This is a genomic window from Pseudoduganella sp. UC29_71 (genome assembly GCF_042693265.1).
In the GTDB taxonomy this organism is placed as follows: domain Bacteria; phylum Pseudomonadota; class Gammaproteobacteria; order Burkholderiales; family Burkholderiaceae_D; genus Rugamonas.
The window spans coordinates 3468778-3525522 of record NZ_CP170549.1 but is presented as its reverse complement, the minus strand read 5'-3'; the positions used below and the strand labels follow the sequence as shown (position 1 = coordinate 3525522).

The 56745-nt window shown below is 65.9% G+C and carries 46 protein-coding genes and 1 pseudogene (2 of these 47 cut by a window edge); 15 read left to right on the top strand and 32 right to left on the bottom strand.

Annotated features, from left to right (window positions below):
* Nucleotides 1-238 carry the 3' portion of a DUF3297 family protein gene (locus ACFJI2_RS15425; protein WP_028833860.1) on the top strand. The gene continues 11 nt to the left of window position 1, outside the view, so 238 of the gene's 249 nt are visible here — the last part of the coding sequence; the start codon falls outside the window, past its left edge; its stop codon occupies nucleotides 236-238.
* 13 nt (nucleotides 239-251) lie between these two features.
* On the opposite strand, the gene ACFJI2_RS15420 is transcribed toward ACFJI2_RS15425, so the two are convergent.
* Complete coding sequence (locus ACFJI2_RS15420; RefSeq protein WP_377700837.1) at nucleotides 252-821, bottom strand: hypothetical protein; 570 nt, start codon at nucleotides 819-821, stop codon at nucleotides 252-254.
* Nucleotides 822-830: 9 nt separating this feature from the next.
* On the bottom strand, nucleotides 831-2555 hold the full coding sequence (locus ACFJI2_RS15415; protein WP_377700836.1) for a flavin monoamine oxidase family protein: 1725 nt from the start codon (nucleotides 2553-2555) through the stop codon (nucleotides 831-833).
* A gap of 175 nt (nucleotides 2556-2730) precedes the next feature.
* Between ACFJI2_RS15415 and ACFJI2_RS15410 the strand changes: the two genes are divergently transcribed.
* The gene (locus ACFJI2_RS15410) at nucleotides 2731-4350 is read left to right on the top strand and encodes a sigma-54-dependent transcriptional regulator (RefSeq protein ID WP_377700835.1); all 1620 of its coding nucleotides are present in this window, start codon (nucleotides 2731-2733) and stop codon (nucleotides 4348-4350) included.
* Between the two features lie 82 nt (nucleotides 4351-4432).
* Here the strand turns inward: ACFJI2_RS15410 and tnpC are convergent, their stop codons facing one another.
* The 7 genes from tnpC to ACFJI2_RS15375 form a co-directional block, all read right to left on the bottom strand.
* Nucleotides 4433-5974 (bottom strand): IS66 family transposase, encoded by a 1542-nt coding sequence (gene tnpC, locus ACFJI2_RS15405; RefSeq protein ID WP_377700834.1) that lies wholly within the window; start codon nucleotides 5972-5974, stop codon nucleotides 4433-4435.
* A 29-nt stretch (nucleotides 5975-6003) separates the two neighbouring features.
* A complete protein-coding gene (gene tnpB / locus ACFJI2_RS15400; protein ID WP_377700833.1) occupies nucleotides 6004-6351 on the bottom strand; it encodes an IS66 family insertion sequence element accessory protein TnpB in 348 nt (115 codons plus the stop codon).
* Nucleotides 6348-6734 (bottom strand): IS66-like element accessory protein TnpA, encoded by a 387-nt coding sequence (gene tnpA, locus ACFJI2_RS15395; RefSeq protein ID WP_377700832.1) that lies wholly within the window; start codon nucleotides 6732-6734, stop codon nucleotides 6348-6350. Before tnpA ends, tnpB begins: the two co-directional genes overlap by 4 nt.
* A gap of 568 nt (nucleotides 6735-7302) precedes the next feature.
* On the bottom strand, nucleotides 7303-7809 hold the full coding sequence (locus tag ACFJI2_RS15390) for a hypothetical protein (RefSeq protein WP_377700831.1): 507 nt from the start codon (nucleotides 7807-7809) through the stop codon (nucleotides 7303-7305).
* A gap of 4 nt (nucleotides 7810-7813) precedes the next feature.
* The gene (locus tag ACFJI2_RS15385; RefSeq protein WP_377700830.1) at nucleotides 7814-10036 is read right to left on the bottom strand and encodes a protein kinase; all 2223 of its coding nucleotides are present in this window, start codon (nucleotides 10034-10036) and stop codon (nucleotides 7814-7816) included.
* Between the two features lie 170 nt (nucleotides 10037-10206).
* Nucleotides 10207-10398 carry a hypothetical protein gene (locus ACFJI2_RS15380; RefSeq protein ID WP_107870174.1) on the bottom strand — a complete coding sequence of 64 codons (192 nt, stop codon included), beginning with the start codon at nucleotides 10396-10398 and terminating at the stop codon, nucleotides 10207-10209.
* A 67-nt stretch (nucleotides 10399-10465) separates the two neighbouring features.
* Nucleotides 10466-11401, bottom strand: a complete 936-nt coding sequence (locus ACFJI2_RS15375; RefSeq protein ID WP_377700829.1) for a LysR family transcriptional regulator — start codon at nucleotides 11399-11401, stop codon at nucleotides 10466-10468.
* 109 nt (nucleotides 11402-11510) lie between these two features.
* Between ACFJI2_RS15375 and ACFJI2_RS15370 the strand changes: the two genes are divergently transcribed.
* The 3 genes from ACFJI2_RS15370 to ACFJI2_RS15360 are packed head-to-tail and all read left to right on the top strand — an operon-like array spanning nucleotide 11511 to nucleotide 15856.
* Entirely contained in the window at nucleotides 11511-13499 is a 1989-nt protein-coding gene (locus ACFJI2_RS15370; protein WP_377700828.1) for an alkyl/aryl-sulfatase, read from the top strand.
* A gap of 8 nt (nucleotides 13500-13507) precedes the next feature.
* Nucleotides 13508-15160 carry a long-chain-fatty-acid--CoA ligase gene (locus ACFJI2_RS15365; protein ID WP_377700827.1) on the top strand — a complete coding sequence of 551 codons (1653 nt, stop codon included), beginning with the start codon at nucleotides 13508-13510 and terminating at the stop codon, nucleotides 15158-15160.
* A gap of 57 nt (nucleotides 15161-15217) precedes the next feature.
* Nucleotides 15218-15856 carry an NAD(P)H-dependent oxidoreductase gene (locus ACFJI2_RS15360; protein ID WP_107979120.1) on the top strand — a complete coding sequence of 213 codons (639 nt, stop codon included), beginning with the start codon at nucleotides 15218-15220 and terminating at the stop codon, nucleotides 15854-15856.
* A gap of 101 nt (nucleotides 15857-15957) precedes the next feature.
* On the opposite strand, the gene ACFJI2_RS15355 is transcribed toward ACFJI2_RS15360, so the two are convergent.
* The 6 genes and pseudogenes from ACFJI2_RS15355 to ACFJI2_RS15330 all read right to left on the bottom strand — a co-directional run bounded on the left by ACFJI2_RS15355 (nucleotide 15958) and on the right by ACFJI2_RS15330 (nucleotide 23518).
* On the bottom strand, nucleotides 15958-16851 hold the full coding sequence (locus tag ACFJI2_RS15355) for an N-acetylmuramoyl-L-alanine amidase-like domain-containing protein (RefSeq protein ID WP_377700826.1): 894 nt from the start codon (nucleotides 16849-16851) through the stop codon (nucleotides 15958-15960).
* Between the two features lie 107 nt (nucleotides 16852-16958).
* The gene (locus tag ACFJI2_RS15350) at nucleotides 16959-19919 is read right to left on the bottom strand and encodes a TonB-dependent receptor (protein ID WP_377700825.1); all 2961 of its coding nucleotides are present in this window, start codon (nucleotides 19917-19919) and stop codon (nucleotides 16959-16961) included.
* Nucleotides 19920-19992: 73 nt separating this feature from the next.
* The gene (locus ACFJI2_RS15345; protein ID WP_132137568.1) at nucleotides 19993-21216 is read right to left on the bottom strand and encodes a DUF4861 family protein; all 1224 of its coding nucleotides are present in this window, start codon (nucleotides 21214-21216) and stop codon (nucleotides 19993-19995) included.
* 9 nt (nucleotides 21217-21225) lie between these two features.
* A complete protein-coding gene (locus ACFJI2_RS15340; protein ID WP_377700824.1) occupies nucleotides 21226-21615 on the bottom strand; it encodes a glycoside hydrolase family 88 protein in 390 nt (129 codons plus the stop codon).
* 91 nt (nucleotides 21616-21706) lie between these two features.
* Nucleotides 21707-22438: pseudogene (locus ACFJI2_RS15335) on the bottom strand (glycoside hydrolase family 88 protein); the annotation flags it as partial.
* Between the two features lie 381 nt (nucleotides 22439-22819).
* The gene (locus ACFJI2_RS15330) at nucleotides 22820-23518 is read right to left on the bottom strand and encodes a FadR/GntR family transcriptional regulator (RefSeq protein ID WP_107870159.1); all 699 of its coding nucleotides are present in this window, start codon (nucleotides 23516-23518) and stop codon (nucleotides 22820-22822) included.
* 234 nt (nucleotides 23519-23752) lie between these two features.
* Between ACFJI2_RS15330 and ACFJI2_RS15325 the strand changes: the two genes are divergently transcribed.
* The gene (locus ACFJI2_RS15325; protein WP_377700823.1) at nucleotides 23753-24403 is read left to right on the top strand and encodes an SDR family NAD(P)-dependent oxidoreductase; all 651 of its coding nucleotides are present in this window, start codon (nucleotides 23753-23755) and stop codon (nucleotides 24401-24403) included.
* Nucleotides 24404-24540: 137 nt separating this feature from the next.
* Here the strand turns inward: ACFJI2_RS15325 and ACFJI2_RS15320 are convergent, their stop codons facing one another.
* Both ACFJI2_RS15320 and ACFJI2_RS15315 read right to left on the bottom strand, forming a co-directional pair.
* Complete coding sequence (locus ACFJI2_RS15320) at nucleotides 24541-25530, bottom strand: alpha/beta fold hydrolase (RefSeq protein WP_377700822.1); 990 nt, start codon at nucleotides 25528-25530, stop codon at nucleotides 24541-24543.
* 50 nt (nucleotides 25531-25580) lie between these two features.
* Complete coding sequence (locus ACFJI2_RS15315; protein ID WP_377700821.1) at nucleotides 25581-26279, bottom strand: dienelactone hydrolase family protein; 699 nt, start codon at nucleotides 26277-26279, stop codon at nucleotides 25581-25583.
* 146 nt (nucleotides 26280-26425) lie between these two features.
* On the opposite strand from ACFJI2_RS15315, the gene ACFJI2_RS15310 reads away from it, so the two are divergent.
* A complete protein-coding gene (locus tag ACFJI2_RS15310) occupies nucleotides 26426-27307 on the top strand; it encodes a LysR family transcriptional regulator (protein ID WP_377700820.1) in 882 nt (293 codons plus the stop codon).
* A 1-nt stretch (nucleotide 27308) separates the two neighbouring features.
* On the opposite strand, the gene ACFJI2_RS15305 is transcribed toward ACFJI2_RS15310, so the two are convergent.
* From ACFJI2_RS15305 to tssK, 9 genes are all read right to left on the bottom strand, one after another.
* Nucleotides 27309-30329, bottom strand: coding sequence for a triple tyrosine motif-containing protein (locus tag ACFJI2_RS15305; RefSeq protein WP_377700819.1), 3021 nt, complete (start codon nucleotides 30327-30329; stop codon nucleotides 27309-27311).
* Nucleotides 30330-30405: 76 nt separating this feature from the next.
* Nucleotides 30406-30570 carry a hypothetical protein gene (locus tag ACFJI2_RS15300; RefSeq protein ID WP_377705934.1) on the bottom strand — a complete coding sequence of 55 codons (165 nt, stop codon included), beginning with the start codon at nucleotides 30568-30570 and terminating at the stop codon, nucleotides 30406-30408.
* A gap of 105 nt (nucleotides 30571-30675) precedes the next feature.
* Nucleotides 30676-32088, bottom strand: coding sequence for a DUF2345 domain-containing protein (locus tag ACFJI2_RS15295; protein ID WP_377700818.1), 1413 nt, complete (start codon nucleotides 32086-32088; stop codon nucleotides 30676-30678).
* A 251-nt stretch (nucleotides 32089-32339) separates the two neighbouring features.
* Nucleotides 32340-32783, bottom strand: coding sequence for a DUF6386 family protein (locus ACFJI2_RS15290; RefSeq protein ID WP_377700817.1), 444 nt, complete (start codon nucleotides 32781-32783; stop codon nucleotides 32340-32342).
* A gap of 4 nt (nucleotides 32784-32787) precedes the next feature.
* Complete coding sequence (locus ACFJI2_RS15285; protein ID WP_377700816.1) at nucleotides 32788-33717, bottom strand: hypothetical protein; 930 nt, start codon at nucleotides 33715-33717, stop codon at nucleotides 32788-32790.
* Entirely contained in the window at nucleotides 33714-34625 is a 912-nt protein-coding gene (locus ACFJI2_RS15280; RefSeq protein WP_377700815.1) for a DUF4123 domain-containing protein, read from the bottom strand. Before ACFJI2_RS15280 ends, ACFJI2_RS15285 begins: the two co-directional genes overlap by 4 nt.
* Before the next feature lie 13 nt (nucleotides 34626-34638).
* A complete protein-coding gene (locus ACFJI2_RS15275) occupies nucleotides 34639-37299 on the bottom strand; it encodes a type VI secretion system Vgr family protein (protein WP_377700814.1) in 2661 nt (886 codons plus the stop codon).
* Nucleotides 37299-38078 carry a type IVB secretion system protein IcmH/DotU gene (gene icmH, locus ACFJI2_RS15270; RefSeq protein ID WP_057156817.1) on the bottom strand — a complete coding sequence of 260 codons (780 nt, stop codon included), beginning with the start codon at nucleotides 38076-38078 and terminating at the stop codon, nucleotides 37299-37301. Before icmH ends, ACFJI2_RS15275 begins: the two co-directional genes overlap by 1 nt.
* 16 nt (nucleotides 38079-38094) lie before the next feature.
* The gene (tssK, locus tag ACFJI2_RS15265) at nucleotides 38095-39444 is read right to left on the bottom strand and encodes a type VI secretion system baseplate subunit TssK (RefSeq protein ID WP_377700813.1); all 1350 of its coding nucleotides are present in this window, start codon (nucleotides 39442-39444) and stop codon (nucleotides 38095-38097) included.
* Nucleotides 39445-39662: 218 nt separating this feature from the next.
* On the opposite strand from tssK, the gene ACFJI2_RS15260 reads away from it, so the two are divergent.
* Genes ACFJI2_RS15260 through tssH form a run of 8 tightly spaced genes read left to right on the top strand, consistent with a single transcriptional unit; the run spans nucleotide 39663 to nucleotide 48946 of the window.
* Complete coding sequence (locus tag ACFJI2_RS15260) at nucleotides 39663-40265, top strand: tetratricopeptide repeat protein (RefSeq protein ID WP_377700812.1); 603 nt, start codon at nucleotides 39663-39665, stop codon at nucleotides 40263-40265.
* Between the two features lie 28 nt (nucleotides 40266-40293).
* On the top strand, nucleotides 40294-40803 hold the full coding sequence (gene tssB, locus ACFJI2_RS15255; protein ID WP_132139007.1) for a type VI secretion system contractile sheath small subunit: 510 nt from the start codon (nucleotides 40294-40296) through the stop codon (nucleotides 40801-40803).
* A gap of 3 nt (nucleotides 40804-40806) precedes the next feature.
* The gene (tssC, locus tag ACFJI2_RS15250) at nucleotides 40807-42294 is read left to right on the top strand and encodes a type VI secretion system contractile sheath large subunit (RefSeq protein WP_107868369.1); all 1488 of its coding nucleotides are present in this window, start codon (nucleotides 40807-40809) and stop codon (nucleotides 42292-42294) included.
* A 48-nt stretch (nucleotides 42295-42342) separates the two neighbouring features.
* Entirely contained in the window at nucleotides 42343-42834 is a 492-nt protein-coding gene (locus ACFJI2_RS15245; RefSeq protein WP_107868370.1) for a type VI secretion system tube protein Hcp, read from the top strand.
* Nucleotides 42835-42874: 40 nt separating this feature from the next.
* Complete coding sequence (tssE, locus tag ACFJI2_RS15240; RefSeq protein WP_132139008.1) at nucleotides 42875-43378, top strand: type VI secretion system baseplate subunit TssE; 504 nt, start codon at nucleotides 42875-42877, stop codon at nucleotides 43376-43378.
* Between the two features lies 1 nt (nucleotide 43379).
* The gene (gene tssF / locus ACFJI2_RS15235; RefSeq protein ID WP_377700811.1) at nucleotides 43380-45224 is read left to right on the top strand and encodes a type VI secretion system baseplate subunit TssF; all 1845 of its coding nucleotides are present in this window, start codon (nucleotides 43380-43382) and stop codon (nucleotides 45222-45224) included.
* Nucleotides 45188-46270, top strand: a complete 1083-nt coding sequence (gene tssG / locus ACFJI2_RS15230; RefSeq protein ID WP_377700810.1) for a type VI secretion system baseplate subunit TssG — start codon at nucleotides 45188-45190, stop codon at nucleotides 46268-46270. The genes tssF and tssG overlap by 37 nt, the downstream gene beginning before the upstream one ends.
* 15 nt (nucleotides 46271-46285) lie before the next feature.
* Nucleotides 46286-48946 carry a type VI secretion system ATPase TssH gene (gene tssH, locus ACFJI2_RS15225; protein ID WP_377700809.1) on the top strand — a complete coding sequence of 887 codons (2661 nt, stop codon included), beginning with the start codon at nucleotides 46286-46288 and terminating at the stop codon, nucleotides 48944-48946.
* A 55-nt stretch (nucleotides 48947-49001) separates the two neighbouring features.
* Here tssH and ACFJI2_RS15220 read toward each other — a convergent pair whose 3' ends face one another.
* The 6 genes in view from ACFJI2_RS15220 to ACFJI2_RS15195 are tightly spaced (at most 51 nt apart) and all read right to left on the bottom strand, a layout consistent with a single transcriptional unit that may run on beyond the window.
* The gene (locus tag ACFJI2_RS15220) at nucleotides 49002-49373 is read right to left on the bottom strand and encodes a GFA family protein (RefSeq protein WP_377700808.1); all 372 of its coding nucleotides are present in this window, start codon (nucleotides 49371-49373) and stop codon (nucleotides 49002-49004) included.
* Nucleotides 49374-49424: 51 nt separating this feature from the next.
* Entirely contained in the window at nucleotides 49425-50519 is a 1095-nt protein-coding gene (tssA, locus tag ACFJI2_RS15215; protein ID WP_377700807.1) for a type VI secretion system protein TssA, read from the bottom strand.
* 43 nt (nucleotides 50520-50562) lie between these two features.
* Complete coding sequence (locus tag ACFJI2_RS15210; protein WP_377700806.1) at nucleotides 50563-51342, bottom strand: OmpA family protein; 780 nt, start codon at nucleotides 51340-51342, stop codon at nucleotides 50563-50565.
* Between the two features lie 2 nt (nucleotides 51343-51344).
* Nucleotides 51345-52331: a type VI secretion system-associated protein TagF gene (gene tagF / locus ACFJI2_RS15205; RefSeq protein ID WP_107868378.1), complete on the bottom strand. Its 987-nt coding sequence runs from the start codon at nucleotides 52329-52331 to the stop codon at nucleotides 51345-51347.
* Nucleotides 52328-56245, bottom strand: a complete 3918-nt coding sequence (gene tssM, locus ACFJI2_RS15200; protein ID WP_377700805.1) for a type VI secretion system membrane subunit TssM — start codon at nucleotides 56243-56245, stop codon at nucleotides 52328-52330. Before tssM ends, tagF begins: the two co-directional genes overlap by 4 nt.
* A gap of 17 nt (nucleotides 56246-56262) precedes the next feature.
* Nucleotides 56263-56745, bottom strand: the 3' end of a protein-coding gene (locus ACFJI2_RS15195) for a hypothetical protein (protein WP_377700804.1). It continues 1026 nt past the right edge of the window; 483 of the gene's 1509 nt are visible here — the last part of the coding sequence; its start codon lies off the right edge, out of view; it ends in the stop codon at nucleotides 56263-56265.

Here is a 56745-nt window from a genome sequence, read left to right as displayed (position 1 = left end):
TACTACACCTCCACCACTGCCCGACCGCCTGTCGGTTGACCCGAAAAGCCCTCACCACCACCTGCCAGTGCTGCAGCACGACATCGGCATCAAGTTCAACGACAAAGAGCGTCTGGACGTCGAGGAATACTGCATCAGCGAAGGCTGGATCAAAGTGGCTGCCGGCAAATCGCTGGACCGCAAGGGCCGCCCCATGCTGATCAAACTGAGTGGCAAGGTCGAAGCGTTTTACAAATAAGTTTTATAATAAATTAGCAATCCGCCACGTGCGCCAGCAGCGCGTGGCGTTCTTCCTCGAACGACACCGGCGTGGCCAGCAGCTGCGCGTAGTTCGCATATTCCCAGTAGTTTTTCCCCAGCGCCAGCGCACCGGCGGGATGGCGCACGGCCCAGCCGCGCGGCACCGCGTACAGCACGCGGCACGGACCGTCGTGCGGCGCCAGGCGCAGATAACTTGCGCCAACGGCGATGCGCCGGGCCAGGCCGTGGCCGTGGCCGTGGCCGTCGCGGAGTGCTGCTGCTGCTGCTGCTGCCGGTAGCGGCAGCGCATCCATTGTGTAAGACAGCCCCAGCACGTCGCCGCGCTGCTGCGCCGTGTAGCATGACCAGCCGTGCCGGTGCATCTCGATACCTTTGCCGGTGGCCGGTTCGAACGCGCACACGTCGCGCACGGCGCGGCAGAACTGCTCAAAGTCGTAGTTGCCCGGCGCCAGGGCCGGCGCCAGCAAGGTCGTTTCGCGCGGCGTCAGCCCCGAAATGAGCAGCTGCACGCGCAGCTCCAGCTGCAGCGGGTCCAGTTCGACCTGATAGGCTACCTGCACGTCCACCTCCTAATAGCCGAGGTGGTAGCGCGGGTCCAGCCACAGCGGACGGCGCAGGCCGAAGTGCTCCTCGAGCATGCGCTCGGCCACGCAGAACGCGCCTTCCACCCAGCCCTGCTGGTCCGAATACGATTCGCCCACGATGTGGATGGCTTCGGCGCGGTCCGGCTTGCGCATGAAGGGCATCACGCGGTCCACGGCGTAGCCGGCCTGCCAGGCGTGGTAGCCGCCGCCGTAGGGATCGGCCGACCAGTCCTTGTACCAGGTCACGTAAGGGGCGGGGACGGACACGCCGCTGCCGTGCAGCTCGCGCAGCTCCTTCATTACTTCGTTCACCATGCGCTGCGAAGCCTGCACGTTCTGCAAGCCCTCCAGCTGCGCGGGCGCCACCAGTGCCGTGGCGCGCGGCTTGAACGGCTCGGGATGGCGCGCCAGCACCCGCCAGAACGGCGTGGTGCGCATGTCGTTGTAGCTGCCCAGCAGCAGCGAGTGGCTGTTGGACGGATCGGCGCCGAAGTAGTAGCACTGGCGCAGCGGCAGGTCGGTGATGGAGTGGCCGGCGCTGGCGCCGAAGCTCTGCTGCCACCACGGCTGCTCGAAGCCCATCAGGATCTTGTAGGAAGGCTCGGGGATCACGGACGCCAGGTTGCGCTGCAGTTCCTCGTTGCGGAAGAAGAAGCTGTCCTGCGCCAGCAGTTCCAGCGCGCGGCGCGGCATGGCCAGCACGATGCTGTTGGCGTGCACGGCCCACGGCGCGCGGCCGGGGCGGTTCAGGAAATGTAGCGTGTAGCGGTAGCCCGGCTTGCTGGAACGCGTGAAGCCCAGCAGCTGGTTCTCGCGCCAGATGCAGGCGCCCGGCTCGGCCAGGTAGGCGTCCGCCAGCGCGTAGGCGATGCCGTCGTAGCCACCGGCGATGGTCCTGTACTCGGTGCCGGCGTTGGAGAAGTCGCCCACCATATAGGGCAGCGCTTCGGCCGCGTTCCAGTTGATGGTGTTCGAGTAGTAGCCGCCGGCGTCGGCCAGGAAGGTGTAGCCCTCCTGGCCGACGCGGTCCTTCAGCATGTTCCAGAAGCCCAGTTCACTCACCAGCGCGTCCTGGTAGGGGCCGGCGAAGCAGTAGCGCAGCTGCGGCTTGATGCGGCTCCAGTCGTCCGCGGTCAGCTCGAAGGTGTAGTCGTAGGGGCCGTAGTGCTTCACCTTGTCCGCGTAGCGCGCGGTGAACCACGGGTCGGCCGTCAGCACGTCGTACACCACCTTGTTGAACAGCTGGTCCGCGCTGTAGCCGATGTCGGCCTCGTTCAGCATGTAGCGGGTGAGCTGGCGGTCGCCGCGCGCCTGGGCGCGGGTCCACGCGTCGGCGCGCAGGTATTGCTTGCGCAGGAAGGCGAACAGGTGGGCGTTGTCGCCCATGGGGAAGGGCACGCTTTCCAGCGCGTGGCTGAAGACCTGCTCGATCAGGGTGCTGATGATGGCTTGCGAGGGCATGTAGCGCATGCCGCCCAGTTCGCCCACTACGTCCATGCCCGGCAGCGTAACCGATTCCAGGCGCCCGCCGATGCGGTCGTCCATCTCGAACAGCTGCACCTGCGAGCCGGGCAAGTCGCCGTCGGCAACCAGGCGCCATGCGCTGTACAATCCGGCTGCCCCGGCGCCGACGATGGCCACCTCGGTACACAGCCCGTCCTGGTAGGTGCTGTTCATGGGGATGCTGGTCAGTTCACTGCGTATTTTCATGTTGTTGCTCCTGCAATTCATCATTACTGAATGTCAATAGCAATCCTCATGCCTGCAAGTAAGAGTGAAAAACAGGGTCATTTGCAGATTGCAACCATTCAGTTTCATTAATTGACATGTCAACCGGCGAGCTTTACATTGTCATTTACACTAGGAGAAGATTTTGGTTGCAGGCTTGAACGATTCCGATTACACGCTGACCTCTCCGCTGCGCGATGCCGAAGTGACCGGCGGCCCCGTGCTGGCGCTGACGGTGCTGTGGCATCCCGACCCGGCGCGGGTGGGTGAACAGTACCTGGATGGCAGCGGTGACGGCGTGATCGAGCTGGGCCGCTTCATGCCCATGTTCAGCCGGCCCGGCAAGGACCGCCTGCCGCTGGGCTACGGCGGCATCTCGCGCCAGCCGCTGCGCATCGCGCGCACGCCGGACGGCGGCCTGGAAATCACGCCGCCGGACAGCCGCATGATCTTCGAGCTGGACGGCGAGGAAGTGCGCACCGTGCAGCACCTGAACGCCGAACGCGTGGCCGACGGCGCCGTGCTGGGCCTGGGCCGCGCCGTGCTGCTGTGCCTGCACTGGGCAACCTCGCTGCCGCGCCACAATCCGGTGGCCGGCCTGCTGGGCGTGGGCAGCGCCGCCATCATGATGCGCGAGCAGATCCGCGCCGCCGCGCAGACCAATATGCCGGTGCTGCTGCTGGGCGAAACCGGCAGCGGCAAGGAAGTGGCGGCGCGCGCCATCCACGCCATGAGTTCGCGCGCGGGCGCGCCGCTGGTGGCGGTCAACATGGCCACCCTGAACGAATCGCTGGCGGCGGTGGAACTGTTCGGCGCCGCCAAGGGGGCCTACACCGGCGCGCAGACTGTGCGCGCGGGCCTGTTCGGCGAGGCCGACGGCGCCACCCTGTTCCTCGATGAAATCGGCAATACCCCGGCCGTGGTGCAACCCATGCTGCTGCGCGTGCTGGAAAGCGGCGACTACCGCCCGGTGGGCGCGGCGGGCGACCGCCACAGCAGCGCGCGCCTGATCGCCGCCACCGACCAGGACCTGTACGGCGGCGCCTTCAACCACGCGCTGCTGCGACGCCTGGAGAGCTACGTCATCCCCATGACCCCGCTGCGCGAGCGGCGCGAAGACATCGGCGTGCTGATCCAGCACTTCCTGGCCGAAGCCGGGGCCGCGCCCGAAGAATTCCCGTTCGCGCTGGTCAGCGACTGCGCCTGCTACGACTGGCCGGGCAATGTTCGCCAGCTGGCGCAGGTGGTGCGGCGCGCGCTGCTATCGGTGCGCATGGGTGAAGTGCCGCTGCTGAGTGCACTGACGCGCAGCGTCGCGACCCCGCAAGGCAGCGCGGCGCGTTTGGCTGCGTCAACGGCGCAAAGTGACGAGGGCGGGGCGGATGGCGTGCCATACGGCGCTGGCCAGGCCCGAGCGGGTTATGGTGGCGCAGCGCACTCCGGCGCGGGCCAGGTTGGGGGAGGCGGGGCGTCACCGGCGCCTGCGGAAGCCAAGCGCGGCCGGCGCGCCATGCCCGATCACGAAGAAGTGCTGGCCGCGATGGACGGCAACGGCTGGCGCATCCTGAGTGCGGCGCAATCGCTGGGCATTTCGCGGCCGACCATGTACAAGCTGCTGGACGACCACCCGCAAATCCGGCGACCCGAGCGGATCGCCGAAGAAGAACTGCGCACCGCGCTAGCGGCCTGCGACGGCGCCGTCGACCGCTGCGCCGCGCAGCTCAGAACGCCGGCTGAGGCGCTGAGGCGCTACTTGGGGGCGTTAGGCATTAACTGAGTAAGCGTCCGCTCAGCGCCGTCTTGAGTGCCTTGGCAATTTGATCGATGATGGCATCACACCGCTGGGAAGCGGCGTAATCTCAGAGGGCTGCTGGCAGGCCGCAGTTCCACGGCAAGAATTCATCAACCCGGTTGACGGGATGATCGGCGATATGCGTCAGCACATGGCGCAACCAAGCTTCGGGGTCGACACCGTTCAGCTTGGCCGTCCCGATCAACGAGTAGATCGCGGCAGCGCGCTCGCCGCCGCTGTCGGCGCCGGCAAACAGGTAGTTGCGGCGGCCTATCGCTACGCCACGCAAGGCGCGCTCGGCCGCCGAGTTGTCGATCTCGATGGCGCCGTCATCGCAATAGCGCAGCAGCGCCGGCCAGAGTTTGAGCGCGTACAGGATCGCCGCCGCAGTGTCGGACTTGCGCGACAGCGTATCGAGCGTGGTGCGCAGCCAGTGTTCCAGGTCATCGAGTAGCGGGCGCGAGCGGGCTTGCCGAACCTGCCTTCGTTCGTCGGGAGGTTTGCCTCGGATATCTGCCTCGATCACATAGAGCTCGGCGATCCGGCGCAATGCCTCGGTGGTCAGCGCCGTCGGTCGCGCCGCGTGCAGGTCATGGAACTTGCGTCGCGCGTGCGCCCAGCAGGCGGCTTCGCGGATCGTTCCATTTTCAAACAAGGCATTGAAGCCAGCATACGCATCGGCTTGCAGCACGCCTTCGAACTTGGCCAGGTGGGTCTGCGGATGAATGCCCTTGCGGTCGGGCGTGTACGCAAACCAGACTGCTGGCGGTGCGGTGTCGCCCGAAGGCCGGTCGTCACGCACGTAGGTCCACAAGCGCGCCGTCTTGGTTTTTCCGTTGCCGGGCGCCAGCACAGGGATCGGGGTGTCGTCGGCATGCAGCTTCGACGCTGCCAGCACGTGGCGCCGAACGGCGTCAACTAACGGACGCAGCAGTGCGCTGGCCGAACCGACCCAGCTCGCCAACAGGGCGCGGTCAAGGTCGACGCCCTCACGGGCATAAATGACCGACTGGCGATACAGCGGCAGGTGATCGGCAAATTTCGCCACCAGGATGTGGGCCAGCAGGCCGGGACCGGCAATGCCGCGCTCAATCGGCCGGCTCGGTGCCGGTGCCTGGACGATCGCATCGCAGCAGGAACAAGCAAGCTTGGGACGCACATGGCGGATCACGCGGAAGCTGGCCGGCACGAAATCCAGTTGCTCGGCCACGTCTTCGCCCAGCGGCCGCAGGCCGCCACCGCAGGCCGGGCAGGCGTCGGCCGCTGGCGCATAGACCTTCTCGTCACGCGGCAGGTGATCGGGCAGAGGCCGACGCACCGATTTTTTGCGCGGCGCCTGGTCGGCCGCCGGCATCTCGCGCGCCGCCTCGGCCTCGTCGGCCTGCAGGTCTTCCAGTTGCAATTCCAGCTGCTCGATCTGGTGGTCCAGCTTTTCCGACTTGCGGCCGAACTGCATGCGCCGCAACTTCGCGATCTGCAGCTTGAGGTGTTCGATCTCGACGGCGCGCGTGTTCAGTTGTTCGCGCAGACCTTCCACCACCTCGTTTTGAGCGAGCAGCAGCGCCTTCAAGGCGGCGATTTCGTTGGGCAGGTCGGCTGGGCTGAGCATGCGCCGAGTTTACGCGAGGCGTATCACGTTTACAAGGCCGAGGTTGGTTTCCAAGTTCGCTCGGGGCGCCGCCAGTCTATGCCCTCGAGCAGCATCGACAGCTGCGCCTGCGTCAACGCCACCGAGCCGTTGCTGGCCTGCGGCCAGATGAAGCGGCCACGCTCCAGCCGCTTGGCCAGCAGGCACAGCCCGTCACCGGTCCACCACAGTAATTTGATGAGATCGCCGCGCCGGCCACGAAACACGAAAACGTGCCCGCTGAACGGATCTTCCTCCAGCGCCGTCTGCACTTTGGCAGCCAGCCCATTGAAGCCGGAGCGCATGTCGGTGGTGCCGGCGGCGAGCCAGACCTTGGTGCCAGCGGGCAGGCCGATCATCGTAGAACCCGATCCAACACTTGCGCCAGCGCAGCGGCATTGGGCTGGCCTTCGATCCGCACGCGGACCTGGCCCAACTCCAACACGATAATGCCGCTGGCGTCGGAGGTGTCGTTATTCGGAGCAGGCGCCGTTGGCGCCAGCACCACCGGCAACAAGCCATCATCCCGCATTAACGCAGGCACGCCGAGGCGCCCTTGCTCATAGAGACGGCGCCAGCTGAACACCTGGTTAGCGTTGACGCCGTGCTCGCGCGCGATGCGCGCGACCGAAGCGCCCGGCTCCAGCGACAGCGCCACCAATGCGCGCTTGAACTCGAGCGGGTGCTGGCGGTAGTGGCCGCGTGGATTCTTGGAAATGATCGGTTGAAAATTTGTGTCCATAATCGAAAATTGTGGGCACAACGCTGTGCCAAAATTCGATCATGGATTACGCTGGTCAGGCAGTCCAGACGGCGCTGGGAGACGCTTACGATCATAGTATAGGATTTTGCGCTCAGGAAATACGCACTTTGTCACAGCCAGCGAAGGGACTTCCGCAGCCAGCCATATCCCCGCTGATTGACAAGGCAATCAGCAGGTGAGGCGATTCCTGGGATCGCCAAGATAGCCCTATGGATCACGCTAGCAGTCTGGCATGGCAATGTCGACCGGTGCGTTGCGCACTCCAAGGGCTTGCCGGCGCGCTACAGTGCTAGCTTGTATGGATAACTAAGGATTATTGGTTCTTGCCGACTCGATTTTGGGTCTGCTTGTATTGCGTACAATCCATCGTCAGTTAGTATAAGCGTTTTTTTTTCAGCCAAAGACTTTGGAAGAGTCCATAGCGCGGCGCGGCATATATTTTGCCAAATCGCTATGATTTTGGCTCGGCGTCTTGGGTAGCGCGCCCCCGAGATCTAGGCTTGGCGGCGCTATTCGGCGCTTATCTAATGGAAGCCGGATTCAAGCTCTACAGCCCAGTTCCAACATCGCACTCTGGATCGAAGGCGAATACACGCCGTTCCACCTCTCCGTCTGTGTAAATAATATTGGTCGTAATGATGAAGGACAACTCCCATCGTCCCAAGTTGTCACACGTCAGTTCGCGGGGGGCATGCCAAATGGCGGAACTTGCTCCGCTAGCATCGCAAATGCCATTCCCGAGGTCGACCACGGCGTATTGGTCGCCAAATGGGGATGGTTCGGGGAATTCGCCGGCACGTTCAGGATTTTCACGTTTGGTGAAGGCGCGTGGCATCGTAATTAAATTGCAGCTTTGGATGTCCACTTGTTTGAGCCTGCCGAATTCACTCCTGGCTTGCACTACTACGGTCAAATTGTCCCCCAGTTTGAACGCGAGCAAGCCCGTTTCTACCCCTTGGCCTGAGATCGGTTTACCGTCTGCTGTAAAAGACCAGCGCAGCAGTTGGCTGTCTTGGTCTATATCGAAAGTGGCGGTGAGGATCACGTCTCTCATGGTTTTACTCCGTTAGTTGGGATAGGTATCTAGGGTCTCTACGTAGTGCTACTAGGTCCGGTTCGGATTCGATAGCACTTGATGGGTACCCGTTCTGTTTTGCCTGCACTAATGCTGCCAATGCAAGGTCACGTTTTCCAAGCAATTCGTATGCCAAGCCCGCTCGGAATTGCACGTCGGGCAGTCTAGGGGCAAGGCGGGTCGCTTGTTCCAATAGTTGCACCGCTTTTGCGTTCTCCCCTGCGCGCGCTGAATACAAACCCATCCGAGATAGCAGCGTCGCATCCTCTGGGGTTCGCTCCAGGCGCGGTTCAAGAAGTGCCAGTGCATGCTGGTAGGCGTCGCGCGCTTCTGCAGCACGGCCAGGGAGCCACAGCAAAGTGTCGCCGAGATTAGCCCAGTGTAGGTAGTGCTTGGGATTACCCACTGGCGGAGTTACGGCACGTTGGAATGCGTCTGCGGCTCCCACGTAGTCACCACGCGCAAAAAGGGCATTCCCTAGGCTGGTATATAGTTTGCCGCTTGGTCGTACTTGTAAGCCTTGCTGCAGAATGCGCAGGCCTTCGTCGCCACGGTTAAGGCGCAGTAAGGCGGCGTTCAAATTCGCGTATGCAATATGGGAGTCGGGCTGCAATTCGATACTGTGACGGAATGTTTTTTCTGCCGCCGCATAATTGCCTTGCTCAAAAAGCACTGTTCCGAGTGCGTCTGCGAAATAACGTTCGCCAGGATGCTGTCGCATAGCCTGCTCGCTTAATTGACGCGCTTCGTCATAGCGACGTAGTTTGGTTAGCACCTGGAATTTGCCAGCCGTTCCGAAAAAGTGACCAGGTTCCAGTGCAAGCGCGCTTTCGCACTCTGTAAGCGCTTTCTCCAATTGGCCTTGTTTGAGTAAGACCAATCCCTGTGCCGCATGGCTAAGCGCGAGCTGGCTGTCCAATCTGAGTGCTTGTTGTGCGCCGGCCGCAGCACGTTGAAGCCAAGTTTCGTCTTGCTGGTCGTTTGCGTAGCGAGCGCTGTAAACTAGCGACATGCCTGCTACAGCAGCCGCATTGTCTGGATCAACTTTCAGAATCGCATTGAAGTCGCGCGCCGCATCATCCAACCGATCTGGCATTTCGAATTGCTGCAATGCGGTCAAGGCGCGCGATATAGCTTGTGCCTTGGAGAATATTGGAACGGGGGAACCCATAAGGGGCGAGTAGTGAACCAACTGCCAGCCGATCAACCCGAGCGTGAACGTAATTGAGGCGATTCCCGTCGCCATACCTCCCGGCGTACGCGCCCAGGCGCCTGCTCGACTGAGCCAGCGCTGCTTAGGCCGCAATGTTCGCGGGGGGGCGCCACTTGCTACGGCTGCTGCAGCGACTTGCTCCCAATGCCCGGCGCAAGCGGCGGCACGCTGACCTACTAGTTTCATTGTAGCCAACCGCTGGTCCAGCCGACGGGCCGTCATGGCGCGGATCAGCTGGACGACTTCGTCGGGCAGCGTGTCGGGGAACGTCCAGTCGGCGGAGGAGGATTGCATTTGCGCGGCGGCCAGCGCCAGGCCGCTCATGTTGCCGAAGGGGCGGGCGCCGGTGGCGAGTTCGAACAGGATCACGCCCATGGCGTAGATGTCCGACTGCCGCCCCGGCGCGGCGCCCAGCAGCACTTCGGGGGCCATGTAGGCGATGGTGCCTTGCTGCTCCAGCTGCATCACGGACGTGGTGGCTTGGGCGTCGTCGTGGAAGGCCAGGCCGAGGTCGAGGATGCGGACTTTGCCGGCCGGGTCGAGCATCAGGTTGGACGGCTTCAGGTCGCCGTGGATCAGGCCGGACTGGTGCGCCGCTTCCATGGCTTCGGCCAGCTGCACCATCCAGCCCAGCACCGTCGGCAGGTCGAGCGGGTGTTCCTTGTCCTGCGCGAGTTGGCGCCAGGTCTGGCCGGCGATCAGCTCCATGACGATGGCCCAGCCTTCGTCGTCCTGTTCAATCGAGTAGATCTGCGCGAACGCCGGGTGGTGCAGGGAGGCGGTCATGCGCGCTTCCTTGACCAGGCTGGCGGGGTCGCGCAGCGGGTCTAATGCGCGGTGGCGCTTGATGGCGACCTTGCGGCGCAGCCGGCTGTCCCAGCCTTCGTACACTTCGCCGTGCCCGCCCGCGCCCAGGCGCGCCAAAATCTGGTAATGCCTGAACTGGGGGACGTCTTGCGGCGGGCTGGTGACTTCGGCGGCGTGGTTTTCCATATCTTTCCGGGGGCGGACCGGCGCTTGCATTGCCGAACCGCCTTTCAATAGCAGATATGGTGAGTCTCGCATAGCGGACGCGCATCCGCCAGTGAAATATTGTGCTTAGGTAATGATTGTGAAAACGAAGTGTCAATTTCCATGTAAAAAACCGCCTTTCGGCGGCTTTTTTACACGTCAGTGTTGACAGTCTTGCGCCGCACGGCGATGGCGACAACGATGCTCAGCGCTCCCAGCAGCCAGGACGGGCGGTCGTCCTTGTTGGCGCCGGTGGCCGCTGCGTGGGCAGCTGGGGCCAGTGCGAGGATCGATGCGGCCACCAGGGCGGTGGAGACGGTTTTGCGGACTATTTCAGTGTTCATTTCCTACCTCGGTTACAGACAGTGGCAACAGCGCCGACAGCCTAGTAAGCAGGATGCGTGCCACATTTCAAGGCAGGGCGCCGGGGTGCATGGCCGTGGCAGGTGCTGCGGCGGCAACCGCGCGCAGGTGGCTGAGCACCAGGGCGGCGCCGGGCGACAGGCTGCGTCCGTACAGCTGGACCACGCCGATGTCCGCGAACAGCTGCGGCTGCTGGCTGAAGCTGAGCGGCAGCAGGGCGCCGTCGCGCACATCCTGCGCCACGGCCGCCTCGGTGGCCATCAGGATCACGTCTTCGCTGCGGACCAGGTCGGCCAGCAGGCGCACGTTGTCGCATTCGAGCGCGACCGGCAGGCGCTCGTGCGCGTCCAGCCCGCACAGCTGGCCGAGGGCGACGTGCATGCTGACCGGCATCTTCAGCGAGGCGAAGCCGTATTGTAGCAGGTCGCGCGGCGTGCGCTGGGGCTGGGCCAGCAGCGGGTGGCCGGCGCGGCACAGGAAGGCGCCGAACTGGCGGCACAGCGGAGTGACCGTCAAGTTCGGATCGGGCGCGATGTCGCGCGTGTCGGCGATGAAGAACTCGACTTCCTCGGCTCGCAGGTGCTGCAGCAGGTAGCGCCAGTTGTTGCTGCTGACGGTGAGCTGCAGGGCGGGGCGGTCGGCGCGCACATTGCGCAGCAGGCCGGGCAGGAAGGCGGCCGTGGGCAGCGGGCCGCAGCCGAACGCGACCTGGCCGATTTCGCTGCTGCGCAGCAGGCCCATGTCGCGCTCCAGGCTGCGCGCCTGGTAGACCAGCCGCCGCGCCTGCTCCATGAATTGCGCGCCCACCCTGGTCAGCGCCACGTTGCGGTTGTCCCGGTCGAATAGCGCCAGGCCCAGCTCCTGTTCCAGCATCTGGATGCTGCGGCTCAGGGCGGGCTGGCTCAGGTGCACCTTGTCGGCCGCGCGGGCGAAGCTCAGTTCGTCAGCCAGGGCGATGGCGTGGCGCATGCGTTTGATGTCCATGGCGGTCAGTCATGCAAAACTTGGATTATAGCGATGTAAATGATGCATTGGACAGTGGAAAGGGGCGTCCCTAGACTTGCCGGTACAAAACCCTAACGGAGACAGATTCATGCAGACCCCCATCGCCCGCGCCGTCGCGCTTGCCCTTGCGCTCGCCTATGCGCTGCCCGCCGCGTCCGCGATTGCCGCAGACAATGCGCCCGCCGCCAAGGCCGCGGCCAAACCCGCCACGTCCTACACCGCCAGCCGCAACGCCGCCTTCGGCGCCGGCCTGCCGCTGGCCGACCGCCAGGCCTTTGAAGATGCGCAGCGCGGCCGCATCGCGCCGCTGCCGCCGGGCGTGCTGAAGAATGCCGCCGGCCAGCCGGTATGGGACGCGGACCGCTACGCCTTCATGCAAGGCGCGGCGCCGGCCAGCGTCAACCCCAGCCTGTGGCGCAACGAGCAACTGAATAACGAAGCCGGCCTGTTCAAGGTCAGCGAGCGCATCTACCAGGTGCGCGGCATCGACGTGGGCAACGTTACGCTGATCGAAGGCGACAGCGGCTGGATCGTGGTCGATCCGCTGACCTCGGCCGAAGCCGGCAAGGCCGCGCTGGAGCTGGCCATGGCGCACCTGGCGCGCAAGCCGGTGGTCGCGGTGGTGTACACGCACGGCCACCTGGACCACTTCGCCGGCGTGCTGGGCGTGACCAGCATGGCGGACGTGAAGGCCGGCAAGGTGCGCATCATTGCGCCGGAAGGTTTCATGGAATCGGCCATAGCCGAGAATATCCTGGCCGGCAACGCCATGGCGCGCCGCGCCGCCTACCAGTTCGGCCCGGCCATCGGCGCCTCCGCGCAAGAGGGCGTGGGCGCGGGCCTGGGCAAGGGCGTCTCCGTGGGCACCATGGGCATGCTGGCGCCCACCGACACCGTCAGCAAGACCGGCCAGCAGATGACCATCGACGGCGTGCAGTTCGTGTTCCAGATGGCGAACGGCTCCGAGGCGCCGTCCGAATTCGTGTTCTACCTGCCACAGTTCAAGGCACTGTGCCTGTCCGAAGTGGTGACGCACACCATGCACAACATCTACACCCTGCGCGGCGCCAAGATGCGCGATGCGCTGGGCTGGAGCAAATACATCAACGAGATGCTGGACCTGTTCCCGCAAGCCGAAGTTTCGTTCCGCAGCCACCACTGGCCGGTGTGGGGCGCCGAGCGCGTGCGCGGCCAGCTGACCAATCACCGCGACCTGTACCGCTTCATCCACGACGAGGCGCTGCACCTGGCCAACCAGGGCGTGACGCCCGACGACCTGGGCAACGCCACCTTCGTGCCGAAGGCGCTGCAGCAGGACCTGTCCACGCACGGCTACTACGGCACCTTCAGCCACAACCTGCGCGGGGTCTACAATTTCTACCTGGGCTGGTACGACGCCAACCCGGCCACCCTGAACCCGCTGCCGCGCGTGGAAAGCGCCAAGCGCTACGTGGCCGCGATGGGCGGCGCGGACAAGGTGCTGGCGCTGGGCCGCAAAGCCTACGCCGACGGCGACTACCGCTGGGTGGCCGAGATGGTGAATCACCTGGTGTTCGCCGAGCCGTCCAACCGCGCCGCGCGCGAGCTGCAGGCGGACGCGCTGGAGCAGCTGGGCTACCAGGCCGAATCGGCCATCTGGCGCAACGCCTACCTCACCGGCGCGAACGAATTGCGCGACGGCGTGAAGACGCTGCGCCTGTCCGCGCAGTCGCCCGAAATGCTGGCCGCGCTGCCGACCGACATGGTGTTCGACTTCCTGGCCGTGCGCCTGGACCACAAGAAGACCGACGGCGTCAGCCTGGGCATCAACATCGCCTTCACCGACAGCGGCGAGCACTACGCGCTGGAGCTGTCGAACTCCGTGCTGAACAACACCAAGGGCCGCGTGCTGCCCAAGGCGGACGTATCGCTGACGATGACGCGCGCCGCGCTGTTCCAGATGCTGGTGGCCAAGGTGCCGCTGCCGCAACTGGTGCAGTCCGGCGCGGTCAAGCTCGAAGGCGATCCGCGCAAGCTGGGCGCCGTGTTCGGCGCCGTGGCCGAATTCAACCCCCGCTTCAACATCGTTACCCCATAAGGACGTTCATGTTCGGTCAAATGCAAGACAAGCCGCTGCTCATCTCCTCGCTGCTGGAGCACGCCGAGCGCTTCCATCCCGAAGCGGAAATCATCAGCAAGACGGTGGAAGGCGCCATCCACCGCAGCAACTGGCGCGAAGTGGGCGAACGCGCGCGCCGCCTGGCGCAGCTGCTGGCCAGCCAGGGCGTCAAGCAAGGCACCATGGTGGCCACGCTGGCCACCAACACGCACCGCCACCTGGAGCTGTACTTCGCCGTGATGGGCCTGGGCGCCGTGCTGCACACGATTAACCCGCGCCTGGCGCCGGAGCAGCTGGACTACATCGTCAACCACGCGGAAGATGAGTTCCTGTTTTTCGACATCTGCTTCGCGCCGTTGATCGAGCGCCTGCAATCGCGCGCGCCCAAGGTCAAGCGCTACGTGGCCATGAGCGGCGCCGCCACGCTGGCCGCCGCCAATCCGGCCGTGCCCATGCTGGGCTGCTACGAAACCATGCTGGCCGACGCGCCCAGCGCCGACGGCTTCGCCTGGCCGCAGTTCGACGAGCGCAGCGCCGCGTCGCTGTGCTACACCTCCGGCACCACCGGCAACCCCAAAGGCGTGCTGTACTCGCACCGCTCCACCGTGCTGCACTCCTGCGTGGTGGGCCTGCCGGACATCATGAATGCGTCCGCCAACGCCAGCATCCTGCTGGTGGTGCCGCTATTCCACGTGAACGCCTGGGGCCTGCCGTTCGCCGCCGCCATGACAGGCACCAAGCTGGTCATGCCCGGCCCGCACATGGACGGCGCCAGCATCTACAGCCTGATGCGCGACGAGCGCGTGACGCTGGCCGCCGGCGTGCCCACGGTATGGCAGATGCTGTTCCAGCACATCGACAAGAACAGCCTGAAGCCACGCGCGGACCTGTGCCTGCAGACCGCCGTGGTGGGCGGCTCGGCCGCGCCGCGCGCCATGATCGAGCGCTTCGACCGCGAGTTCGGCGCCTTCCTGCTGCACGCCTGGGGCATGACTGAAATGAGTCCGCTGGGCGTGATCTGCTCGCTGCTGCCCAAGCACGCCGCGCTCAGCGCCGAGCAGCGCTACGACATCCAGATGAAACAGGGCCGCGCCGTGTTCGGCGTGCAGCTCAAGATCGTTGGCGAAGACGGCGTTCGCCTGCCGCACGACGGCGTGGCGCGCGGCCACCTGCTGGTGAGCGGGCCGTGGATCGTGCAAAGCTACTTCAAGAGCGAAGGCGGCGCCATCCTCGACGCCGAAGGTTACTTCGACACCGGCGACATCGCCACCATCGACGCGGACGGCTACGTGATGCTGGTGGACCGCTCCAAGGACGTGATCAAGTCCGGCGGCGAATGGATCTCGTCGATCGACCTGGAAAACACGGCGGTGGGTCACCCCGGCATCGCCATGGCGGCGGTGATCGGCGTGGCGCACGCCAAATGGCAGGAACGGCCGCTGATGCTGTGCGTGCGCAAGCCGGGCGCCGACGTCAGCGAAGCCGACGTGCTGGCCTACCTGGGCAGCCGCGTGGCGCGTTTCTGGCTGCCGGACCGGGTGCTGTTCGTGGACGCCTTGCCGCTCACCGCCACCGGCAAAATCTACAAGCTGGGCCTGCGCCAGCAGTACAAAAACCGGCTGATGGAGCAAACGGCTTGAAATAGCCCGGATCGTCGCGATATGGGGGCCAGGTTCACTAACAAGAAAGCAGCCCTCATGTCCGATTTGCTCGAAGTACTCAAATGGCGTTACGCCACCAAGAAGATGGAACCAGCCAAGGCGGTTCCGCAAGAAAAAGTCGACCGCATCCTGGAAGCGGTGCGGTTGACGGCCAGCTCCAGCGGCCTGCAGCCGTATGAAGTATTCGTCGTCACCAATCCCGAACTGCGCGAGCAGATCAAGCCGCACGCGTGGAACCAGGGCCAGGTCACCGACTGCTCGCACCTGCTGGTATTCGCCGCCTGGGACAACTACACCACCGAACGCATCAACCAGATGTTCGACCTGGTGAACGAAGTGCGCGGCTTCAAGAACGAAGGCTGGGAAGCGTACCGCCAGCAGCTGCTCAACACCTACCCGCAGCGCGACGCCGAGACCAACTACCAGCACGCCGCGCGCCAGGCCTACATCGGCGTCGGCACCGCGCTGATCGCCGCCGCGCAAGAGCAGGTCGACTCCGTGCCGATGGAAGGCTTCGACCCGGCCAAGGTAGACGACATCCTCAAGCTGCGCGAACGCGGCCTGCGCTCGGTGGTCATGCTGCCGCTCGGCTACCGCGCCGACGAAGGCGACTGGCTGGTCAACCTCAAAAAAGTCCGCCGCCCGCGCGAGCAGTTCATCACCGAACTGAAGTAATCGCCGAATTTAGTTGGGGTCAGGTCCGGCATCACGCCATTTTGGCGTGATGCCGGACCTGACCCCAATTTTATGTGGCGCGATGCCGGACCTGACCCCGTTCAGGGGCGGGGTTGGGGGAGGGCGGGGGGGACGATGATGTTGTCGTTCAGGCGGAGGAATTTGAAGCCGGCGAGGTTTTGGCCGTTTTTGCCTGCGGCGGCGTTGCGGGCTTCGCGCTCGGCGGTGCGGGCGTTGAATTGTTCGAAGCTTTCTTCGCGTACTTGCGGTTCGGCGGAGTTCAGGAACATGCGCTTGCCGTCCGCTGCCGTTACGACCAGGCCGACGTGCGAGGCCCAGTAGCCGCCGTCGCGCGTGGAGATGACGTTGACGAAGTCGCCGTCCTGCAGCTGGCCCAGCACGTCGGCCACGCGCTCTTTGGGGACGTAGTATTCGGTGCTGGTCTGCACCGGCAGGCTGACGTCGGTGTGGTGGCGCGTCTTGAGGAAGTGCTGGCGGTCTACCCGCAGCGGGTAGGAGGCGGCGTAGTCGCCGGCCAGTTGGCGCGTCACGTCCGTGACCAGCCAGCCGTTGTTGATGTTCCAGTCCTGTTCCGTGTAGTGGTTGCGCGTGGCCACGCCGATCACGCCGTCCTTGTAGCGTATGCGCTGCAGCATCCAGTAGAACTCTTTCCAGTTGCGCGATAGCGCCATGGCGTAGGTGTGTTCGGCGAACACGACACAGTCGCTTTGCGCGAGGCTGAAGGTGGGCAGGGTGTCGTGCAGTTCGTACGGGTATTCGCCCAGCAGGTTGAGCATGTAGGGCTGGCCGATGTTGCGGCGCCCGATGGCGGCGATGCGCTTGCGCAGGTCGGGCTCGGACTGCTGCATTTGCGCGATGTAGCCGTCCGCTTCCTGCGGCGACATCTGGTATATCTGCTTGGGCTGCTGCGCGGTCGGCACGCTGGCGCAGCCTGCGAGCATGGCGGCGAGGGCGAGGGCGGCGATGCGGATCATATGGGCTCGCAAAAAGCACTACGATATAACGAATCGCGGAAATTAAAAAGCCCGCGCCCTCAGGAGAGGGGCGGGCTTGGGACTGCGTGCCGCGTTGCTGAAGAGGCTTAGAACTTGTAGCGCAGGCCGGCCAGGAATTCGCGGCCGGTGACGTTGTTGACTACCACGCTGTTGCGCGCGCGGCTGACGAACTGGTCGTTCGGCTCGTTGGTCAGGTTCACGCCTTCCAGCGTCAGGTCCAGCTTGTCGTTGATCTTGTAGGAGATCGACACGTCGACGTTGGTGGACTTGTTCTTGCCTTCGACGTCGTTGTTGTTCTGGCCCGGCACGCGGGTGACGAAGGAGGCGCGCTGCGAGGCGGACAGGCGGGCGCTGAACTTGCCGTCGTCATAGTACAAGGTGGTGTTCCACGAACGCGGCGACAGGTTCAGCAGGTCGTCGGTGATGGTGGTGTTGGCCGTGGGCGAGACCAGGTACTCGATCTTGGACTTGACGTGGGTGTAGTTGATCAGCGTGCCGAAGTTGCGGCCCCAGTCCGGCAGGAAGGTGAACGGCTGCTGGAAGTTGAGCTCGAAGCCTTTCAGCTTGCCGCCGTCGGTGTTGACCGGCGCGGTGACCTGGAAGATTTCGTCGCCGTTGAAGTTCGACGGCAGCAGCGACATCGGCAAGCCGGTGTCCTTGAACGCCACGTTGGTGCGCAGGCTCTGGATGTAGGTGCTGATGTTCTTCTGGAACAGGCCCAGGCCGATAAAGGCGTTCTTGCCGTGGTACCACTCGAAGCTGGTGTCGAAGGTCTTGGCGCGGAACGGCTTGAGCAGCGGGTTACCGGAAGTGATGGTCAGCGTGCCGGTGGTGGCCACGGTACCGCCGGGCGACAGGTTGCCCAGCTGCGGACGGGTCATTACCTTGGCCGCGGCCAGGCGCACGATGAAGTCCTTGGTCAGGCTGGCCGCGACGTTGAACGATGGCAGCACGTCCGAGTAGTCGTTGTCCACCGTGACGGCGGAGCCGCCGCCGGCCGACTGGTAGCCGGTGGCGCTCATGCCGGTCTTGACGTAGCGCGCGCCGAAGTTGCCGCGCAGCGGGATGCCGGCCACTTCCTGGTTGAAGTCGCCCATCAGGTAGAAGCCTTTGTCCTCTTCGGTGACGGAGCGGTTGTTGCCGCGCGCGTTACCGTTGGTGATGGAGGACAGCGTGAAGTCGCCGGGGCCGCCGGCCGGGCCGCTCTTGATGCAGTTGCAGTAGATGTCGTAGGCCTTGGCGATGGCGTTCAGGTCCGGGATCACCCACGAGGTGGCGGTGCCGGCCGGCAGGTTCTGGCCCTTGCCGAAGCCGCTGATGGTGGTCATCAGGCTGGCCATGCTGGTGCCGGCGGGCGGCGCGAAGATGGTGTCGCCCTGGTTCACGCGGCGGAATTCGTAGGAGTCGAAGCTGTACTTCTTGTAGTTGACGCCGGTCTTGAAGCTCAGGCGGTCGTTGGCTTCCCATACCAGGTCCAGCTGGCCCACGTCGTTGGTGTTGGTGGCGCCTTGCGGACGGATGCGGATTTCGCTGGTGGTGGTGTTGGCGACCGAGGCCGGCTGGGTGCCGGAGGTGGCCACCGGCACGCCGACGATGCCCATCGCCGCGCCGGGGTTGGCCGGATCGAACGGATAGCTGATGGACGGCATGCGGTCGTTCTGGCGGAAGTCGATCGTGTAGCCGTTGACGTTGAGCGCGTCCAGCGTGGTGGTGGTCTGCACCGGGTTGCGGAACTTGGACTTGGCCGTGCCGACCTTGGCCAGCAGGCGCAGCGAGTCGCCGATGTCCTGCTCCAGGGTCAGTGTGGGCTGGGTGAAGGTGGTGGACAGTTCGTCGAAGCGCGATTCGGCGCGCACGTCCACGCCGTTGAATTTACCGTACAGCAGCGAGCCATTCGGCGCGAACTGGGCTTCGACCACGCTGGTCTGCGGCTTGCCGCCCTGGGTGGCGGTGCGGCTGAAGGAGATCGCTTCCAGGAAGTCTTCCTGGCGCGTGGCGTCCAGCTTGGAGTACAGCATGTCGAAGGTCAGCAGCGAGCCGCGCGCCGGGCGCCACTGGAAGGAGCCGGTCAGGCCCAGGCGGTCCTGATCGTGCGTCAGGCGGCCGTAGCGCGGCAGGCGCGGGATGAAGTTCTCGGCCTTGCTCGCCTCGTTGTAGGCGGCGGTGGCAGCGGCCGAGGCGGGCAGGCGCGGCACGCCTTGTGCGGCCGGGCCGCAGGTGGTGGCGGTGGAATTGCTCGGGTTGGCGGTCACGCCCTGCGGCGCGCACCAGCCCCCCGACGAGGGGCCGTTATCCCAGCGCACGGTGGAGAAGCCTTCTTCCAGCACCTGGCGCTTGGAGTAGGCGCCGGAAATCAGGAAGCCCAGGGTGCGGTCGGCGTTGGTGTTGGATACCAGGAAGCCGACGCGCGGATCGGTCTTTTTCGACAGGTCGTTGTACTTGCCCTTGGCCATGACGGTGGCGTTAAAGCCTTTCAAGTCGAAGGGGCGGGTCGTTTGCAGGTCCACCGTGGCGCCCAGCGAACCTTCGTCCACGTCGGCCGAGGAGCTCTTGCGCACGGTGAGGGAGTTGAACAGCTCGGACGGGAACACGTTGAAGTCGAAGCCGCGCGAGCGGTTGGCGCCGCCGGAGCTGTCGGTGCCGCCCGTGGTGGCCAGGCCTTCGATGCCGTTGATGCGCACGCGCGTGAAGTCCTGTCCCAGGCCGCGCACGGTGATGCTGCGGCCTTCGCCGGCGTCGCGGTCGATCACCACGCCGGGCACGCGCTGCAGCGACTCGGCCAGGTTGGTGTCGGGGAATTTGCCCATGTCTTCGGCCTTGATGACGTCGACAATGCCGTTGTCCTCGCGCTTCTTGTTCAGGGCGCTTTCCAGCGCGGCGCGCATGCCGGTCACCACCACGGTGGCGGTTTCCTGGGGCGGCGTGCTTTGCGCATACGCCGGGGCGTAAGCGGCGCCGATGGCCAGGGCCATCGCGGTGATCGAGGTGGAACCCGCCAGGCGCACGTTGAAGCGGCCCGGCCGGCGTTGTGGTTCGTTGTTGTCCATACTTGTCCCTGTAGTTTTATGTATTGAGTACGACGCTGACGATGCTGCGATGTTGCGGTGCTGCTGTGCTGCTTTACTGTTTCCAGGTGACGCGCACCGGATTGCGCGCGCGCGCCGCGGCGTTCTTCACATAGGCTTGCCACTGCGCCTGCGAGGTGATGTCGCCGGAACGTTCCCAGGCGCCGCCCGCGTAGTAGGTGAGCGGCTTGCCGGAGGTGGCATTGGCGACGATCAGCTCGTTCAGCTTGTCCTCGGTGTAGTCGGTGGCGCCGGGCAGCACCACGGCCACGCCGAAGGCGCCCTTGGTGGCTTGCTGTATCCACTGCAGCACGGCGCTGGCGTCCTTGTCCTTGACGACGGCGATCTTCGGGTCTTCGCCCTTGTCGGTCGGGGTCTTGTTCAGGCCGATGGCAATGGGCAGTGTTTTCGGGCCGCTGAAGGTGAAGGTGCTGTCGATGCGGTCCAGGTAGTGGCCGGCATCCACGGTGAAGCGCTTGACTTCGCTAACCTGGGTGCCGCCTGCGTTCCAGGCGTTGTAGCTCAGCTCGAAGATAGCGCGCACCGGGCCGTTGGCCAGCACTTTCCAGGTCGCGTAGTTGCTGCTGGTGTACAGGGTGCCGCCCAGCCAGACGCCGGCGCCGCCCGCGCCGCGCGACTTGCCGACGTTGTACATGTCCATGCCTTCACCTTCGTCATGGTGGTAGTGGTCGTGGCCCTTGTTGTACCAGCGGTCGACGATGGGGTAGTTCACGCGCTTGAACCACAGGTCCAGGCCGCTCGTCTCCAGCACTTCCTTGCCGCTGCCCGGCTCGGCTGGCGCGGCCAGCGCCGGGCCGTAGGTGCGGTGGCCCAGCTTGTCGTTTTCCCAGGCGAAGTCGTCCAGGCGCTCCGGCACGTAGCGCGCCGAGGCCTGGCTGGCGAACGGCGGCGCCAGCGCGTCGATGGTTTCGATGGTGTAGGTGGCGGACTTTTCGCCAGCCGCGAAGCTGTGCTGGAAGATCAGCTCGCCGTACGCGGCGCCTTCATTCTTCGGGTCTTTCGCTTGCGGCTTGACGTTGGTCACCTGGTGCGGCACCACGCGGCCGGAGGCGTCCTTCACGGCCAGGCGCTGGATCAGCGCGCCGGGCAGCTGGCGGTTCACTTCCACCCAGGGGATGGTGACGGTCTCGGACGGGCGCGCGATGTCCAGGTCGTGGCTCAGCTTGACGGTGAAGGCGGCGCCCTGCGCCAGCGGCGCCAGCGTGGCCAGCGAGGCGGCCAGCAGTCCGGCCAGCAGGGGAGTGATGGTGGTTTTCATGGCGTCTCCTTAATGGTGTTCGCGGTAGTCGGTCTGGCCGGCCGTCTTGGGCATGTAGTGGTAGGTGCGCACGCGGTGCTCGACCGCGATATTCGGGTTCTTGATCAGCTTGATGATCTCGGCGCCGGCCAGCAGCGTCGGGCCGTAGCCGTGCAGCGCGTCCACGCTGGTGGGGCGGTGGTAGTAATAAGTCTGGTCGCCGGCCAGCGTGGTGCCCACGCAGATGCCTTCGATTTCGCCCTTGGCGGTGACTTTCGATACCAGCCCGGCCCAGCCGGCCTGCGCGATGGAGCCGTAGGTGGTGGGGCTGATCCAGCCCTGGTTGATGGCGTGCGCCATCACGTAGACGAACATGGCGCTGGCCGACGTTTCCAGGTAGGAGTCGTTGCGGTCTATCATCTGGTGCCACAGGCCGCTGCCCCGATTGCAGCTCGGCGATGCCTTTCAGGCTCAGGCGCAGTTGGGCCAGCACTTTCGGATAGCCGGGGTGGTCCTTGGGCAGCACGTCCAGCAGGTCGGACATGGCCATCACCGCCCAGCCGTTGGCGCGCGCCCAGTAGAAGCGCGGCGCGTCCGGGATGTTGGCGTGCCAGCCGTGCGTGTACAGGTTCAGCTGCGGGTTGAACAGGTAGTGCGACATCTGCAGCGCGTTCTTGACGGCGTCGTCATAGTGCTCGCGCTTGCCGGTCATGCGGCCCATCTCGGCCAGCGCGGGGATGCTCATGTACATGTCGTCGCCCCACAGCGATATCGCTTGCGGACGCTTGCGCGCCATGGTGCCGTCCGGCAGGCGGAACTGCTTGTTGGCCACCCAGTCGCTGCAGGTGGCGATCATGCTGCTCAAATCGGGGCCGATCTTGCGCTCGCGGGCGCGCATCAGCGCCGCGCACATGGAGCCGGAATCGTCCAGCGCGCGCGGGTCCAGGAAGCGCGAGAAGCTGTTGGCGCGCTCCAGCTTGAACTGCTGTTCCTGGGCGCGGAAATAAGGCAGGGTGTCGGCGAAGAACTGGAAGTGGCGCCGGGTCATGTCGGTGAAGTGCTGGTCGCCGGTGACTTCGGCCGCTTTCATCAGGCCGGCGTGCACCACGCCCATTTCATACACCATGATGCCGAAGTCGCCATTGCTGGGGGCGAACACGGCATCCTTGATAGGCTTGCTGAAGTCGGTGATCTGGTTGCCGGTCTTCTTGTCGATGACGCGGGTGGGCGTGGAGGCGTCCATATAGCCGCGGATGCGGTTCAGCACCTCGGTGACTTCGGATACCACCGGCATCTTGTACGGAACGGGATAGGTGCCCTCGCCGGGATCGGCCAGGTTCTTGTTGTCCGGGTTGCGGTAGGGACCTTCGGCCTGGGCGGAGCCCAGCAGCAGGGTGAGGGCGGCCGCACTGGCCAGCAGTTTCTTGGTGGTATTCATTTGTCTCCGTTGGCGCTGCTTTTGATGATGGTGCGTCATTTGGTCAGGCCATTCTAGTTTGGTCTGACCAAATGTGCAAGGCGGACTAGCCGCTTCATGTGTTGCAGGGGAGACAAATGGGGCCGGGAAAGGGGCGACGAGAGGGGAGACTTGCGCGCCAGCGCCGGGCGGCGCTGGCAAAAAAACTTATCCGCGCGAGAAAGTGCGGGTAACGCGCTCCAGGTGGGCGCGCATGGCCTGGCGGGCGCCGGCCACGTCGTGGGAGGCGATCGCCTCCAGCACCTTGCGGTGATCCTGCAGGGTTTGCTTGCGCAAATCCTCGGTCTGGAAGTGCTCCTTCAGCTTGTGCCACAGCGTGCCGCGCTGGTTCCACAGGTATTCGATCACGCCCACCAGCGCCGTGTTGCCGGTGGCGCGGGCGATGGCCAGGTGGAAGTTGCGGTCGGCCTGCTCGTTGCTGGTGCGGTCCTCGTGGTGGCGCTCCATCTCCATCACGGCCTTCAGGATGGCGTCCACGGCCGAATCGGTGGCCACCTTGGCGGCAATCGCCGCCACTTCGGACTCGATCAGGCGGCGCGCGGCCAGCACTTCGAAGGGGCCGGGGCCGACTTCCGGCATTTCGGCCGGGGGTTCCACCAGTTCGGACACGTACACGCCCGAGCCGCCGCGCACTTCGACCACCCCGCCCAGTTCCAGCGCGATCAGCGCTTCACGCAGCGAGGCGCGGCTCACTTCCAGCTTGGCGGCCAGTTCGCGTTCGGCCGGCAGGCGGGAGCCGGGCTGGATGTCTTCGTCCTTGATAAGTTGCTGAATGCGAGAGGCAACGACCCGGTACAGGCGCGGCTCGGCGACTGGGGCTTCGCGCGGCGCAGGAGTTTTCTTCATTGAGAGGGCGTGTCCGAGAGAATGTGGTGAATGATGCAAGGTGGCTCAGATTTTAGTTTGGCTAGGCCAATCTTGCAAGGCGGACAAACCAATTGCGGGCCGCTGCGCTACACTGGCAGGCATTGCCAGCTGGGAGGAACAGGATGAACAAGGTATTGATCGTGACCGGCGCGGGACGCGGCATCGGCGCCTGCATCGCCTTGCGCGCGGCGCAGGACGGGTATGCGGTGGGGGGTGAATTATCACAGCGACGCAGCGTCGGCGGACAAGGTGGTGCAGCAGATTGCGGCGCAGGGCGGCCGCGCGGTGGCGGTGCAGGGCGACGTCGGCGTGCCGGAGGACGTGGCGCGCCTGTTCGCCACGGTGGAGGCGCAACTGGGGCCGGTGACGGCGCTGGTGAACAACGCCGGCATCACCGGCGGGCTGGGACGCTTCATGGACGCCGATCCGGCCGGCATCGCGCAGGTGTTCCAGGTGAACGTGCTGGGGCTGATGGATTGCTGCCGGGCGGCGCTGGCGTCGTTCAAGCGCAGCGGGGTCAAGGGCGTGATCGTGAATATCTCGTCCACGGCTGCCAGCAGCGGCAGCGCGGGGGACTATGTGCATTATGCGGCCAGCAAGGCGGCGGTCGAGGCGTTTACCATGGGGCTGGGCAGGGAGCTGGCGCCGGAAGGCATCCGCGTGTGCGGCGTGGCGCCAGGCATGACGCTGACCGAGATCCACGCGCGCGGCGGGGATGCGTACCGGCTGGAGCGCGCCGCGCCGGGCATCCCGATGCGCAGGCCGGCCAATCCGGAGGAGATTGCGGAGCCGGCGGTATGGCTGCTGTCGCCGGCGGCGTCGTATATTACCGCCACCACGCTGACGGTTGGCGGCGGAAAATAAGGCGGTGGTGGGCGTCGCTGCGGCGGGTTACGCGCCGTTGGCGCTAACCCGCCCTACGAACGACGAATTGCGAATCAACAGGGGCATCCCGTAGGGCGGGTCAGGCGGAACGCCGTAACCCGCCGTGCCCGCGCCGCTCAGGCCTTGGCGAAGGCCAGCAGATCGGCGTTGACCTTATCCTTGTGCGTATCGGTCAAGCCGTGCGGCGCACCCGGATAGACGATCAGCTTGGCGCCTTTGACCAGCGCGGCCGAAGCGCGGCCCGCCGCATCGATCGGCACGATCTGGTCGTCATCGCCGTGGATCACCAGGGTCGGCTTGTCGAACTTCTTCAGGTCGGCGCGGAAGTCGGTCTCCGAGAAGGCCTTGATCGAGTCATAGGTGTTCTTGTGGCCGCCCATCATGCCCTGCATCCACCACGAATTGATGATCCCTTGCGACGGCTTTGCGCCCGGACGGTTGTAGCCGTAGAACGGGCCGCTGGCGATGTCCAGGTACAGCTGCGAACGGTCCTTCACCGAACCCGCGCGGATGCCGTCGAACACTTCGATCGGCAGGCCGCCGGGATTGTCGGGCGTTTTCAGCATCAGCGGCGGCACCGCCGACACCAGCACCAGTTTGGCCACGCGCTTGGTGCCATGGCGGCCCACGTAGCGCGCCACTTCGCCGCCGCCGGTGGAGAAGCCCACCAGGATGGCATTTTTCAGGTCCAGCGCCTCAATCACGGCCGCCAGGTCGTCGGCGTAGTGGTCCATGTCGTTGCCGTCCCATGGCTGGCTGGAGCGGCCGTGGCCGCGGCGGTCGTGCGCGATGACGCGGAAGCCGTTGTTCGCCAGGTGGAACATCTGCGATTCCCAGCTGTCCGAGTTCAGCGGCCAGCCGTGGCTGAACACGATGGGCTGGCCCGAGCCCCAATCCTTGTAGTAGATGTCCACGCCGTCCTTGGTGGCGATGGTGCTGGCCGTCTTGCGCATCGGCTTGGCGGTGGGGGCGGCTTGCGCTTCGCCAGCCGCTGCCAGCGGCAGCATGGCGGCTGCGGCAATCGCAGCCAGGCTGGCGCCGCCGGTCAGTGCGCTGCGGCGTGCGGTGTTCACTTCTACTGCCTGTTCGTGGGTCTTGGTGGACATGATGGGTTCTTCCTTTTAGTGAATAGAGAGTTGAAAATCGCTGTGCTACATTAAGAGAGGTGTTGCTTGAAGAAGGCGACGGTGCGGCCGTTGGCCAGTTCCGCTGCGGCGTTGTCGTAGTGGTTGCCGCCGGGGCGCGCGAACGCGTGGTTGCAGCCGGGGTAGCTGTGCAGCTCGATGTTCGGGTTGCCGCTGAAGGCGGCCTTGATGGTGGCTTGCGCTTCCTTGCCGATGTATTCGTCTTCTTCGGCCAGGTGGTACAGCAGCGGGTCCTGCACGTTGACGGCCTCGGCGGCGAACTTCTCGGTGCCGCCGCCGTAGTAGGCCACGAAGGCGTCGGCGCGGCTGCGCGCTGCGGTCAGATAGGTGAGCAGGCCGCCCAGGCAGTAGCCGGTGACGGCGACCTTGCCGCTGGCGCCTGGCAGGGTGCGGGCGGCGGCCACGGTGGCGGCGATGTCGCGCACGCCCTTGTCGAAGTCGTAGGCGCTGTACAGGGCGAAGCCCTTGGCCCAGTCGCCTTCGCTTGCCTCGGACATGTCCAGGCCGGGCTCGGCGCGCCAGAACAGGTCGGGGGCGACGGCGATGTAGCCGAACGCGGCGTAGCTGTCGGCAATGCTGCGGATGCCGGCGTTGACGCCGAAGATCTCTTGCAGCACGACGACGACGGGGGCCGCTGCGGCGCCGGCGGGACGCGCCACGTAGCAGTTGAACGTGCCGTCTTCCGCTTGGATGGTGATGCCTGGTTTCATCTGTGGCTCCTTGTTTGTTTGCGTTTCGATGGATGCATCTTAGGTGCGAAAACGCGGCAAGGGAACGGACAAAGCTGCAATGTCGCTTTGTAAAAATGCGGATCTTTCGATAGGGATAGGGAAACAAACGACGAATGGCTAATGGCATGGCAAACGATTTCGACTGGAACGACATACCGCTGATCCTGTCGCTGGCGCGCACCGGCAGCATGAGCGCGAGCGGGCGCGAGCTGGGGGTGGACGCGTCCACCATCAGCCGCCGCATCGCCGCCGCCGAGAAGTCGCTACAGCTGCGGCTGTTCATCCGCGATAACACGCGCTACCAGCTGACGGAGGCGGGTCGCGTGTTCGTGGAGTACGGCGAGGCCGTGTACGGCAACGTGCAAAGCATGCTGCTGGCCTCATCGCGCGAGGCGGAAGCCATTACGGGCGCGGTGCGCATCACCGCCATCGATTTCCTGTTCGACCATTGGGTGATACCGCAGCTGCCGTCGCTGCACGCGCAGTATCCGCAGCTGGACGTGCACCTGCTGGCGGACAACGACAACCTGTCCTTCACGCGCCGCGAGGCGGACTTCGCGCTGCGCCTGGCGCAGCCGGGCGAGGACGCGGCGCTGGTGATGCGCAAGCTGGGCGACATCGGCTGGACCGTCTACGGCAGCGCCAAATCGGCGCCGGCGCCGCGCGGGCAATGGGGCGAGCAGCCCTGGATTATGTATGGGGACCAGCTCTCCCATGTGCCAGAGATGAAATGGATACGGAATCTGGGGCCATGCGTGCGCGGCCCGGTGCGCGTGAACAGCCTGACCACCATGCTGCGCGCCTGCGAGGAGGGACTGGGGCTGGCGCTGCTGCCTTGCCTGATCGGCCAGCCGCCGGGACTGCGGCGGCTGGGCGACAAGCCCGAGGTGCAGCGCGAGCTATGGCTGCTCAGCCACCGCGACGCCGGTTCCATTGCGCGCTTCAAGGCCGTGTCGGCCTGGCTGGCCAAGCTGTACGCCGACAGCCGCGACATGATGTGCGGCTAGGCTAGCGGCGCGTGTAGGCCTGCGAGGCCGGCACCCACAGCAGCACTTCCAGCCCGCCGCCGGCGCGGTCGGCGATCTCGATGCGCGCGCCGATGCGCTCGGCCCGCTCGCGCATGCCGGTCAGCCCCCAGTGCCCGGGCCTGCCGTGCGTCTTGGTGGCGTCGTCCAGCCCTTTGCCGTTGTCGCGCACGGCCAGCCTGAACTCGCGCGGCCCGTAGCTCAGCTCCACTTGCAGCGCGCTGGCGCCCGCGTGGCGGCAGGCGTTGCTCATGGCCTCGCGCGCGATGGCATACACCTCGTCGTGCATTTCGGGCGCCAGCTCGCGCTCATTGCCATCCACGTTCACCGCCAGCGCGAACGCGTCGCCCCCGCCATCCAGGCAGCCGCCGTTGGCGGCCATCGCCGCGCCGGCGTCCTTCAGCGCCTGGGCCAGGCTGCCGCCCGGCGTGACGCGCAAATCCATCACCTGGTCGCGGCCTTCGATCAGCACGCGGTCGGCCTGGGTCAGCGTCTTGTCCATCAACTGGCGCGTGTCGCTGTCGGGCGGCAGGCGGTTCGCCACCGCCTGGAAATGCAGGATCAGCCCGTGCAGGCTTTGCAGGAACGTGTCATGCAGCGCGCGCGCAATGCGTTCGCGCTCCACCAGCCGCTCGTGCATGCGCTCGCGCAGCTGGCGCGTGAGCTGGCGCAGGCGCAACTGGTGCAGGCCGTACGCCAGCGCCGCCGCAGCCAGCGCGCACAAGCCCGCGAACCACATGGTTTCCGTGAAGCGCGGCGCAATCTCGAACGACTGCGCGCTGTGCGGTCCGCTGGACACGCCGTCTTCGTTGATGGCCTCCACGTTGAAGCGGTAGCGGCCCGGGCCAAGGTTGGTGTAATAGGCCGTGCGGCGCGTGCCCGCCTCCTGCCAGTCCTGGTCCACGCCGTCCAGCCGGTAGCGGAAGCGCACCCGCTCGGGCATGGTGTAGGTAAGGGCCGTGTAGTCGATCTGCAGCTTGCCCGTGCCGGGCGCCAGGCGCATGCCCGGGTCGAGCGCGTAGCGCACACCGTCGCACTGCATGCCCGTCACCTGCACCGCCGGCGTGCTGGTGTTGCGTAGCAGGCGCGCCGGATCGAACCACGCAATGCCGGCGGTGCCCACGAACCACAGCCTGCCGCCGCTGCCGGCCATCGCCGTCGGCGTGCGCACGATGATGTCGGCCGCGCCGGGATAGCCGTCCGAACTGTCCCACAACTCATGGCGCAGGGGCGTGTCCGGGTCGCCCATGCTGCGCTGCCAGTTCGCCGCCGTGACATGCAACAGGCCCTTGCTGGTGTTGACCCAGCGGTCGCCGTCCGGCGTGACCACCAGGCCGGACACGTTGGACAGCAGCTCGGGATCGTGCGCGGAGATGCGCACGAACTTGCCGTCGTGGAGCACCGCCATGCCGTTGTCGCCGGCGATCAGCAGTTCCTTTTGCGTGTCGACGAAGGTGACCGCGCCCAGGTCTATGCCTTGCGCGGGACCGTATTCCGTGAGCTTGCCGTGGTCGTGGTACAGCAGCTTGTTGTTGCGGAAGCCGAACCAGGTATTGCCTTTGCCGTCCACGGCGGCGTACAGCGGACCGCGCACGCCGGTGTGGCCGGCGGGCGGCAGCCATTGTGCGCCTTCGCGGCGATACAGTCCCCGCCCGCCGATGCCGACCCAGGTGCCGTTGCCATCGTCCGCCAGCAGCAGCACGAAATTCTTGGGGTTCTCGCCTTCGCGCAGCGGCGGCATGGGCCAGGACTCCACGACGCCATTCTTGCGCCGTTCGATGCGCTGCGCGCCGCCGATCAGCACCGAGCCGTCGCGGCCCTTGGCGACCACATAGACAGTCTGCCCCGCGTCATGCGGGATGGCGCGGCCGCCGGCGTCGATGCGCCACAGCGTGCCCGCGTCGGCCGAGGCGGCCCAGGTGGTGCCGTCTTCTTCCTGCGCCAACGACAGGCGCCCGGCGGCAGGCGGGAACTGTACCGTCGCCAGCTTGTTCTGGCGCAGCCGCTCCAGGCCGGCCGGGGTGCCGACCCAGATATTGCCCTCGCGGTCCTCCAGCATGGAGTGCACATTCAGGCTGCCCATCTGCCAGGGTTGGTCCAGCTTGTCGTCCACGCCGTTGCGCGCGATGGTGCCTTGCTGCTTCTGCCACGTGGCCGGCAGCATGCGGCACAGGCCGGCGGGGCAGTTGCCGGTCCAGAAATTGCCGTGCCGGTCGAACAGGCTGGAATGGCCAGCGGCGCGGTTGGTCCACGGCGAGCGCGGCATAGGCTGGCCGGGTGGCGGCGGCAGCGGGGTCAGCGTGTCTTTGCCGACCAGCCACAGGCGGCCGTCGGGCGACTCCAGCAGCAATGGCGCGGTGGCGCTGTGGCCGGTGGGACGGAAGCGGCGCGTGGCGCGGTCCAGCACGTACAGCGCCTTGCCGTCCGCCACCCACAGCTGGCCGTACTGGTCCAGATGGACGAATTCGGCGCGCGCGGTCGGATAGCTCCAGTCCGCGCCTATCTTCTCCCAGCGGCCGCCGCTGTAGTGCATCAGGCCGGTGGTGGAGGCGACCCAGATGCTGTCGTCCGACTCCACTGCCAGGTTGTAGGTGGCACCGATGGGGTTGCCGGGGCCGGACGCGTAGTGCTGCAAGTGGCCGTCGCGCAGGCGGCTCAGCCCGCCGAACGTATAACCTATCCACAGGTCGCCGTTGGGCAGGGCGGTGAGCGAGGTGATGCGCTTGCCCAGCAGGCCCTCGCCGGTGGCCGGCTTGAAGGCCTCGAACTGCACGCCGTCGAAGCGGTGCAAGCCGGTGACCGTGCCCAGCCACAACCAGCCGTCGGCAGTCTGCGCCATCGTATCAACCTCGCGCGGCGCGCCTTCGCGGCTGGTCCAGATGTCGTGGTGGTAGGCGGTAATGGGGACGGCGGGATCGAGCGCCTGGGCGGGCGCGGCGGCCAGCAGCATTAAGGTCAGCGCCAGGGCGGCGCGCAGGAGTAGTCTCGGGGAAATTATTGCCATAGGCTCAATTTAGCCAGCCCGGCGCGGCGGGCGCAAGTGGAAATGCGGGGCTATGGCTTTTGAGAGAGCACTTCCGTCAGTTGGCGCCTTCGCCGCGCTGCCACGCGAACTGCACGCGCACCTGGTGGTCGCGCGTGGTGGTGGAGATGGCGTCCGCCAGGCCCACCACGATGGCGGTCTGTGGCCCGAGCGCGGTGCGACCAAGTGTTCTTCGGGCGTGCCGTCGAACAGCGATTTCCATTGCACGTCGGGGAAGCGCGCGGTCAGCTCGCTCAACGCGCGGTCGTGCTGCGAGCAGTCGAGCAGGGCGTAGGTGTGGGTTGGGTTGTCCATATTTTTCTATCGCTTAGCGGACCAGGAAGCTGCTGGCCTTGGCCGCCGCGTTTTTCAGGCATTCGATGCAAATGGCGCTGCCGGTCGGCAGGGCTGGCAAGCCGGCCGCGCCGCTGCTTCCTCCTTTGAAGATGTGCTGGCCGCCCTTGACGGTGAAGTTGCCGGGGCAGGCGAAGGTGATGTCGCCGCCGTCGAGCGTGATGCTGGACTGGCCTGCCTGCAGCACGATCTTCTTGCTGGCCTTGATCTCGATGCTGTCGTTGACCGAGATGACGGTAATCTCCTTGTCGGCCAGGATTTCCAGCTCGCCGGTGTGCGCCTGCAGCGACACGGGGCCGTTGCCGGCGAAGGCCTGGATGCCGCCGGCGTGGCTGAAGAAGCCGGCCGCGTTGCCGGCCACGGACGACACGGTGTGCGCGGCCGCGAGGTGCAGGTCGCCTTGCGTGGTCCATTGCAGCTGCTTGCCGGCGAACAGCACGGTGGAGGCGGGCGTGGCCCAGTTGATGCTGGCCGGGGCGTCCATCAGCACCAGCGGGGTACCGAATTTTTCCACCGGCTTGGCGCTGTCGGCCTCGCGCGATCCGGCTTGCGCCTTGACCGCCTGCTGGCCGTTGACGGTGCCGGCGTGCTTGCCGCTTTGCTGGGGATCGATCTGGGTGATGAAGTCCTTGTGCGCGGCGGCTGCGTCCTTGCTGGTGAGGGCGTGCTGCGCGGTGGCGGCGTCGCCCAGCTGCTTGGCCAGTTCCTCGGCCGCTTTCAGCTGCGCCAGGGATTCGGCGGTGTCCATCTGGGTGGAGGCGATGCCGCTGCCTTGCGCGCTGCGCGCGCTGGTGGTGAGCAGCACGCCTTCGGCGCCGCGCAGCACGGCCCAGGCGTCGGTGCGCAGTTCGAAGCCGGCGCCGCGATAGCCGCCGCGCTGCGCCGAGCCTGGCGCCTGCTGGATCAGGTAGCCCAGGTTGAGCTGGGTGGCGGCGCTGCTGCTGGCCAGGCGCGTGCGCACCTGGCCGGGCGTGTCGTCCAGCTGCCACTGGCCGTAGCCGCTGCGGTCGAAGTTCTGGCTGTGGATGCCGGAGATGGTGCCGGCGTGGTTCACGCCCGCGTCCACGCCCGCCGCGAAGGGCGGGGCGTCGCTGCCGGTATAGAGCTGGGCCACCACCACCGGGCGGTCCATGTCGCCTTCGATGAAGTCGACCAGCACTTCGGTGCCGATGCGCGGCGTGAACTGGGTGCCCCAGTTGGGGCCCGCCAGCGCTTCGGCCACGCGCACCCAGGTGCCGGTGCGCTCGTCGCCGGGGGCGCTGCCTTTGGCGTCGGTGTTGTGCGCCATGCCGCCGGCGTTGGCGCCTTCGCCGCGCTGCCAGGCGAATTGCACGCGCACCTGGTGGTCGCGCGTGGTGGTGGAGACGGCGTCGGCCAGGCCCACCACGATGGCGGTCTGCGGCCCGAGCGCGGTGCTGGCGTGCGGCGCGGCGGTGGCGGCGGCTTCGCGTACGCAGCCGAAGCTGTTGCGGTAGTGCCGGCTTCTACGTCGCAGTCGGGTTATTCTCCGAAAAACAATTTATACAGTATGGTGATTTCCAATTTGGCGTCGTTATCAAGGTCGGTGATGCTGACGGCCTGCTCAAGCAGGCGGCCGTCCCGTCAAGCCCCAAGACATTCTCTGAAACTACATCTGCATTACAATCGTATCGGCGTGTCAAATGAATTTCGTACCTCTCCGCTATTCAGTGAGAGAGACAACCTAATAATGCTGTCTACTTTTAAAGCATTCAAAGTGTAAGTGCCGGGCTTTAAGTCCAAAAAACCACCACCCCGGAGTGCTTCGGGCTCAAGGCCATCAGCAGTCACTTCTTCTGCGGCGCCTAAGAATACGTGTCCGGAGGGTATATTTAGATTAATGGTAACTTGGGGGGAGTCTATCTTATCCACAAGATGAATGCCGTAATTCCCATCACTCCCTAGTCCTAGAAATATGCAGTTGCCCATATTCACCTGATTCAGCTCGTCTTGTGGCGTGCACCACCAGTCAGCATCGTCAGCTAGGCGATCCTTTAGACTGGCTAAGTCAAAGATGCACATCGTAGCCGTATCTGTGGCGAATTTGTACTCAGAAATATTCATAAAATTACCTTGGGACAAAAATTATTTTACTAATTGGGTCGCCAGCTTGCAGGCCAGCCTTGCGTCCTGCTTGGAAAAGCGATGCGCCCACGCTTTTGTTGATAGACTCGTCCAAAAGCTTCAGTCTTTGTGTCGGATCACCGCCGATCACTAAATCAACTGGATGGTCTGCGTTTAATCTTGTAAGGTCAAGTTCTTTACCATAAATGTTACGATAGCGATTAGCCACTGCATCGCGGTATTCATCCTGCAACGACGATATCCGCACATTGCTAGTGTCGGGAGTCCAGACTAATTCTCCACGAGAAGCCGCGCGATCGATAGCGCGCTGTTTTATTCTTAGCTCTGTCTCCAGATAGTTTCTCTCATCTTTTGAGAGACCCGGAGTACTCAGAATTTTTGGTTCCTTGACCTCTAGTGTCACACCCGCTGGCGCTTTGGTCGGTTTTCCGTTTTTTTGCGCCTGCGCACAGTCCTCGGAGTCTTTTCCCTTCGTTGCAGAAGACTTTTCTTGTGTCTTGGCCGCATCCTTCGCCGCGTCCGCCTCTTTCGCAATTTTAGCTTCCTTGGCTGCCACTTCGGCTGCTTCGGCTTGTTTTTTTGCTTTGGTCAGGTCGGCGACGGTTTGGGTCAGTGCCGCGACTTTTTTCTCCAGGCCCATGATGGCCTTGGTGGCGCGGACGGCTTTGGCGGGCTTGGCCAGTGCGTCGCCCAAGTAGGGCACCATACTGACAGTGCTGAGCGCTGCGCCCCAGTAGTCTCCACGCGCGATCGAGATGCCGGCGCCGACGATGTCGGAAGCCGGCGTGGGATCTACCAGCCCCGCCGCATCGGCAGCGGCGCCGGCGATTTCCAGCTTCAGGTCGTTGTCGGCCTTGGCCAGCGCAGTTGTCGCGTCCGAGAGTTTTTTGGTGATGTCTTGCAGGTTCATCATAACTGCGCACCCGTTTGGCCAGGCGCCAGTTCAAACAGGGCGTCGTAACGTTTGGTCCGCACGATCTGTTCCCACGCCTGCTCCGGTAGTTGCGCAATCATCCGGCTCAGGCGTTCGGCCTGCGGCACATCGGGGTTGCTGAGATGGGCTTTGACCATGGCGTTGTCGTCGAACGAGGGCGACACGGTCATCATCAGGCCGGCGAACAGGTGCTGCGCGCTGGGGTCGGTGATGCCGTAGCCGCTGGCGCGGCTGACCGCTGCGATGGCCGCTTCGCGCAGCATGCCGCGCTTGATGCCGGCGATGTCGTCCGGGCAGGTCTCTTCCCAGTGCCGGACGATGCTCTCGTACAGGTTCTCTATGTCGAAGTACATCAGCTGGTCGCGCTGGGCCAGCGTGAGGCTGATGGGCGCGAAGGCGTAGCGGGCGATGTCGGCCGGTGTGGCGGGCGCGATGTCGATGCTGTAGCGCTGCCGGCGGCGCGGCTCGAGCGCGCTCCAGGCGCTGACCGGGGCGAAGAAGTAGCGCTTCTGCTGCGCGTCCAGCGCGGAGGGCAGGCCAAGCAGAATGCGCGGATCGTAGAAGCGCAACACGACCAACTGGCCGTCGTCGATTTCGCAGTTCAGGCGGCGCGTGAGCATGGGCGCGAGCACGGGCAGCGTGTAGGGGCTGGTTATCCAGCTGACGCTGGGTGCGGCCTGCTCCAGCTGCGCCAGCCATTTGATCAGCGCTTCGTGCTCGCGCGGCGCGGCGATCAGCAGCGGCGCGGCGGCGGTCAGGTGTTCTTCGGGCGTGCCGTCGAACAGCGAGCGCCATTGCGCGTCCGGGAAGCGCGCGCTCAGTTCGCGCCACGCGTGGTCATGCTGGGAGCAGTCGAGCAGGGCGTAGGTGTGGGTTGGGTTGTCCATGTTTTTTCTTCGCTTAGCGGACCAGGAAGCTGCTGGCCTTGGCCGCCGCGTTTTTCAGGCATTCGATGCAGATGGCGCTGCCGGTCGGCAGGGCGGGCAAGCCGGCCGCGCCGCTGCCGCCGCCGTCGAAGATGTGCTGGCCGCCCTTGACGGTGAAGTTGCCGGGGCAGGCGAAGGTGATGTCGCCGCCGTCCAGCGTGATGCTGGACTGGCCGGCCTGCAGCACGATCTTCTTGCTGGCCTTGATCTCGATGCTGTCGTTCACCGAGATGACGGTGATCTCTTTGTCGGCCAGGATCTCCAGCTCGCCGGTGTGCGCCTGCAGCGACACCGGGCCGTTGCCGGCGAAGGCCTGGATGCCGCCGGCGTGGCTGAAGAAGCTGGCCGCGTTGCCGGCCACCGAGGATACGGTGTGCGCGGCAGCGAGGTGCAAATCGCCCTGTGTGACCCATTGCAGCTGTTTGCCGGCGAACAGCACGGTGGAGGCGGGCGTGGCCCAGTTGATGCTGGCCGGGGCGTCCATCAGCACCAGCGGGACGCCGAACTTTTCCACCGGTTTGGCGCTGTCCGCTTCGCGCGAGCCGGCTTGCGCCTTCACGGCCTGTTGGCCGTTGACGGCGCCGGGGTGCTTGCCGCTTTGCTGGGGATCGACCTGGGTGATGAAGTCCTTGTGCGCGGCGGCGGCGTCCTTGCTGCTCAGGGCTTGCTGCGCGGTGGCGGCGTCGCCCAGTTGCTTGGCCAGTTCTTCGGCGGCCTTCAGCTGCGCCAGCGCTTCGGCGGTGTCGAGCTGGGTGGACGTGATGCCGCTGCCTTGCGCGTTGCGCGCGCTGGTGGTGAGCAGCACGCCTTCGGCGCCGCGCAGCACGGCCCAGGCGTCGGTGCGCAGTTCAAAGCCGGCCCCGCGATAGCTGCCGCGCTGCGCGGAGCCAGGCGCTTGCTGGACCAGATAGCCGAGGTTGAGCTGGGTGGCGGCGCTGCTGGTGGCCAGGCGCGTGCGCACCTGGCCGGGCGTGTCGTCCAGTTGCCACTGGCCGTAGCCGCTGCGGTCGAAGTTCTGGCTGTGGATGCCTGAGATGGTGCCGGCGTGGTTCACGCCCGCGTCCACGCCCGCCGCGAAGGGCGGGGCGTCGCTGCCGGTATAGAGCTGGGCCACCACCACCGGGCGGTCCATGTCGCCTTCGATGAAGTCGACCAGCACTTCGGTGCCGATGCGCGGCGTGAACTGGGTGCCCCAGTTGGGGCCCGCCAGCGCTTCGGCCACGCGCACCCAGGTGCCGGTGCGCTCGTCGCCGGGGGCGCTGCCTTTGGCGTCGGTGTTGTGCGCCATGCCGCCGGCGTTGGCGCCTTCGCCGCGCTGCCAGGCGAACTGCACGCGCACCTGGTGGTCGCGCGTGGTGGTGGAGATGGCGTCGGCCAGGCCGACCACGATGGCGGTCTGCGGCCCGAGCGCGGTGCTGGCGTGCGGCGCGGCGGTGGCGGCGGGCACGATGGCGACGGCTTCTCGCACGCAGCCGAAGCTGTTGCGGTAGGTGCCGGCTTCCACGCCGAAGGCGGGCCCGCCCTTGATCGATGCGTCGAAGTTGTTGCGCGCTTCGTGTTCCACCCACAGCACCTTGAAGCTGTTGGCGCCGTCGGCGTAGCGTTCGTGCTGGGTGAGCTGGAAGCTGTGGCCGTGGGCCAGGCGGCGCACGGCGCCGCTGCCTTCGAAGACTTTGTTGTTCAGTTCCAGCGCTTGCAGCATCAGGAGGCTGTGCGGGTCGGCCGCGCCGTGGCCGGTTTCTTTTCCGCTGGCGATGCGTTCGCCGCTGCCGTCGTAGATGGCCAGCGCGGGCAGCTCGCCCGCGTCCAGGCTGGATTGCTGCTCGGCCGACGGCGCCAGCAACTGCGCCGGGTCCCAACTGGCGATGCTGACGGCGTTGGGCTGCACCTGGCGGCGCGCGGCGAAGCGGTCGATGGCGTCGTCGGTGTCGGTGGCGCGCACGCCGTGGAAGCGCAGTTCCGCGCCGCCGGGCATGGCGGGCGCCTGGGCTTTGCTGTCGAAGATTACCAGCTTGTGCTTGGACTGGCCGTCGCCTTTGTCACTTTCCGCGCCGGGCGGGTCGTGCTCGAAGCGCCAGCTCAGGCCCTCCGAGGCCAGCAGGCGTTCGAAGAAGTCGAAGTCGCTTTCGCGGTACTGGGTGCAGATCGGGCGCGGCGCCAGTTCCTGCGTCACGTCGAAGGAGAAGCGCACCTGCGGGTAGTCCTGCAGCAGTTCGGTGACGATGTCCTGCGCGTTCTTGTCCTGGTAGACGTAGCTGTCGCGGCGCAGGCGCAGCAGCGTGAGCGCCGGTTCCAGCAGCAGGCGGTAGCGCGCCACGCCGCCGTCCGCGCCCAGCCAGGCCGCTTCGGTGCACAGGCCGTGCCAGGCGCGCTGGCTGCCGTCCGGCTGCAGCAGCGTGAGAGTGAGCTCTTCTCCGATGAACTGGTCGAGTTCCAGGTCGGTGGAGGTGCTGAGCGCGTGCACTTCGAAGGCGTACAGTTCGTTCACGCCCTCGCGCGCCGTGAAGTGCTCGGCCATCAGCGATTCGGGCAGGGCGCGCTCCTGCGCGCTGGCCAGCGTGAGCAGGCGCGCGTGCTGGCTTAGGCCCGTGCCGAATACGCCGAGCGCCGAGGTGAGCGGAGATGCCGAAGCCATCAGGGCAGGGTAATGGTGAGGTTGGCCACGCGCGGCGCCATTTTCACGACGTCGTTATAGGCGTGCAGGCGCTCGTCGGTGTGGCGGCCGAGCGAGGTGCGCAGGCCGATGTAGCCCAGCACGCACACCAGCGCGAACACGGAGCACAGCACCCACAGCGGCAGGTCGCTGCGCAGCTTGTGCGCCACCTGGTCCGGGCGTTCGGCGTGCGGCGCGAAGCCGCCGCGCTTGCCCTTCATCTGGGCGATTTCGTCGCCCAGGCGGCTGGTCAGGTAGGTCAGCTTTTCCGAACCTTCCAGGATGTAGCGGCCCTGGAAGCCCAGCAGCAGGCACATATGGAACACTTCCAGCGCCTGCACGTGGGCGGCGCCGCGCGCGCGCAGCGCTTCCAGGCGGATGTAGAAGTTTTCGCCGGCCAGCTGGTCGCCGAACAGCTGCAGCTGCAGCGGACGGCGTTCCCACGCGTCGCGGATGGAATAGGGCGAGCGCAGGATGATCTCGTCCACCGCCGCGCAGAAGGCGTACTTGGCGGCGTCGATGTCGTCCGGCGAGGCGTTGTGCTTGCGCGCGTTGCGGCCGAACTCGTCCAGGAACTGGGTCATCTTGGCGGCGAAGTCGGCGTTGTCCTGCGGGCCGCTGCCGTTCTTCAGCATGAACAGGGCGTAGAAGCCGTCATACATCAGGTCTTGCAGCGATTGCGGTTTGTTCGACGCCGGCGCGGCCGGTGCGCCGGACGAGAACAGGGAAGGGGCGAGGGAAGGTGCAGCCACGTTGCTCATGTTGTTTGGTCTCCGCTCAGGAAGTAACGGCCAGCAGGTCCAGCTTCAAATCGCGCAGGCCGGACGGCACATAGATGGAAATCGATTGGGCTTGCAGCATGCGTTCGTACATCTGGCCCTTGCCTTCGATGGCGAAATAGCAGGCGTCCGGCCGCACCGGGATGGCGGCCGGCACTTGCGGCGCGTGCTGGATGCGCACTCCCGGCATGGCCGACAGCACGAACTTTTCCACGTCGTCCGGCGCGCCGATCTTGAAGCGCAGCGGCACCACGTCCACCAGTTCCACCGCCGGCAGGTCGGCCGAGACGGCCAGGTAGAAGGTGGTTTTGTCGTCGATCTTGCCGCTGTCGAGCATGCCGTGGTGGTAGGACGGCTTGGTTTCGTTGAGCGCGATGGCGAAGTACTTGGACGAGATCACCGTGTCCAGCAGCTCGCGGATGATCTGGTGCAGGCGCGCGAAGGCGGGGCCGGGATCGGCGTGCTGGTAGGGCGGCAGGTCGGACAGGGTCCAGCTCTTGGAAAAGGTCATCAGCGCGCCCGCCAGCGACAGCAGCTGTTCGTACAGGCGCTCCGGATGCAGCGCCGGATGGTGGAAGTAGTGCGTGAGGCCGGCGAAGGCGGTGCTGGCCGTGTGCAGCAGCCAGAACGAGGACATGTCGCCGGAGCGGAATTCAATCACGTGGCGGCTCGGTTCGCGGTGGTGGCCCTGCAGCGCGCTGACCTTGGCCTGCAGCGCGTCGATCAGGCGGCGCAGCTGCAAGAACAGCAGCGGCGCGCTGCGGATCGACAGCGACGGCGGGATGAAGGACGGGTCCAGCTCGAAGCCGCCGCTGGCAGCGCGGCGCAGACGCAGCAGCGGGAAGTGGGTGTAGGAGTCGCGCGGCTCGTGCTCGGGCACCAGGCGCACGGCCTTCTTCAGGTAGCTCAGCTGGGCTTGCGCGGCCTGCGTGTACAGGTCCGGCGTGTCCGCATTGGACTGGACGAAGCGCACGCCATTGCTGCCCGGGCCGCCCTGGCCGGGCACGCCGAAGTTGCCGCCGAACGGTTTGAAGGCGGGCAGGGCGGCGTAAAAAGTCACACTTTGCTGGCTGTGCGGGATCAGGCTCAGGTCGATTGTGTCGGGCAGTTCGTCCACGCCGGGCGCGTCGTACAGCTCGCCGTCCTGGAAGCGCAGCGACAGTTCCAGCAGGCGCAGCGCGTTGTTGGCCAGCGCTTCGCGGTCGATCTCGATCTGGTTCACGCCCCACGCGTACGGGTGCAACGCCTTCACGCTCTCGTGCAGGCGGTGCTCGTGATAGCGGTCCTGCTGCTGGAAATGCTGCGGCCGCAGGAACAATCCTTCGCCCCAAAGTACCTTGTTTGTCATGTTATCAAAACAGAAATTTTATAAGTAGCAGAACACTAACATTTCTTTAGGAAACATGTCGCAAGCGAGCGCGGCAATCGTGCGCAGCCCGGGCATGGGCCGTGTTTCCTGGAGAAATTCAATTGAACGCGCACAAAAATAAATTTCTGATAATGTGTCGCCGAAGTAACAAGTTAGCAATTGAATATCTCTTTTTTGCAAGTCAGTCCGAGGAAAGCATGAAACCTGTACATACCCTGCGCCGCCTGGCCGGCGCGACCAGCTGCGCGGCCATCCTGGCCGCATGCAACACGGTGCCGCAAGTGCCGGAGATCCCGAAGCCCACCGTCGGCGCGCTGATGGAGAAGGCCAGCCAGGCAGCCGCTTCCGGCCAGAAGGAGCAGGCTGTTGCCCTATGGAAACAGACCGCCGCCGCTTTCCCGGCTGAAAAAGCGCCCTGGGTCAGCATTGCCCAGACCCGCTACGACGCCGGCCAGTACGGCGAAGCCATCGTGAGCGCGCAGGAAATCCTGGTGCGCGATCCGAACGACCAGCTGGCCAACAGCATCATCGCCATCAGCGGCCTGCGCCTGTCCACGCGCGCGCTGGCCGACCTGAGCCGCCAGAACAACCTGAGCGGCCCGCTGCGCACCGAGTCGCAAGACCTGGCCAAGCTGCTGCGCGAGAGCCTGGGAGAGACCGTGCTGGTGCCGCCGCAGCCGGCGCAGGCCAGCGCCGCCAAGGCTGCATCGAACACGGCGCGCGGCGGCACGCCAGCCAAGAAGGGCGCCGCCAAGGCGCGCCAGGAATCCAGCGCCGATCCGTTCAGCGGCCTGAAATAACCCGTAACCAGTCGAACAGGGGAAAACCATGTCTAAAAGTGAAAGTGTCCAGAAGCGCCTGACCAAGGTGCGTCCGCCGCGCGTGCAGATGAGCTACGACGTTGAAATCGGCGACGCCATCGAGAGCAAGGAACTGCCCTTCGTGATGGGCGTTGTCGGCGATTTCGGCGGCAACTCCGAGGTGGAGCAAAAGCGCCTGAAGGAGCGCAAGTTCGTCGGCATTGACCGCGACAACTTCGACGAAGTGATGAAGGGCGTGGAGCCGCGCGCCGCCTACCGCGTCAGCAATGAGCTGGGCGAGGACGGCGGCCAGTTCGCGGTGGACCTGAAGTTCAAGTCCATGGAGGACTTCCGCCCCGAGTCCGTGGTGCAGCAGGTGGAACCGCTGCGCAAGCTGCTCGAAGCGCGCACCAAGCTGGCCGACCTGCGCAACAAGCTGGCCGGCAACGACAAGCTGGAAGACATCCTGAACGATGTGTTGAGCAACACCGAAAAACTGGCGCAGCTGAGCGGCGCCAAGCCTGACGCGAAGGAATAAGCCATGTCCGCCCAATTGAGCCCCAACGCCGCCGCCCCGGTGCATGCCGGCGAATCCGCGCTGCTGGACCAGATCGTCGAGCAGAGCAAGGTCGCCAAGTCCAGCGTGGAGCACGCGCGCGCCAAGGACCTGATCTCGGAACTGGTGAACCAGGTGATGGAGGGCACCGTGGTGGTGTCCGACAACCTGGCCGCCACCATCGACGCCCGCGTGGCGGAGCTGGACCGCGTGATCTCGGCGCAGCTGTCTGCCGTGATGCACGCGCCCGAATTCCAGAAGCTGGAAAGCAGCTGGACCGGCCTGCACTACCTGGTGAAGAACAGCGCCACCGGCACCAACATGAAGATCAAGCTGCTCAACGCCACCAAGAAGGAACTGGTGAAGGATTTCCAGAGCGCGCTGGAATTCGACCAGAGCACCATGTTCAAGAAGGTCTACGAGGAGGAATTCGGCACCTTCGGCGGCGCCCCGTTCGGCGCGCTGCTGGGCGACTTCGAGATCACCCGCCAGCCGGAGGACATGTATTTCATCGAGCAGATGTCGCACGTGGCGGCCGCCGCGCACGCGCCCTTCATCAGCGCCGCCTCGCCGGAGCTGTTCGGCCTGGACAGCTACAGCGACCTGGGCAAGCCGCGCGACCTGTCGAAAGTGTTCGACACCGTGGAGTACACCAAGTGGAAGTCCTTCCGCGAATCGGAAGACTCGCGCTACGTGGGCCTGACGCTGCCGCGCTTCCTGGGCCGCCTGCCGTTCAACCCGGCCGACGGCGCCACCACCGAAGGCTTCAACTTCGTGGAAGACGTGGACGGCACCGACCACCAGAAGTACCTGTGGTGCAACGCGGCCTACGCCTTCGGCACCAAGCTGACCTCGGCCTTCGAGGACTTCGGCTGGTGCGCGGCGATCCGCGGCGTGGAGGGCGGCGGCCTGGTGGAAGACCTGCCGACCCACACCTTCAAGACCGACGAAGGCGAAGTGGCGCTCAAGTGCCCGACCGAGATCGCCATCACCGACCGCCGCGAGAAGGAGCTGAGCGACCTCGGTTTCATCTCGCTGGTGCACTGCAAGAACACGGACTACGCGGCCTTCTTCGGCGCGCAGTCGGCCCAAAAGGCCAAGAAATACAACACCGACTCGGCCAACGCCAACGCGGTGCTGTCGGCGCAGCTGCAGTACATCTTCGCCGTGTCGCGCATTGCGCACTACATGAAGGCCATGATGCGGGACAAGATCGGCAGTTTCGCTGCCGCCTCCAATGTGGAGGACTTCCTGAACCGCTGGCTGACGCAGTACGTGCTGCTCGACGATAACGCAACGCAGGAACAGAAGGCCCAGTTCCCGCTGCGGGAAGCGTCGGTGCAGGTGGCGGAGGTGCCGGGACGGCCGGGCGTGTACCGCGCCGTGTCCTTCCTGCGCCCCCACTTCCAGCTCGACGAGCTCTCTGTTTCGCTCCGATTGGTCGCGGAGCTGCCTGCTTCGACCAAATCCTGACGCATCTTTTTTACCCGTTAAAGTCCATAACCCACTGAAAGGAATACCATGGCAATCGACGTCTACCTGCAAATCGACGGCATCAAAGGCGAGTCCACCGACAACGCCCACAAAGACTGGATCGAGGTCAAATCGGTCCAGTTCGAAGTGCTGCAGCCTAAGTCGGCCACCGCGTCGACCGGCGGCGGCCACACCGCCGAGCGCACCGAGCACAAGGACATCGTCGTGCACAAGCTGGCCGACCTGGCCACGCCCATCCTGCTGCAGACCTGCTCGTCCGGCAAAACCATTCCGAAGGCGAAGCTGGAGTTCCTGCGCGCCGACGGCCAGGGCGAGCGCATCAAGTACTTCGAAATCGAACTGGAAAATGTGCTGATCGGCTCCGTGGCGCCTGCCATCAGGGAAGGCAACATCCTGAGCGAAGACGTGTCGATCAAGTACTCGAAAGTGAAGTGGAAGTACACCCAGCAAAAAGTGGGCGGCGGCTCCGGCGGCAACACCTCGGGCGGCTGGGACCTGTCGGCCAACAAGACGGCCTAAACATGCGCAACAAGGTTGAACAATCCAGCCAGGAACCACCATGCCAGTAAAGGGCTACACGCCAGGGTTGTTCGACCGGCTCCTTGACGAGCCAACGCACGGTGCCGGAGGCAGCTCGGGCACCGTTGCGCGCCTGTCCATCGAGGAGATGAAGGACGCGGTGGCGCGCGACCTGGAAGCGCTGCTCAACACGCGCTCGGTGCTGCGCGAGGATGTGCTGAAACGCTTTCCCGAATGCGGCCGCTCCATCGCCAGCTACGGCCTGAGCGACTTCGCCGGCCTGTCGCTGTCGAGCACCGACGACCGCGCCTACATCTGCCGTGCGCTGGAACGCGCCATCCTGCGCCACGAACCGCGCCTGCGCAACGTGCAGGCTGCGCTCGAAGTGCGCGAGGGCGCCATCAACCGCCTCGGCTTCAACATCACCGCGCTGCTGGTGGCCAGCGCCACCCAGGAACCGGTCAATTTCGACGCAGTGCTGCAACCATCGAGCCTGCACTACACCATCAGCAAGGCGCGCCGCGCGGCGACGCCAGGAGCCTGACTTGGAACAGCTGTTACCTTATTACGAACGGGAGCTCGGCTTCCTGCGCCGCTATTCGCGCGAATTCGCCGAGCGCTACCCGAAAATCGCCGGCCGGCTCCTGGTCGGCGGCGAGGTCTGCGAAGACCCGCACATCGAACGCATGATCGAATCGTTCGCGCTGCTCAATTCGCGCGTGGCCAAGCGCCTGGACGACGATTACCCCGAATTCACCGAAGCGATGTTCGAGGTCATGTACCCGCACTACCTGCGGCCATTCCCCTCGTGCTCCATCGCCCGCATGGACTACAGCGGCGCCGCCGCGCAGCTCACCGCCGCCAGCGAAATCCCGCGCGGCACGCAGCTCACTTCGCGCCCGGTGCGCGGCGCGGCCTGCACCTTCCGCACCGCGTACCCGGTGACGGTGGCCCCGCTGGCGCTCACGCAGGCGCAGTTCGACCCCATCATCGCCGTGCCCGAGGCGCTGCGCGCGCCGCCCGGCGCCACTTCCAGCATTAGCATCACGCTGGCGGCCACTTCCGAGCAGGCCGGCCCGCTGCAGCTGGGCCTGGGCAAGCTGCGCTTCTTCATCGACGGCGAACCGTCCTTCTGCGCGGCCCTGCGCGACGTGCTGTTCATGCGCACCGTGGCCGCCTATGCGGAAGCGGACGGCAATGGACGCTGGGTGCGGCTGCAGGAGTCGCCGCTCACGCCGGCCGGCTTCGAGGAAGACGAATCGCTGATCGACTTCTCGGCGCGCTCGCACGCGGCCTACCGCCTGCTCACCGAGTACTTCTGCTTCCCGGAGAAGTTCAACTTCTTCGACATCGACCTGGCGCGCATCGGCGCGGCGCTGCCGTCCGGCGCGCGCAGCGTCACGCTGCACCTGGCGCTGTCCGGCCTGCGCACCGACTCGAACGTGGCGCGCATGCTGGGCACGCTGAACCCGAACAACGTGCTGCTCGGCTGCACGCCGGTGGTGAACCTGTTCCGCCAGCGCGGCGAACCGATCCGCCTGACGCACACCACCGCCAGCTACCCGGTGCTGGCCGACGCGCGCCGCGCCTTCGCCTACGAGGTGCAGGCCATCGATTCGGTGCGCCTGGTGCGGCAGACGCCGCAGGGCGAATCCATCACCACCTTCCGCCCGTTCTACTCGCTCAAGCACGGCCAGGCGCCGGAAAAGAGCGGCCATTACTGGGTGGCGCGGCGCAACGAGACCGTCGCCGAGAAAAGCCCCGGCTTTGAAACCGAGATCACCATCGTCGATATCGACTTCGACCCGGCCGAGGTGGAGACGGACACCCTGAGCCTGGAGCTGAGCTGCACCAACCGCGACCTGCCTTCCATGCTGTCCTACGGCATGCGCGGCGGCGACCTGTTCATGGAAGGCGGCTCCAGCGTGCGCGCCATCAGCCTGCTGCGCAAGCCGACGGCCTCGCAGCGCTTCGAGCGCGGGCGCGGCGCGCACTGGCGCTTGATCTCGCACCTTTCGCTGAACCATTTGTCGCTGGACGAGGACGGGCTGGACGCCTTCCGCGAAATGCTCACCCTGTACGACTTGCCGCGTTCCCCGGCCACGCAGCGCCAGATCGGCGGCGTGCTCGGTATCGCCCACAAGGCGGCCAACACATGGCTGCCGGGGAACCCCTTTGCCTGCCTGGTGCGCGGCGTGGAAGTGCGGCTGACCATCGACGAGGAAGCCTTCGTCGGCAGCGGCATCCACGCCTTTGCGCACGTGATCGAGCGCTTCCTCGGCCTCTACGTGCACGCCAACAGCTTCACGCAGCTGGTCGTGCTGTCCCACAAAACCGGAGAGGAACTGCTGCGATGCTTGCCACGAAGCGGCGATTTGAGCCTGCTGTAATCGAGCGCCTGTTCGCCGAGCCGTACCGGTTCGAGTACTTCCAGGCGGTGCGCATGCTGGAGCTGTGGCTCAAGAAGCGCGGCGTGCCGCAGGAGGGGGCGGTGGCGAATTTCCTGCGCTTCCAGAATTCCACCTCGCTGTCCTTCCCGGCCAGCGAGCTGGAAGCGCTGCATCCCGAACCGCGCGACACGCCGCGCGACGCGCGCGGCCTGGGCGAAGCCTTGCAGTCGTCGGAACTGAAATACGTGCGCCTGACGCCCACCTTCATGGGCTTCCTCGGCAGCAGCGGCACGCTGCCAGCGCACTACACCGAACGCATCGCCGCGCACGCGCTGTACCAGCGCGACGACGGCCCGCGCGCCTTCCTGGACACCTTCTCCAGCCGCGCGCTGGCCTTGTTCTACGAGGCCTGGCGCAAGTACCGGCTGGAGCTGAAGTACCAGGGCAGCGGCAAGGACGGCTTCCTGCCGCTGCTGCTGTCGCTGGCCGGCCTGGGCAACGCCTCGCTGCGGCGGCGCATGTCGGACCATGGCGACGGCGTGCTGGACGAGTCGCTCGGCTATTTCGCCAGCGCGGTGCGGCAAAAGCCGGCATCGGCCTCGCAGCTGGCGCGCGTGTTGTCCGAGTATTTCAACCAGCAGGTGCGCATCACGCAGTTCATCGGGTGCTGGTATGACGTGCCGGCTGCCCAGCAAAGTGCGCTGGGCGGCAGCAACGCCGTGCTCGGCGGCGGCGCGCTGGCCGGCGCGCGCGTCTGGCAGCGCGACCTGCGCATGCGGCTGGTGATAGGACCGCTGGACCGCGCCAGTTTCGAATCCTTCCTGCCGGGCGGGAAGGCGGCCAGGGCGCTGAAAAGCATGCTGGCCATGTTCACGGGGTTGACGCTGGAGTACGAAGTGCAGCTGGTGCTGCGCGCGGCGGACGTGCAGGGCACCAGCTTGAGCGATGAGCGCAGCGGCGGGCGCCTGGGCTGGGACAGCTTCGTGCTGACGGGCGGCCAGGCGCAGGACCGCAGCGACGTGCGGTATGAAATACACACATTATAAAAAGGAGTAGGCACCATGAGCATCAACCTGAAAACGCTGATCGGCAAATTGAACGAGACCTGCCGCGTGGCCGCCACGCGCGCCGCCGGCATCTGCGTGTCGCTGGGCCAGTTCGAAGTGGACGTCGAACACCTGTTCCTGGCGCTGCTGGAGCAGCCCAGGAGCGACCTGGTGGTGATCGCGCGCCGCAGCGGCATCAGCGTGAGCATGCTGGAAGCGGACCTGCAGGCGGAGCTGAGCCGCTTCAAGAACGGCAATACGCGCACGCCGGTGTTCTCGGCGCGCCTGCCCAAGCTGATGGAAAACGCCTGGCTGATCGCCTCGCTGGACATCCAGTCCGGCCGCGCGGTGCAGATCCGTAGCGCCCACCTGCTGCAGGCGCTGCTGACCGACTCCGAACTGTCGCAGCTGGCGCAGCGCAGCTCGAAGCTGTTCGCCAGGTTCGAGCTGGAGCAGATCCGCCACAAGCTGGACGAGATCACGGATGGCTCGCAGGAAGCCGTGCCGGCCGCGCAGGCCGGCGGCGCGGCGGAAGAGGGCGGCGATCCGGTGGGCGACATCGCCGCCAGCGCGCCCGGCAAGACGCCCGCGCTGGACCAGTACACCACCAACCTCACGCAGCGCGCCGCCGAGGGCAAGGTCGATCCCGTGATCGGCCGCGACGACGAAATCCGCCAGGCCATCGATATCCTGATGCGCCGCCGCCAGAATAATCCCATCCTCACCGGCGAGGCCGGCGTGGGCAAGACCGCTGTAGTGGAAGGCCTGGCGCTGCGCATCGCCGAGGGCGACGTGCCGGACGTGCTGAAGGGCGTGCAGATCCACACGCTGGACATGGGCCTGCTGCAGGCCGGCGCCAGCGTAAAGGGCGAGTTCGAGAACCGCCTGAAGAACGTCATCGACGAAGTGCGCAAAAGTCCGCACGCCATCATCCTGTTCGTCGACGAGGCGCACACCATGATCGGTGCGGGCGGCCAGGCAGGCCAGAACGACGCGGCCAACCTGCTCAAGCCTGCGCTGGCGCGCGGCGAGCTGCGCACCATCGCCGCCACCACCTGGGGCGAATACAAGAAGTACTTCGAGAAGGACGCCGCGCTGGCACGCCGCTTCCAAGTGGTGAAAGTGGAGGAGCCGAGCGAGGAACTGGCCTGCGCCATGCTGCGCGGCATGGCGCCGCTGATGGAAAAGCATTTCAACGTGCGCGTGTACGACGAGGCCATCACCGAGGCGGTGCGCCTGTCGCACCGCTACATCATGGGCCGCCAGCTGCCCGACAAGGCCATCAGCGTGCTCGATACCGCTTGCGCCAAGGTGGCGCTGGGCCAGAACGCGACGCCGGCGCTGCTGGAGAACCTGGCGCGCAAGCAGGAGCGCCTGCACGCGGAGATCGCGTCTCTGGAGCGCGAGCAGGCGGCCGGCGGCGGCGCGGTGCACGGCGAGCGCCTGAAACAGCTGCGCGAGGACAATGAGGCGGCAGGCAAGCAGCACGCGGAACTGGCGGCGCGCTGGGAGCAGGAGAAGCAGCTGACGGAGCAGATCAAGGCGGCGCGCGTGGTACTTGAAGCGGGCGGCGAAGCCGACGCCAGCCAGGGCAAGGACGTGCAGGCGCTCCTGGCCGAACTGAAGGCGCTGCAAGGCGAAACGCCGATGGTGCCGGTGCAGGTGGACGGCAACGTGGTGGCGGGCATCGTGGCCGGCTGGACCGGCATCCCGCTCGGCAAAATGGTGAAGGACGAGATCAAGACCGTGCTCAAGCTGAAGGACATGCTGGAAGAGCGCGTGCTGGGCCAGCCGCACGCGCTGGAAGCGGTGGCGCAGCGCGTACGCACTTCGCGCGCCAACCTGGACGATCCGAACAAGCCCAAGGGCGTGTTCCTGTTCGTCGGCCCGTCCGGCGTGGGCAAGACCGAGACCGCGCTGGCGCTGGCGGACGTGCTGTACGGCGGCGAGCGCAAGCTGGTCACCATCAACATGAGCGAGTACCAGGAAGCGCACAGCGTGTCGGGGCTGAAAGGCTCGCCGCCGGGCTACGTGGGTTACGGCGAAGGCGGCGTGCTGACCGAGGCGGTGCGCCGCAATCCCTACAGCGTGGTGCTGCTGGACGAGGTGGAGAAGGCGCACCCGGACGTGCTGGAGCTGTTCTTCCAGGTGTTCGACAAGGGCGTGATGGACGACGCGGAAGGGCGCGAAATCGACTTCCGTAACACCATCATCATCCTGACCTCGAACGTGACGTCGTCCACGCTGATGCAGGCCTGCCTGAACAAGACGGCCGAGGAACTGCCCAAGGCGGACGCGCTGGAAGAGATGATACGTCCGCAGCTGAGCAAGCAGTTCAAGCCCGCCTTCCTGGGGCGCTTGAAGGTGATACCGTTCTACCCGATTCCGGACGACGTGCTGGCCGAGATCATTGAACTGAAACTGGGCCGCATCGGCCAGCGCATCGGCGCTAACCACAAGGCCGAGTTCAGCTGGGATGAGGCCCTGGTGGATGCCGTGCTGGCGCGCTGCACCGAAGTGGACTCCGGCGCGCGCAACGTCGATCACATCCTCAACGGCACCCTGCTGCCCGAGATCGCGGAATCCGTGCTGGCCAAGATGGCCGAAGGCGCGGCGATCGGTAAAATCAAGGTCGGCGCCAACAAGGATGGCAAGTTCAAATACACCATCCGGTAGTAGCCCGCCGATGCGCCGCCGACGGCTCCGGCGGGTTACGCTCCGCTAACCCGCCCTACGAGTCTTTTGCGGGGAGCCATTGCGGCTTTTGTTCCGGGTACCATTCGCGCTCCACGGGGCCGTCGAATTCCGGCTCCAGCGTGCCGAGCGTGACGGCGATGCGGTCGGGCGCTTGCTCGCTGCGCCAGTACAGGTTGGAGCCGCACACGCTGCAGAAGCCGCGCCGGCCGTGGTCGGACGACGCATACTCCGTCACCAGTTCTGCACCACGTTCAATAACGTAGCCGTCCCTGGCCACGTTGGCGTACGATCCCGCCGCCGCGCCGTGCTGCTTCTGGCACATGGTGCAGTAACAATGGCTGGCGTGCTTGACCGGCCCCTCGGCCCGGTAAGCCACGCCGCCGCATAAGCAGCTGCCGTGTAGCATGAACTTTTCCTTTTGGCGTTGTCCTGGAATAGTTCGAATTGTAGCGCGTACTCAGTCCTGCGGCCGGCCTTTCACGCCCAGGAGTTCTTCGATGTGGTCCATGGAGGCCTGGTCCTTGATGACGGAGCGCAGCCAGCTGTGCAGGTCCTGCTCGGCGGCGTCGGCGGCCTTGTCGGCGAAGTAGGAAACGGGGCTGTGCGGCTCGGTGCGGCGGAAGAACTGGGCCACGGTGCGCAGCTGCGCAACGGCCTGGGCACGGTTGTGGATGGCGCCGGGCGGCCCGGATGGCGCCAGCTGCATCGGCGCGCCATGGCTGTTTTGCGCGTAGCCGTTGGCGTTATCGTGGCCAACGTGGCTGGCATGGCCCGCATTGTTCGTGGCGTCTCCTTCGGGGGCTGACTGGGCGGCGGCATTGGCCGTGGCGGTGGCGGCGCTGGGCGGCAGGGCGTGGATCAGCGCCTGCAGCGCGTCGCGCGCGGCCGAGAAGCCGGGGCTGTCTTCGCCCAGGCGCGCGTCGGCGGCTTGCTCGAACGCGCGCAGGGCTTCCACGCAGGCGGCGGCATCGGCCGCCAGCGCTTCGCGGAACTGCGGGGAGCTGTTGCGGCGCGCCGTTTCCAGGTCCGCCAGTTTCAGGCCGCCGGGCGGCGGGCCGCCATTGCTGGCCTGCTTGCGCGCGGTGTCGAAATCGACCATCGAGTAGGCGCTGCCGCGTCCCTCGGTCAGCGGAATGGCGCGCAGCAGCGCGGGCGTGCGCGCCAGTATCCAGCTCAGGTTGCCGATGCGCTGTTCGTTGTCGCCGTCCGCTTCGGGATACAGGCCGTTGTACCAATACTGCTCGCACAGGCCGGCCAGCACCCGGAAGCCTTCGGCCAGCCCGGTCAGGCCGTGCTTCTTGGCGGCGGCCTCGGTCAGCCACACGGCCAGGCGCAAGTCCTTGCTGCGCGCTTCGAGCAGGGTGGCGCAGCGTTGCACCACGAAGCCCCAGTCGGCCTCCTTCAGGTCGGTCACCCATTCGCCCTGGTCGAGCGAGGGATCGTCGAAGGTGCGCGCTTCGCTGATCGCGTCCAGCTCGGGCGAGAAGGCGAGGTCGTAGCCGCCCGGCTGGGCGTCGCTGACGGGCTTGAGGATTTGTTCGGCTGAAAACATGGTGATGGTCCTATTGCTGTGCCAATGCTGTGCTATTGCCGCGCTATTGCTGCGCCAGGCGGAATTCGATGCGGCGGTTGCGCGCCCGGCCCTCTGCGGTGTCGTTGCTGGCGACCGGGCGGTCCGGCCCCTGGCCCGATGCGCTCAGCAGGTCGCCGTTGATGCCGTGGCTGGCCAGGTAGGCTTTCACCGCCTCGGCGCGCGCCTGGCTCAGGCCCTGGTTGGTGGCGCGCAGGCCCACGCTGTCGGTGTGGCCGATGATGTCCACCTTGCGGCCCTTGAGCTTGAGCAGCGCCGCCACCATCTCGTCCAGCACCTTGCGGCCGGACGGCGTGAGGCTGGCCTGGCCGCTCTCGAACTCCACGATGCGGTTATTCAGCGCGCTGTCCAGGATGCCCTGGTCGCTGGCCGACACGCGCAGCCCGTTGTTGACGGTGTAGGTGGGGTTCAGGCTGAGCGCGGCCGCGCTGGCCAGCGCCTGGCGCTGCGCCTCGTTGGCCACTTCGCCGCGCAGCGTGACGGTGCTGCCGTCTATCTTCAACTGGCCGCGGCTGATCTGCTTCAGGTCCGGCGTGATGAGCTTTTGCACGTAGGCGTTCCAGTTGGCCGGCGTGACCACCTGGCCCACCGAGATCTGGTCCACCACCTTGTCGGCGCCGTAGACTTCGCGCAGCTTGGCCAGCACGCTGGCCTTGCTGGCTTCGTCGGCCACGGTGCCGGAGGCCAGCACCTGGCCTGGTTGCGGGGCTGCGGGCGCCTGCGCGCGGGCAGGGGCCTGGGCCAGGGCGGCCAATGTGAGCAATAAGAGTGCGGTAGGACGCATGATCAGGTTCCGATAAATGCCGCGTGCAGCGAGTCGAGCGCGGATTTGAGTGACAAATTGGGTTGCGAGAGATACGTCGAGGCCTTCTTGCTGGCGTAGTCCGAATCCACATGGTCTTCCACCCAGTCCAGCTGGTCGAAGGCGATGTGGTGCTCCAGGCCCACCTGCGGGTCCATGATGGCTTGCAGCGTTTGCGCCGAAGCGCCGCTGAAGCCCAGCACCAGCACCGGCCGTTGCGCCACGCGCGTGAGGAAGATGGCCAGCTCGAAGTCGGCGCGCGCCAGGAAGGGCGTGATCAGGTGCATCCAGTAGGCGGCCACCAGGTTGCGGTACATGGGGTCGTTCGGCAGCGGCAGCAACAGGCTCTTTTCCAGGCGGCTGGAACTGCTGGCCAGCACCGGCTGCAGCAGCATGCCCAGCGCGAGCAGCATCTGGCGCACCGAGCCTGCGAACCCGGCTTGGGACAGCATCGCATCCAGGCCGCCGATGGTCTGCATCTCCATGAAGTCGTTGAAGGCGGCGTCGTAGGCGGCTGGGCGCAGGTCCAGCTCCACGACGTGGGCGGCGGCGGCCTGCAGCGCTGAGGTGGGCTCGGACGCTTGCAGCACGCCGGCGGTCAGGCTCTCCAGCCGGGTCCACAGGCGGCTCAGCACCAGCGGCGCGTTGGGCACGAAGCCGGCCGGCTCGGGCGCCTCCATGCTGCTCATCATGAGGAAGGGGAAGCGGCGGCTGGACTGGTCGCTGCTGGCGACGATGTGGCCGCCGATGGCGTGCCGGCGGCGCGGGCCGACGAAGGCGAAGTGCAGCGGCGCCAGCGCGTCGTAGGTGAGTTTCCAGCGTGCGTCCGCGCTGAGCAGGTCCATGGCTTGCGCCAGCCAGTCATCCAGCACCTTGATCAGCGCGGGGTTGTCGCTGCCTTTGACGAAGTCGCCACGGCTGGGTATCTTGCCGAAATAGCCCACGGCGGCGGGCGTGACGTTGCGGCTCATTGCTGCACCTCCGCTACGCGCGCGCCGGCGGCGGCCATGGTGGACTGGGGAGCCGGCGGTACGGCCATGCGCGGACGGGGTGCCGGAGCGGGTTGGCCCGGCGCGGCCGGCGCAGGCGCGGGCGTGGCGGGCGGAGCGGCGGCAGGAACAGCAGGCGCCGGTGCTTCGGCCACGGCAGGGATCACTACGGCGTCCGGCAGGCGCAGGCGGCGGAAGCCGGAGGCTTGCTGCGGCGCCGGGGCCGGCGGAGGCGGGGCTGCTGCATTGATCTTCAGGTTGGCGGTGACGGTGACGCCGGCGTTATTCCAGGTCAGCTCGAACACGCCGCCGTCCTTTTTCTTGCGGGTGGATGCGTCTATCATTTTCTTCAGGCCGAAGTGGCCGGTTTCGTTCAACAGGACCACCGAGCGGCCTTCCGGGGTGATGGCGGTAATGCGCGCGCCCGGCACGCCCTGCGGATTCGGCCACACCATGTGCACCCAGGGCTGCGGCTGGCCGCGCCAGCGCAGCGCCTGGCCGTCGATCTCGATGGTGAATTCGCTGGCGCCCACGGTGCTCAGCGCCTGCAGGTCGAAGCGGGTCTGCGCGTCGCCTTCGCTGGAGGCGGCCGCGTTGGCCACGCCGCCCGCGTTCAGCGGCGCCACCCAGGCCGGGAAGCTGGCCGAGACGGTCGGCGCCAGGTTGATGCCCATATTGGCCCAGGTGCGGCTGCTCAGCGTATCGCCGCGGCGCACCACCAGCGGGCCGACGGTGGTGTTGAAGAACTTGGCGATGGCGCCTTCCGGTCCGAAGATCTCGCCGATTTCAGCGTTGCTCGCCTCGGCCTTCGACTCGGTGGCGAACGGGTATTTCAGCGCCAGGTTCTGGCGGAACGGCGTGAGCACCTGCGCGGCCCACACCTTGTTGATCTCCTGCTCGGCGGGGCGCACGATGACGGCGAAGGTCTGCATCAGCGGCCGCACGAGGATGGGGCGCAGCGACTGCTTCTGCGCGTCGGTCATCCCGGTCAGCATCTGCTCGTCCACGTAGCGCAGCGCGTCGGCCAGTTCGGAGCCGCTGCCGTCCAGCGTCTGCTGCATCAGCTGCTTGGCGCCGGGGCCGGGATCGCCCTGGTTCTTGATGTTGTTGAAGCGGCCGCGCAGCTTGGCCAGCTGCTCCATGTAGCCGCGCATCAGCGAGGCGTCGTTGTCCTTGGCGACCACCAGGCGCGCCACGCCGGCGAACTCGCGGCCGACGGGGCCGAGCGGCAGCGCGGCGTTCTGCGCCGAGGCGGCGGGCAGGTTGACGTTGATCTGCGAGGGCTTCTGGCGCAGGATGGTTTCGCGGAACCAGCCAGACACGCCGCGCTGCGCACGCTGCATGCCCGCGTCCAGCAGCGACGGGTTGTCCCACGAGGTTTGCTGATAGACGGTGGAGATCAGCTTGTTCAGCGGCGAGAGCTGCGGATCGCCAAGGCGGTTCATGGCGGTGGCGGCGCTGTCGAAGCCGTCCAGGTCGCGGATGGTCACGCCCTGCACGAACTTCTGCCATTCCTTGGCGTAGTCGTTCTTGTACAGGTCCACCAGCGATTTCTGGATCTGCTCCGGGCTGCCTTCCAGCGTCAGGTCGTCCTTGGAGGCGGTCTTCAGCACCCAGTCCGCGCTTTGCAGCTCGCGGTTGGCCGCTTCGCGGAAGGCGTCCTGCACATAGCCTTCCCACGCCTCGCGCGTGAAGCTGCCGGGGATGGCGTAGCTGCCCAGCATGAGCTCCTTGTCCTGGTCGCCGACGATGCGCGCCACCGTCATGGACGGGTAGCGCGTGGCGGCACGCGCCTTCACGTCGGCATACACGCGCTCGCGGGCCGGCATGCCGCGCACCACGCGGCGCAGCTTGTCGCGGTTCTGGTCCACCAGGGCCAGCTTGTTGTCCAGCGTGGGCCAGGAGGTGTCGTTGATCTGCGCCAGGTGGAAGGAAATCATGCGCTCGGCGCTGCGTATCATCTGCTCGCGCGGCATGGCGCCGCGGTTGGCGTCCAGCCACACGCGCCAGAAGCGGGTCAGCTGGTCGCTCAGGTGGCCGGCTTCGGCGCGCGCTTTATCGCCCAGCATGAGGTAGGTTTTCAGCGCGTTATAGGCGTCTTCCGCGTTGCTGGGGGAGGCGTCCTTGAACTGCTGGGAGCCTTGGGATACGGCGGCGCCGGCAACACCCACCGGCGCGGCTGCGTCGGCGGTGCGCACCGACGGCTGCATCGGCTCGGTGCTGTTGTTCACTTCGGCCAGGAAGGCTTCCAGCGACTGGCCCACGGGGTTCAGCATCACTTCGCGTACGCCGTGGAAGTATTCTTCGCGCAGCTTGCGTTCCAGCGTCTGGCCCTGGTACAGGCCCAGGCTGAGCGACAGCGGGCGGCTCTTCTTGTAGTTGTCCAGCTGTTCGATGCGGTCCTGCAGCACTTCCAGCGCCTGGAAGCGCGATTGCAGGTCGAAGCGCTTGTCCTGCAGGCGCACGGCCTGCTGCAGGTCCGCTTCCACGTTGGCCACCAGCTGGCGGTTGTTCATATAGGACCAGCTCCAGCCGCCCAGCGCCAGGCCGACAAAGGCGGTGGCGGCGAAGAAGGCCGCGTAGCGCATGCGTGTCTGCGCCGGGCTGGCGTATTGCGCCACCAGGTTCTTGTCCGCGAAGATCACGGTGCGGAACAGGTTGAGCAGGAAGTAGCCCTTTTGCTGGTAGGCGCCGTCCGCGTGGTGCGGCTGCAGTTTCAGGTCGAAGCGCTGCGCCACGCGCTGCGACGAGGCCGACACGGCTTCGCCTTCCTGCAGCGCGCTGGTGAAGTAGAAGCCCCGGAATACAGGCTTGAACTGGAATGGGTTTTCCTCGAACAGCGTGGCGATGAAGGTGCGCAGCGGGCCTTTGATGGAAGCGAATTCCAGCGGGAAGGTGAACACGCCTGGCGGCATGCGCTCGCGCCATTGCAGCGCCATGCTGGCGCGGCTCATGTCCTTCAGGCCGTCGTGCAGCTCGTCGAAGCGCGCGTCGAACTGATCCAGCACCTGGGCGCTGGTGGTGTGCTGGCTGTAGGGCAGGGTGGCGCCCCATACGCGGTCGCGCTCACCGAGTTCGCTGTCCTGGAAGAATTCGTTGAAGCCGTTGATCAGGTCCGCCTTGGTGAACACCACGTACACCGGGGCGTGCACCGCCAGGCGCTCGGTCACTTCCTGCACGCGCTGGCGCAGGTTCTTGGCCAGGTTGATGGCGAATTCGGGCCGGTTTCCGGCCAGTTCGGCCACGCTCACGGCGATGATGACGCCGTTGATGGGCGCCTTCTTGCGGTATTTTTTCAGCAGGTCGAGGAAGCCGAACCACTCGGCGCGGTCTTCGTCGGCCACCGAGTAGCGGCCGGCGGTATCGAGCAGGATGCCGTCGGTGGTGAAGAACCAGTCGCAATTGCGGGTACCGCCCACGCCCTGCACGATCTTGCTGTCGGCGAAGGGGAATTGCAGGCCCGAGCTGGCGATGGCGGTGCTCTTGCCGGCCGCCGGGTTGCCGATCACCATATACCACGGCAGTTCATACAGCGCGGCGTTGCCGGAGAACTGGCCCAGCTTGGACTGCTTGATCGTGGCGATGGCGTCCAGCATGCGCTTGCGCAGCGCGTCGGTTTCCTGGCGCTGCACCGCGTCGGCCTTGGGCGGGGACTGGTTGACCTGCTGCTCCAGCATGTCGCCCAGCTGGCGCGACTTGCGCTGGTGGCGCTGGCGCCTGAGCAGCCAGACCACGGCGCCGATGGCCAGCGCCACTGCGTAAATGGTCCACGCCAGCGAGGCGGGCTGCTGCAGCAGGGCTGCGGCGATCAGCAGGAAGGCCGCCAGCGCGATCCAGCCGACCAACAGCAGGAAGGCGCGCGAGGTGAAGAATTGCCGGAGTGTTTGGGTAGTCATATTGGTCTTGGTTGAGGTCAAGCGGGCGTTGCATTCGGTGTGTTCGGCATTGCTGGCGGCTGCCCGTTGGGCGCCGTGTCGCCTGCGGGACGGATCAGGGCGGCGCAGCGCAGGTAGGGATCTTCATTGGCCATGCACAGCACGGGCGCGCCGCGTTCCTGCACTTCGTGCCAGGCCAGCGCCAGGGCGGCGAGGAAGCCGGCGCTGCCGGCGTGGCCGGTGGCGTTGCCCAGCGCAAGGATGTCTTGCACCGGGTCGAGCCCGGGCTGCACGGCATGGGCGGCGGCCATCAGCTCCATCACGCGGGTGCTGCGGTGGCCGGTGTCGGCCACGATGAGCGGCACTTCGGCGCCTGCCGGCAGCGGCTTCAGGGCTTGCTGCGCAAGGTCTTTCAATACCGTGCAGTCGCCGCTGCGGGCCTGGGCTACGTCGTTCGGGCGCTGGCCAGCCGCGATGGCGGCGAGCTGGGGATAGGGGCCGCCGTCCAGCAGCGCGGCTTG

Excerpts from the sequence above, each read along its gene's own strand:
- ACFJI2_RS15415 (WP_377700836.1), bottom strand. The coding sequence starts at position 2,555 with ATGAAAATACGCAGTGAACTGACCAGCATCCCCATGAACAGCACCTAC.
- tnpC (WP_377700834.1), bottom strand. The coding sequence starts at position 5,974 with ATGCTCAGCCCAGCCGACCTGCCCAACGAAATCGCCGCCTTGAAGGCG.
- tnpB (WP_377700833.1), bottom strand. The coding sequence starts at position 6,351 with ATGATCGGCCTGCCCGCTGGCACCAAGGTCTGGCTCGCCGCCGGCACC.
- tnpA (WP_377700832.1), bottom strand. The coding sequence starts at position 6,734 with ATGGACACAAATTTTCAACCGATCATTTCCAAGAATCCACGCGGCCAC.
- ACFJI2_RS15390 (WP_377700831.1), bottom strand. The coding sequence starts at position 7,809 with ATGAGAGACGTGATCCTCACCGCCACTTTCGATATAGACCAAGACAGC.
- ACFJI2_RS15385 (WP_377700830.1), bottom strand. The coding sequence starts at position 10,036 with ATGGAAAACCACGCCGCCGAAGTCACCAGCCCGCCGCAAGACGTCCCC.
- ACFJI2_RS15380 (WP_107870174.1), bottom strand. The coding sequence starts at position 10,398 with ATGAACACTGAAATAGTCCGCAAAACCGTCTCCACCGCCCTGGTGGCC.
- ACFJI2_RS15375 (WP_377700829.1), bottom strand. The coding sequence starts at position 11,401 with ATGGACATCAAACGCATGCGCCACGCCATCGCCCTGGCTGACGAACTG.
- ACFJI2_RS15370 (WP_377700828.1), top strand. The coding sequence starts at position 11,511 with ATGCAGACCCCCATCGCCCGCGCCGTCGCGCTTGCCCTTGCGCTCGCC.
- ACFJI2_RS15365 (WP_377700827.1), top strand. The coding sequence starts at position 13,508 with ATGTTCGGTCAAATGCAAGACAAGCCGCTGCTCATCTCCTCGCTGCTG.
- ACFJI2_RS15360 (WP_107979120.1), top strand. The coding sequence starts at position 15,218 with ATGTCCGATTTGCTCGAAGTACTCAAATGGCGTTACGCCACCAAGAAG.
- ACFJI2_RS15355 (WP_377700826.1), bottom strand. The coding sequence starts at position 16,851 with ATGATCCGCATCGCCGCCCTCGCCCTCGCCGCCATGCTCGCAGGCTGC.
- ACFJI2_RS15350 (WP_377700825.1), bottom strand. The coding sequence starts at position 19,919 with ATGGACAACAACGAACCACAACGCCGGCCGGGCCGCTTCAACGTGCGC.
- ACFJI2_RS15345 (WP_132137568.1), bottom strand. The coding sequence starts at position 21,216 with ATGAAAACCACCATCACTCCCCTGCTGGCCGGACTGCTGGCCGCCTCG.
- ACFJI2_RS15340 (WP_377700824.1), bottom strand. The coding sequence starts at position 21,615 with ATGATAGACCGCAACGACTCCTACCTGGAAACGTCGGCCAGCGCCATG.
- ACFJI2_RS15330 (WP_107870159.1), bottom strand. The coding sequence starts at position 23,518 with ATGAAGAAAACTCCTGCGCCGCGCGAAGCCCCAGTCGCCGAGCCGCGC.
- ACFJI2_RS15320 (WP_377700822.1), bottom strand. The coding sequence starts at position 25,530 with ATGTCCACCAAGACCCACGAACAGGCAGTAGAAGTGAACACCGCACGC.
- ACFJI2_RS15315 (WP_377700821.1), bottom strand. The coding sequence starts at position 26,279 with ATGAAACCAGGCATCACCATCCAAGCGGAAGACGGCACGTTCAACTGC.
- ACFJI2_RS15310 (WP_377700820.1), top strand. The coding sequence starts at position 26,426 with ATGGCAAACGATTTCGACTGGAACGACATACCGCTGATCCTGTCGCTG.
- ACFJI2_RS15305 (WP_377700819.1), bottom strand. The coding sequence starts at position 30,329 with ATGGCAATAATTTCCCCGAGACTACTCCTGCGCGCCGCCCTGGCGCTG.
- ACFJI2_RS15300 (WP_377705934.1), bottom strand. The coding sequence starts at position 30,570 with ATGGAAATCGCTGTTCGACGGCACGCCCGAAGAACACTTGGTCGCACC.
- ACFJI2_RS15290 (WP_377700817.1), bottom strand. The coding sequence starts at position 32,783 with ATGAATATTTCTGAGTACAAATTCGCCACAGATACGGCTACGATGTGC.
- ACFJI2_RS15285 (WP_377700816.1), bottom strand. The coding sequence starts at position 33,717 with ATGATGAACCTGCAAGACATCACCAAAAAACTCTCGGACGCGACAACT.
- ACFJI2_RS15280 (WP_377700815.1), bottom strand. The coding sequence starts at position 34,625 with ATGGACAACCCAACCCACACCTACGCCCTGCTCGACTGCTCCCAGCAT.
- ACFJI2_RS15275 (WP_377700814.1), bottom strand. The coding sequence starts at position 37,299 with ATGGCTTCGGCATCTCCGCTCACCTCGGCGCTCGGCGTATTCGGCACG.
- icmH (WP_057156817.1), bottom strand. The coding sequence starts at position 38,078 with ATGAGCAACGTGGCTGCACCTTCCCTCGCCCCTTCCCTGTTCTCGTCC.
- tssK (WP_377700813.1), bottom strand. The coding sequence starts at position 39,444 with ATGACAAACAAGGTACTTTGGGGCGAAGGATTGTTCCTGCGGCCGCAG.
- ACFJI2_RS15260 (WP_377700812.1), top strand. The coding sequence starts at position 39,663 with ATGAAACCTGTACATACCCTGCGCCGCCTGGCCGGCGCGACCAGCTGC.
- tssB (WP_132139007.1), top strand. The coding sequence starts at position 40,294 with ATGTCTAAAAGTGAAAGTGTCCAGAAGCGCCTGACCAAGGTGCGTCCG.
- tssC (WP_107868369.1), top strand. The coding sequence starts at position 40,807 with ATGTCCGCCCAATTGAGCCCCAACGCCGCCGCCCCGGTGCATGCCGGC.
- ACFJI2_RS15245 (WP_107868370.1), top strand. The coding sequence starts at position 42,343 with ATGGCAATCGACGTCTACCTGCAAATCGACGGCATCAAAGGCGAGTCC.
- tssE (WP_132139008.1), top strand. The coding sequence starts at position 42,875 with ATGCCAGTAAAGGGCTACACGCCAGGGTTGTTCGACCGGCTCCTTGAC.
- tssG (WP_377700810.1), top strand. The coding sequence starts at position 45,188 with ATGCTTGCCACGAAGCGGCGATTTGAGCCTGCTGTAATCGAGCGCCTG.
- tssH (WP_377700809.1), top strand. The coding sequence starts at position 46,286 with ATGAGCATCAACCTGAAAACGCTGATCGGCAAATTGAACGAGACCTGC.
- ACFJI2_RS15220 (WP_377700808.1), bottom strand. The coding sequence starts at position 49,373 with ATGCTACACGGCAGCTGCTTATGCGGCGGCGTGGCTTACCGGGCCGAG.
- tssA (WP_377700807.1), bottom strand. The coding sequence starts at position 50,519 with ATGTTTTCAGCCGAACAAATCCTCAAGCCCGTCAGCGACGCCCAGCCG.
- ACFJI2_RS15210 (WP_377700806.1), bottom strand. The coding sequence starts at position 51,342 with ATGCGTCCTACCGCACTCTTATTGCTCACATTGGCCGCCCTGGCCCAG.
- tagF (WP_107868378.1), bottom strand. The coding sequence starts at position 52,331 with ATGAGCCGCAACGTCACGCCCGCCGCCGTGGGCTATTTCGGCAAGATA.
- tssM (WP_377700805.1), bottom strand. The coding sequence starts at position 56,245 with ATGACTACCCAAACACTCCGGCAATTCTTCACCTCGCGCGCCTTCCTG.